Below are 57,548 nucleotides of genomic sequence, written 5' to 3'. Positions count from 1 at the left end.
CCGGCCGCGGCCATGCAGTGGGCACGGTGATGAGCGGCCTGCTGCTCGGCATTCTGCTAGCGCGTACCGCTGCGGGGCTCGTCGCGCAATATTTCGGCTGGCGTGCGGTATTCGCCGCGTCCGTGGTCGCATTGCTCGTGCTCGCGGTGGTCATCATCCTGCGTCTGCCGAAGAGCAAGCCGACCTCCACGCTGACCTACGGCAAGCTGCTCGTGTCGATGTGGCATCTGATCGTCGAGCATCGCGAGTTGCGCGAAGCGTCGCTGACCGGTGCCGCAATGTTTGCCGCGTTCAGCATCTTCTGGTCAGTGCTCGCGCTGTTGCTGGCCGGTGCGCCGTTCCACCTCGGACCGCAGGCGGCGGGATTGTTCGGCATCGTCGGCGCGGCGGGCGCGCTCGCTGCGCCTCTAGCCGGCAAGTTCGCCGACCGGCGCGGACCGCGCGCGATCATCACGCTGTCCATCGTGCTGGTCGCGATTTCTTTCGTCGTGTTCGGCATGTCGGCGACGAGCATCGCGGGGCTCGTGATCGGCGTGATCGTGCTCGACGTCGGCGTGCAGGCCGCGCAGATTTCGAATCAGTCGCGCATCTATGCGCTGAAGCCCGACGCACGCAGCCGCGTGAATACCGTGTACATGGTTGCCTATTTCATCGGCGGAGCGCTTGGCTCGGGCGTTGGTGCGGCCGTGTGGCCGGTTTTCGGATGGATAGGCGTGAGCGTCGCGGGACTGCTGTTCGCGGGCTTCGCCGCATGGAATCATCTGGCGCTGCAGGCTCGCACTGCAAAAGATTGATGGGGGCGAGCGCCTACCCGTTGCTTCGCGCGAACGCGTATTCGTGCAACGCGTCGATCACGCGATCGAATTCGAACGACTTGTCGTAGAAGTGGCGCACGCCATACTGTTCGCAGCGCTCGCGATACGCGGGCAACGCGTGATTGGTCAGCACGGCGGCGAACACGGAGTCGATCAGACCTTCCCGCTGCAGATAGGCCAATACGGGCACGCCCGAACCCTGCTTCAATTGCAGATCGACGATCACCGCGTCGAACGCCTCGTCGCCGAGAAGTGCGATGGCTTCGTCGGCGGAGTCGGCATAAGCGGCCACGCGCAGCGTACCCGACGCGTCGATGGCCTCCACCAGACTGCGGCGGATCAGCGGCGAATCCTCAATAAGCAGCACGCGCAACGGTGCGCGGTTGGCTGACTCGGCAACGGTGTTCGATTCGCTGTTCATCGGGATTTCTCGATCGTCCGTTATTCGATCAAGCCGTTCTTGATCGCGTAATAAGTCAGATCGGCATTGTTCGCCAAGCGCATTTTCTCGAGTACGCGAGCCCTGTACGTGCTCACCGTTTTGACGGATAAATGCAGCTCCTCGGCAATCTGTGTGGGAATCTGCCCCGCCGCCAGCTTGCAGAAAATCTGGAACTCGCGCTCGGACAGCGCTTCGTGCGGCCGCGCCGCGGCTGGTTTGTCGAGATTGTCGGCCAGCGTGTCGGCCACGGCCTCGGATAAGTAACGATGCCCGCGCGCCACCGCACGAATCGCGCGCACGATTTCGTCGGGCTCGCAGTCCTTGTTCAGATAACCGTTCGCGCCCGCGCGCAGCAGGTTGATCGCGTACTGGCTCTCCGGATAGCCGGACAGGATCAGCACGCCCTGCTCGGGGCGCACCTGCTTGATCACGCGCAAGGTGTCGATGCCGTTCTTGTCCGGCATCGCGATGTCGAGCAGCACGACGTCGAATGCCTGTTCGCGCACGAGGCTGATGGTTTCGTCGCCGGTGGCGGCTTCCGCCGCGACACACATGTCCGGCTCGTCGGCGACGAACTGCCTGAACCCCCCTCGGACGATCGCGTGGTCGTCGGCTATCAACACTCGAATCATCGGCTTGGTGTCCGTACGATGGAATCGCTCCAAAGCAGACATTGTAATGACGTCCGGCCGCATTCCGGCGTTATTGCGGCCGCAACCGCCGGCCGCAAGTCCACCTTGCCGGGCGCGATCACTCGCGCCCTTCGAGCAGGTCGGCCATATCGTCCGCATGCTCTTCCTCGACCGCGAGAATCTCTTCAAAGAGACGCCGCGTCGTGACGTCCTTCTCGCCCAGATAGCGGATGATCTCGCGATAGGTGTCGATTGCAATGCGCTCGGCGACCAGATTTTCGCGGATCATGTCGGTGAGGTTCTCGCCTTCCTTGTACTCGGAGTGCGCGCGCGTCCTTAGGCCGTCCGGCGCGAAATCCGGCTCGCCACCAAGCTGCACGATGCGCTCGGCGATACGATCGGCATGCTCCTGTTCTTCCGTCGCGTGCTCCGCGAATTCAGCGGCCACCGCTTCCGAGTTGATGCCCTTCGCCATGAAGTGATGCCGCTTGTAACGCAGCGTGCAGACGATCTCCGTAGCCAACGCGTCGTTGAGCAGCTTGAGCACCGTGTCACGATCCGCGCCATAGCTTTGCGTCACGGGACCATCCGACATGTGCTTGCGGGCGTCGTCGCGGATCTTCTGGACGTCCATCACGAACGGGTCGCTCGACTGCGATGCTGCGCCTTGGGCGCCAGGTGTGTTCGCCATTGAATTTCTCCTTTATCCGTATTGGGGGATGCGCGCATCGCGCAAATGCCCGCGCGATGCGCCGATAGAGCCGTGCTCAGGTCTACGTTCGGAATACGCCGAGCAGCAGCGTGACCACGAACACGACGAGGAAAATATAGAACAGTATCTTCGCGATTTCGGCCGCGCCCGCAGCGATTCCGGTGAACCCGAACACCGCTGCAATGATGGCGATGACGAAAAAGACGATGGCATAGTGAAGCATGGCGACTCTCCTTCTTGTTGGTATCCGCGTGGGATTCTCGTGCGCTTGCGTCGCGCGTGCCGCTTTGCTTGAGCGCCCGGTTCAGGCGCCCTGACGAGGCAAAGCGGCGCTAATCGACGATTTTTTTCGTCACCACGAAGCCGAGCACGAGGAACACCACGCACAGAATCACAAACACGACAAACAGGAACTTCGCAATTGCTGCCGCGCCCGCAGCTATGCCGGTAAACCCAAGAAGGCCGGCTATCACCGCGATGACGGCGAAGAACAACGCCCATTTCAGCATGATGGCTTCCTCCAGAAACAGTGAATGGGATCAGGGTCCATCGTATCCACCGGCGGCGGCGCGCGCATTCCGACGCGCTCCGGTTTTCGTGTGAGAATCCGCTTACATCCGATTACGACCGCTTTACGCTACGCTGGTTCGCCACGCCGATTTACCCTGCTGCCGCCCGCGCGCACCCGCGGCGATGGCGGCGGGCGCTACACTGATGCGTGTCCAAGGAGTCGAACGTGTCAAACGTGCAGAACGCGCCGAATGTGTCGAATGTGCCGAATGAAGTGGGAACCGACGCGCAAACGGAATCGCAAACCGTGGCCCCGCAAGCTGGCGCCGCGGCCTGCCTGAGCAACTGGATGCGCAACCGCAGCTGGGCGATCGCGATGACCGTCGCGATCGTGATCACCGTCGGCGGGCTCGTCATATTGGAGACCGCGCGCGAGCGCATCGCCGCCGAATACGAGACGGCTCTCGAAGCCCGCGACGTCACCGTGCAACTGAGCGCGCTAGCGAGCCAGCTATCGCGTCTGAGCGCGCAGCAAAGCGCTTTTCTTCTGACGAAGCGCGACGCCGCGGCTCACGATTTTTGCGCGACGGCGGCACGCATTCGCGAAAGCCAACAGCCACTCGAACGCTTTTACCGCAGCCCCAAAGCCGATAGCGCCGAACTCGCGAGCTTCACTCAAATTCGCGCGCTCATCGAAGCGCGGATCGGCGCGGGCATTGCCGCGTTGCAGCGCGCGGCGCCGCATCCCCTGGATCTAAGCGCTTGCGGCAGCGCGAGCGGCGCCGATACGGTGGATGCCGCACTCGTCGACAGTACGCTCAGCCTGCTGCGCGACAACGAAGAGCGGCGCGCGCAGCACGCGCTCGCGGCAAGCCGGGCCGATCAGCGCATCTCGACACTGTGCGCCGCCGGCCTCTCCGCGCTGAATATCGTGTTGTTCATTCTGCTGTTTCGCAATCTCGGCATTCAGATCGACAGACAGGCGCGCGTTCAGCGTCAATTGATCACACAACAAGGCGAGCTCGATCAGCTCGTCAACGAACGCACGCGTCAACTCGAGGCGCTCGGCTGGCATTTGCAGGCCGTCAGCGAAAATGAGAAGACGCAACTCGCGCGCGAGTTGCACGACGAACTCGGCGCGATTCTGACCGCGAGCAAAATGGATGTGGCGTGGGCCAACCGCAAGCTGAAGGAGAGCGACCCCGACATCTCCGAAAAATTAAAGCGCGCGCTCGCCAATCTGGACCAGGGAATTGCGCTCAAGCGCCGCATCATCGAAGACATGCGGCCTACCGTACTCGCGAATTTCGGTCTCGTGACCGCACTGCGCACACTCGCCGACGAAGCCGCGCAGCGCAACAACTGGACGCTGAACTTACAGCTTCCCGCCGACGATATCCAGCTCGACGAGCAGACGGAAATCGCGCTCTTTCGCGTCGCGCAGGAATCGCTGACGAACGCCGCGAAGTACGCGCGCGCGTCGCAGGTGTCGATCGGCTTGCAGATCGGCGAGGGCCGGGTCACGCTCGATATCGCCGATAACGGCGTGGGCATCATGCCAGCCGATCTGAAGCGCACCCACTCGCATGGACTGCTCGGCATGCGTCAGCGCGTCGCCGCGCATGGCGGGCGTTTCGACATACGGCGCGGCGTGCCGAACGGCACCGACATTCATGTCGTGATGCCGAGCGTCAGCACGGCGGCTCAGCCGAGCGGCGACGCGTCGTCCTTGCCCGCGCGAACTCCGGTCTAGCCGCCGCGCATCGTTACCGAATGCGTCGTTGCGCGCGTTGTAGGAGTGCGCCGACGCGAACACCGGAGCACGCCTACAACAAAATCGCATCGCAGCCGACAGCGCGGCACCCACCCTTTTTTTACCATGCAATCAGACCGGATCGACTGGCGCAAGCCACGGTCGGCAGCTAGCAGAGCCGCTAGCGGGACACGTCAACCGATACCTTCTCGACAAGGAGAACTCTCATGAATCGACTGATCGCTTTGCTTCTCATTGCAGGCACGGCCGCGCTCGCGGGCTGCAACACGATGTCAGGTGCAGGCCAGGATATCTCGAAGGGTGGCAACGCCATCACGAATTCCGCTGAAAAGGCGAAGTAAATCGCGGCTCGTTGCAGGCCACGCGGCCTGGCGGCGCATCGCCGCGATGCATCATCTAAGCCCGCTGCGGGAAACCGCAGCGGGCTTTTTGCTGGACCGCGCGTGTGCATGTCTGTGCCGAACCATCTGCACAAACAAAGCGGCGATCCACTTGCGTGGATCGCCGCCTCGTCCTCCCCAGGACTTGCCGCTATTCACACGTGCTGCGATGCGCGCGTGCTTGCGGGCAAGATTATGCGCCCGTCAGCGTGTTCGACAATTCGACGCTCGGGGTGCTCGTATTGCCGTTCTGCACGATGAGCAGATGGATCTGCCCCACCGCGAGCTGGCTCAGCGCACCGCCAATCGGCACCGACGTGATGAGCCAGTCGGCGTTGTTCGACAGGCTGAACGACGGCGACTGGTAGATCGGCGTCTTGCTGCCCGCCGCCGTCGCGATCAGCACATACTGGCCGCCCGACACGTAGATCGAATCCTGGCCGCTCGCCGGCACCGCGTTCTTGAACGACACGCCGGCCATTGTCGGCGACGTGTTGCCGATGTTCGTGTTGCTGGCCTGAACCAGATAGAGATCGAGGTTCGGCGCGTTGCCCGACGCGTTGAAGCCGCGCACGCGCGCGCTGTTGGAGAGCAGGCCCTTGTCGAATGGGTCGTCGATCAGGCCGATGTCCGGCGCCGCAGTACCCGGCAACGCCAGCACCGTGTATTCGTGGCCCTTGGAGACGTTCGGGAAGTTGCCGCTCGCGAGCGCGGTCGTCGTGCCGGTCGCCGCATAAGCGACGTTCGTCGAACCTGTGTTGATGTTCGTGAAGTTCGTCACGCCCTTATACGAGACATTCGTCTGTCCCGAAGGTGCGCTGCCGTTGACGAGAAAATCCACGGCCGGTCCGCTCGGAATCGCATGCACGAAATGGATTTCCGGATTGGTGAGGCCGAGTTCCTTGCCTACGTCGTCGGAGCCGCCCCCGCACGCGCTCAGAACGGATGCGGCGGCAATCATGGCCGTCATGGTTCGGATCAGTTTCATTGTGTTCACCTATATCGATGTCGGGCTTTCCGCCCATTCATATGCGGGCGCACGCTTAAGGACTAGCCATCAGAAACCCTGTTCGGTGACGCTCGAACGGGTCCGCTTTGGCTGTCGTTAGCAAAGCACTCCCTCCTATCCCTGCGCGCATCGCGCCTTTTTTCAGGCGTGGCGCGGTCCATGTCGATGGACGCACCCAATGAGCAATGGGTGTGCCGCAACCATCGAATTGGCTTATCGCGGCGGGACAATGTCTTACCCGGCAACATCTTGAGAGCATTAGAAGCTTTCCTCAGATGGTGGGCACGAGCGCGCGGTGTATCGTTCGTGCGCACCCCATACTTACAACGGCAGCCTGTATGTCTTACCAACACTTACTCGCAGAGCTCGACCTCGGCTTTACCCGCTTGCGCAACCGCGTCGTGATGGGGTCCATGCATACGGGAATGGAAGACCGTTTCTGGAATTATCCAAAGCTTGCCGAGTACTTCCGTGAGCGCGCGAAGGGCGGCGTTGGACTGATCGTCACCGGCGGCATCTCGCCGAATCGCGAAGGCTGGCTGCTGCCGTTCGGCGGCACGCTCAACTCGGTGTTCGATCTGCACAATCATCGGCTGCTTACGCGAGCGGTTCACGAAGAAGGCGGCAAGATCGCGCTGCAGATTCTGCATGCCGGACGTTACGGATATCAGCCGCTGGTTGTGTCCGCATCCGCGCTCAAGTCGCCGATCTCCAAGTTCAAGCCGCGCGCGCTCAGCATCGCCGGCATTGCGAAGACCGCGCGCGACTACGCGCGCTGCGCGAAGCTCGCTCAACGCGCCGGCTATGACGGCATCGAGATCATGGGTAGCGAAGGTTATCTGCTCAACCAGTTCCTCTGCCCGCGTACCAATCGACGCACGGATCGCTACGGCGGCAGCATCGAAAACCGCATGCGGATTGCACGCGAGATCGTGGAGCGGGTGCGCGAGGTTTGCGGCGAACGCTTCATCGTCGTGTACCGGCTCTCGCTGATCGATCTGGTGGAAGGCGGCAATACGTGGGATGAAACGGTGCAGGTCGCGCAAGCGCTCGAAGCGGCCGGCGTGACGATGTTCAACACTGGCATCGGCTGGCACGAGGCGCGCGTGCCGACCATCGTTACCTCGGTGCCGCGTGCCGCGTTCGCCGCGCTGAGCGCGCGGCTGAAGGCCGCCGTGAAGGTGCCGGTGATCGTCTCCAACCGCATCAACACGCCGGAGGTCGCCGAAGCGTTACTCGCACAAGGAGCCGGCGACCTCGTGTCGATGGCGAGACCGCTGCTCGCCGACCCGGACTTCGTGCTGAAAGCCGCCGAGGGACGCTCGCACGAAATCAATACCTGCATCGCGTGCAATCAGGCTTGCCTCGATCATACGTTCAGGAATCAGCGCGCGACCTGCCTCGTCAACCCGCGCGCCGGGCGCGAAACCGAGCTGGTGTATCGGCCGCTCGCGGGTCCGCAGCACGTGCGCTCGATCGCGGTGGTCGGTGCGGGACCCGCGGGATTGTCGGCGGCGACGGTGGCGGCATCGCGCGGACATCGTGTGACCTTGTTCGATGCAGGCGCAACCTCGGCGGCCAGTTCAATCTGGCGATGCGCGTGCCGGGCAAGGAGGAGTTCAGCGAGACGATCCGCTATTTTCAGAGCCAGTTGGAGCGGCACCGCGTCGACGTGAGGCTCGGCACACGCGTGGACCCCGCGCTGCTCGCGGCGGGAGCTTACGACGATATCGTGATCGCGACCGGCATCGTGCCGCGGCGGCCCCCGATCTCGGGCATCGACGCGCCGCATGTTCTGTCCTATGTGGACGTGCTGCGCGGCGCGCCGGTGGGACGCCGCGTCGCCGTGATCGGTGCGGGAGGTATCGGCTTCGACGTCAGCGAGTTCCTGCTGCATCACGAAGGCGAGCCGCTGCCACTACCGCGCGATGGGTGGCTCGACGAATGGGGCGTCGATCTGTCCGTGCGCGAGCGCGGCGGGCTCAAGCCGCCCGCGCCGGCGCGGCCGCCGCGCCAGATCTGGCTATTGCAGCGCAAGGCGGGCAAGCTCGGCGCGGGGCTCGGCAAGACGTCAGGCTGGGTGCATCGAGCGACGCTCGCGCGAAACGGCGTGAAGATGCTCGCCGGCGTGTCGTATCTGGAAATCAGCCAGCGTGGTTTGAAGATTGCGCGTGACGGCGTCGAAGAATGGCTGGAAGTCGACAACATCGTCGTGTGCGCAGGGCAGGAATCGTTGCGCGACCTGCATCCGCGTGAGTCGGCGCAGGAAAAACCGGCGGATGCAGGCGGCCCGCGCTATCACGTGATTGGCGGCGCGGCGCTCGCCACCGAACTGGACGCGAAGCGCGCGATCCGAGAAGGCGCGGAACTGGCCGCGCGGCTTTGAGCTGACAAAAATCGAAGATCGCGAGTCGCATGCGTGTGCGTGTGCGACCCGCTTGGCCGCAGGCATTGCCGTCAGGCGAGCCCTTTCTTCCGATAGTCGAGCCAGAAAGACAAGCCCACGCTGACCAGGATCACCACGGTCGCGATCACCGTTGAATGCGTGACGGGCTCGCCGAGCAGCAACGCGCCGAGCGCCACCGCAACCACCGGATTAACGTACATGCAACTGCTCGCGATGATCGGACTCGTGTGCCGTATCAGAAAGCCGTAGGCGACATAGGCGGCCATCGTGCCGATCAGCATCAGATAGATAAACGCGAGCACCGGCAGGACATGCACTTCGAGCATCCGTTCGCCGGAAACCCACGCGACCATCGTGGACATCGCGCCGCCCAGGCCGATCTGCAGCGACGTCGATAGAAACAGGTCGGACGGCAGCTTCAGACGCCCCGCGAGATGCGCGCCACCCGCCCAGAAGAGCGCACCGCACAGGATCGCGAGGCTGCCGCCCGCCGAACCTGGCGCGCTGTCGCCGTGGCTCAGAATCGCGATGCCGGCAAGCCCGAGCCCAACCGCAAACCACTCGCCTTTGCCGATCTTGCGCCCGGCCACGGCCGCGATTACCGTCGCGAAGAGCGGCACGGTCGCGACCATGACCGCCGCAGTGCCGGTGCCGACCGTGCGCATGCCGTAAGCCAGCATGCCGCTCGACAGCCCGACCAGCATCGTGCCGACGAGCCCGGCGTTGCGGATCTCCGCCGCGCTCGGCCATACCGGATTGCGGCGCGCCGCGAAAACGAACAGGCCAACGCCGGCGAACAGGTTGCGCAGACCCGACATCAGCAACGGCGGGAAGGAGCCGAGCGCGACATGCACCGCGAGATAAGTCGAACCCCACACGAGATAGACGACGCCGAGCGCGAGCGCAATCTGACCGTTGCGCGACTGCGGCAAACGGATCGGGAAACCACGAGAAAAACGGCCTGGGAATTGCAGCGACATGCGGTCAACCCGTCCATTCCGTTCGGGGCGCCCGCTGCGGGGACGGCGGACACCGCATCGGCGATGCGGTCAGACGGGCGAGGCTGGCGGACATGTTGGTGGAGCGAAGGACGGTAGTTGGCTAATAGAAAAAGCCACACGGAAGTTGCAACGCCGCGCCGGTCGAGCGAGTCGCTCCGGCGGATTTGCGGCTGACGCCGCCGGATTCACGGCGCGCATCGCATTATGCAGTAAGCGCCCACCGCGTCATGCGAAAGAATCGTAACTTTTGGTGCGCATGCAACACAAAGCCGGGGCGAACCTCGGCCCGGCTTTGTGTCTGACCTTGCCCGACAAAGCGCCGCTCATGCAGCGCGCACCGGGCCGAGCCGCCGCATTCAATCTGCGGCGACCCGCTGCGTCGCTCAGTTGCTCATCGCGCCCGATGCCTCGTGCTTCATGCCCATCGCGTCACCCTTTTTCATCTTGTCGTGCTTCATTGCGTCCTTTTTCATATGGTCTTTTGACATGCCGTCCTTGGACATGGTGTCTTTCGACATCGAATCGTGCGACATCGAATCGTTGGACATCGCGCCGCTTGCCTGCGCGAATGCGGCGCCGCCGCTGGTCAGAAAGGCGACGGCCACTGCTGCGATTGCAAATTTCTTCATGGGATAACTCCGTTTGTTGTGGATGAATCGAACCGGCTCGAGCCGGCGTATTTCCGAAGCTTCTGCCGCCCGAGGTCATGCACGCGCGCAGCGCATGCGGCGACCCGCGCGCGTCAGGAGCCTCCGAACCAGTTGTAACCCTGGTCGACCCAATAGCCGCCAGGATACGTGTTGGTGACGAACATTTCGACGATGTGCTTGGGGTTCTTGTAGCCGAGCTTGGTGGGCATGCGCAGCTTCATCGGGAAGCCATATCTGGCGGGCAGGCGCTCGCCATCGTAGGAAAACGTGAGCAGCGTTTGCGGATGCAGCGCGGTGGGCATGTCGATGCTTTCGTAGTAGTCGTCCGCGCATTTGAAGCCGACGTATTTCGCACTCGTGTCCGCGCCGACGCGCCGCAGAAAATCGCCGAACGGCGTGCCGCCCCACCGGCCTATCGCGCTCCACCCTTCCACACAGATGTGCCGGGTGATCTGCTCCGCGTGCGGCAGCGCGTACAGTTCGGGTAAGGTCCACACACGCTGGCCGGTCGCGAGGCCGCTGATCTTCAGCTTGTAGCCGGACGCGTCGACCTGCGGCACTTCGTCGATGCCGTAGTACGCATTGAATGGAAATGGCCGCGTGATTTGCGCCTCGGTGTAGGTCGGCGCGAGTTGCTTCGGATCGAACAGCGCGGCTTGCGCGCGATCGTTCAGGCGCGAGACGGCGGTGAGAAATTTGTTGACCGATTCGTCGTCGGTCAGCGAGCAGCCAGTGAGCATCGACAAACCGCCGAGCGACAGAAGCTGCTTGCCGAACAGACGCCGCGACGGCATCGAAAGCTCGCGTCTGACGTCGATCAGAATGGACTCACGGTCCAGCTTGCCGACTTTGTTCGCCGCGGATTGCTTGATGATCTTGTTCATGATTCGGTATCCGTAACATTCACGCGTTGGATTTATCGTCCGCGCAACATGGCGAGCAGCGAGCGAGGCACGAGCGCGACCATCGCCAGATGCACGGCGATAAACGCGGCCATCAGCGCCATCGCGCAGAAATGGACGATGCGGGCGTTGTCGTAGCCGCCCATCAGTTCTCGCAGCAGCGGAAACTGCACCGACTTCCAGATCGCGAGCCCCGACAGCACGAGCACGATCAGATCGAAAACGACGAACAGGTAGGCGAATTTCTGCACCGCGTTGTAGACCCGCAAGTCCGCGTGCGACAGCTTGCCGGTCAACGCGGCGATGAAATCGTGCAACACCGCGCGTGGCGAAACCGGCAAGAACTTGCGGACGAAACGTCCGCTCGCGAGGTTGATCGCGAGATACGCGAGACCGTTGAAAACCAGCAGCCACATGGCAGCGAAATGCCATTGCAACGCGCCGCCCAGCCAGCCGCCGAGCGTGATCTCCGTGGGGAAACGGAACGCGGGGAAGACCGGCGACGCATCGTAAATGCGCCAGCCCGAGAGCATCATGACGATCGCAGCCAGTGCGTTGAGCCAATGCGTGATGCGCACCCATACCGGATGTATCGCGCCGCTCGAAGGCGCGGCAGGCGGTGCGCTGTCGCGAACAACATGATGCGTTGCCATGAGAATCTCCATTGATTGACGACGAGCGCTTAGTGGCAGGCGGCCAGTTCGGCCACTTGCAGTACGTCGCCGGTTGCGGCGTTCTCGACAAAAGCGACCACGCCGAACTTATCGGCGTCCGCGCTAGCATTTCTATTCGCCTCGGCATCGTCGAGATGAATGTCGCGGCGAATCTGCGCATTGCCGCCGACGAGCGGCACCGGTCCGATCCACTGCCGCACGACTCTTTCGTGATGCAACGTCGCGCCGCGGTTTTCGCCCGCGCCAACCTGAGAGCTCAGCGAGTTTTCGTACACCGCGACGTATGCATTGAGCGGCCCCGCGCGATCCGCAGCCCGGCTGTCGAAGCGGGCCGCGACGTTGAATGCGCCGCCCGTCTGCGGCTTCAGTTCAAGCGCGACGTTCGCTTGCGCCGGCTCGGCAACGAGCTTGCCGATGCGGCTCTGGAAACTGTCGCGCTGCGACCAGCTTCGCAATTCCCGCCCGGCCACGAAAACTTCAGGCGTATAGATCGTGTGACCGCCGGCAAGGTCGGTGAGCGTCTGCTGACGTTCGGTGAAGCGGTGCTGCGAGAAGCGGTCCGTCCAGCCAAGGCTGTTCCAGTAGTCCACGTGCAATGCCAAAGGCACGATGCTTTGCGTCGAGCCGCTGTGCTTCCATTGGCCGAGCCACTCGTCGGCAGGCGGGCAGCTATTGCACCCTTCACTGCTGTAGAGCTCGACGAGCGCAACGCGATGCGGGGGACTGTGCGCACTACACATCGCTCCGGCTGCATTTGCCAAACCGCTCACGGACAACATCGCTATCGCGCTGACAAGTACGATGGTGCGAACGAACGGTCTATGCGCGCGGCGCGTGCGGACTAGTTGCATGACGTGCTCCTATCGGGATCTGCACGTTTGTCGATGCGCGCAGCGGCTTATGACAGCCCGCTGCAAATTTTTTTGCCTGACGTTTGCGCGCGGTGTTCCGCGGTGTTCGTAAGTCATCACCGGTTTGCGCGCCGCCGCTTACAACAGCGAAATCTCCACAAGGGCCGCTGAAAGACGCCGTGCTAACATGGCTGTTATCGACCGCGCCGCGCGCTGTCTTTTTTTCTCATTGGGCTGATTTGCGCGGCGCGGTGACCCTCTCCATTCGACCACTGCCGGCAATTCGATGCGCTCTCCGACTTTACGTGCCCTGACCCGCTTGCGCCCTCGTCGCGCAACCGGTTGCGCGCGCGTGCAGTCCGCGCCGCAATCCGCCGGCGAGCCGTCGCGAACGCTTCCGCCAAGAACGCTTCCGCTTCTCGCCGCCCGGCACTCCTACTGACGCAGCTCACTCCCTTGCCTGAAGCCGCGTCGTCCCCAAGGGGACTTTCGGGGCGCCGGGCCGATCACATCCGCATGACGTTTCCTCGTACACAGATTGCAGCCAGATTGCAGATCGAATTGGAGTAGCCGCCGTGAAAACGACCCGAAGGACCAAGCAGTGTTACCTCACCGAACTCGACGTCGCCCGTCTTGAGAAGCACGCCGCCGCGCCCGGCGCGGACTCGCGCTTGCACGACGTGCTCGACGACGTACTGGAGCGCGCGGTTATCGTCGATTCGCGCGAGATTCCGGCCAACGTGGTCACGATGAACTCGCAGGCCACGCTCGTTGACGAAAGCAGCGGCGAGCAGATGACCTGGACTGTCGTGTATCCGCCCGACGCCGACTTCGCGCATGGCCGCCTGAATGTGTTCTCGCCAGTCGGCCTCGCGCTGCTCGGCGCGAAACGCGGCGAGCAGATTCGCTTCGTGCCGCCGAGCGGCGCCGAAAAGGTGCTCAAGCTCGAGAAGATCGTCTACCAGCCCGAAGCCGCCGACGATTTCACGCTGTAAGCGAACGCACCGCGTGGCGTAAGTGTTGCAGCGCGTCATATGCGGCGCGCCCGTCAATACAAGCATAGTGCGCAAATAGCGGATTAGCGGCTCGTCAGGTGTTCGCGTTTCGCGCCCCGATCCGCGCTGGCATTCCTGTGGCTAGTAGCGGCCCAGCGCGTCGCGCATGAAGCGCACGCCGGATCGCACACAGCATTGCACACGGGTTGCCAAGCAGCGCTCGCCCGGTGTATCGTGTGCGCTGCTAACGCGGGGGTCCTGCGTTGCACGGGAGTTGGAGGTCCGTGCCGCGTGGGTGAGAAATACCCTTTGAACCTGATCTGGATAATGCCAGCGCAGGGAAGCGTACGGATTCGCACCCAGCTCTTTAGCCTCACCTCTCGCGAATTCCGACTACTTCCGTCTCGTCTCCTGCTTAGCGGCCCCACATTGCATGGGACCGGACCAGCGCGTTTAAGCGCCCACTCCGGCCCACACATGGAGAACCGCATGAACGCCAATCCGAAGTTTCTTTCCGCCGACGCCCACGTCGACGAAGCCGCCGTCGCGCCGCTGCCGAATTCCCGCAAGGTCTACGTGACCGGCTCGCGTCCCGACATCCGCGTGCCGATGCGCGAAATCAGCCAGGCCGACACGCCTGATAGCTTTGGCGGCGAAAAGAATCCGCCCGTCTATGTCTACGATACGTCGGGCCCCTATTCCGACCCAGAAGCGAAGATCGACATTCGCGCGGGCTTGCCGGCACTGCGTCAGCGCTGGATCGAGGAACGCGGCGACACCGAACCGCTCTCCGGCCTCACGAGCGACTACGGCCGTGAACGCGCCGCCGACCCCGCCACTGTCGAGTTGCGCTTCCAGGGCCTGCATCGTACGCCGCGCCGCGCGATGCCCGGCAAGAACGTCTCGCAGATGCACTACGCACGTCAAGGCATCATCACGCCGGAAATGGAGTACATCGCGATTCGCGAGAACCAGCGCCGCGCCGAGTATCTGGAGAGCCTCAAGACGAGCGGTCCGAACGGGGAAAAACTCGCCGCGATGATGGGTCGCCAGCATCCGGGCCAGGCGTTCGGCGCAAGCGCGTTCGGTCCGAACGGGCTCACCGAAATCACGCCGGAATTCGTGCGCGACGAAGTGGCACGAGGCCGCGCGATCATCCCGAACAACATCAATCACCCGGAAAGCGAGCCGATGATCATCGGCCGCAACTTCCTCGTGAAAGTGAACGCGAATATTGGCAACTCGGCGGTGACTTCGTCGATAGGCGAGGAAGTCGACAAGATGACGTGGGCGATCCGCTGGGGCGGCGACACGGTGATGGATCTGTCCACCGGCAAGCACATTCACGAAACGCGCGAGTGGATCATCCGCAATTCGCCGGTGCCGATCGGCACGGTGCCCATCTATCAGGCGCTCGAAAAGGTCAACGGCAAGGCTGAAGACCTGACGTGGGAAATCTTCCGCGACACGCTGATCGAACAGGCCGAGCAAGGCGTCGACTACTTCACGATTCACGCGGGCGTGCGTCTGCAATACGTGCCGCTCACCGCGAAGCGCATGACCGGCATCGTGTCGCGCGGCGGCTCGATCATGGCGAAGTGGTGCCTCGCGCATCACAAGGAAAGCTTCCTGTACGAGCATTTCGAAGACATCTGCGAAATCATGAAGGCGTACGACGTGGCCTTCTCGCTCGGCGACGGCCTGCGTCCCGGCTCGATCTACGACGCGAACGACGAAGCGCAGCTCGGCGAACTGAAGACACTCGGCGAGCTTACGCAGATCGCGTGGAAGCATGACGTGCAGACGATGATCGAAGGCCCCGGCCACGTGCCGATGCAGTTGATCAAGGAAAACATGGACCTGCAACTGGAATGGTGTGACGAAGCACCGTTCTACACGCTCGGGCCGCTCACCACCGACATCGCGCCGGGTTACGACCACATTACGTCGGGCATCGGCGCTGCGATGATCGGCTGGTTCGGCACCGCGATGCTCTGCTACGTGACGCCGAAGGAGCACCTGGGCTTGCCGAACAAGGACGACGTGAAGACCGGCATCATCACGTACAAGCTGGCCGCGCACGCCGCCGATCTGGCGAAGGGCCATCCGGGCGCGCAGGTGCGTGACAACGCATTGAGCAAGGCCCGCTTCGAATTCCGTTGGGAAGACCAGTTCAACCTCGGCCTCGATCCGGACAAGGCGCGCGAATTCCACGACGAAACGCTGCCGAAAGATTCAGCCAAGGTCGCGCATTTCTGCTCGATGTGCGGCCCGCACTTCTGCTCGATGAAAATCACGCAGGACGTGCGCGAGTTCGCAGCGCAACAAGGCGTCAGCGACGACGAAGCGCTGAAAAAAGGCATGGAAGTGAAGTCGATCGAGTTCATGAAGAAAGGCGCTGAGATTTATCAGCGGCAGTAAGCCGCTCGCGACGCTGGCGGCGCTCGCATACTTCGATGCGCGCACAACGTCTTGCAACGCAAAGCCCGCCGCCGGCGGGCTTTTTTCGTCGCTCGCTCAGGCACGCGACATGCTGCACGCGGGGAAACATTTGATTACGAAACCGTCAATCTGCTGACAACCTCATACATCTGGAAACCGGCGGCGGCGATAAGATCAACTCAAACACAAAACGACAGGCGGCTTCCAATCACAACAAGGGAGTGAACATCATGAAATCGATTCGTAGAATGGGTTCGCTTGCGGCGATTGTCGCGGTTGCCGCAAGCCTTTGCGCGTGCGAGGGCATGACCACCCGGCAACGTGATACCGCAGTTGGCGCGGGCGTAGGTGGCGCGGCCGGCGCGGTGGTCGGCGGCAGTGCGCTGTCCACGCTGGGAGGCGCGGCTGTGGGCGGCGTCATCGGTAATCAGGTGGGCAAGTAGGCTTCAATGATGCATTGCAGTGAAACGCGAGCCGCGCGCGAAACCCGGCTCGCATCCGCTGAAAAGACGTACTGCATCCAGCGTCACGACATGCGGCGGCAATGACGCGAAATTCGCCGTTACTGTTTTGCAATCCTCTTTGCGCCGCCTGGGCGTAAGCTCGTGCGAGAACGTGCCGACGATGGCGTCGGCCGCGTCGCTTGCAAGCTGCTTGCGAACTGGAGCGCGTCATGAAGTCCCCCGTCGTCTCGTTTTATAGCTGGTTTCATAGCCCTCTTCATACTATTCGCCTGCGCCTGCGACTGCCGCTGCGTGTGCAGCGCGCGGCTGACCGCATCAGCCAGCACATTCCTCATGTGGCGAACATCGGCCGAGCGCGGCTCGCACTATGCGGCGCCGCAGGTGCGCTGTTCCTGTCTGGCTGCTACTACCCTTACGGCTACTATCCGGCCTACTACCCGGCGTATTACGCGACAGTGCCCGCCAGCGCGGCACAGCGCGAAGTGCCGCTCGGCACGGTGGGCGATCCGGCCGTCGAGCAGCAGTCCGGACAGCAAGCACAGCAGCAGCAACTACAGCAGCAACAGCAGGCGGGCTCAACCTATCCGCCTGCCGCCTATGTGGTTGCGCAGCCGCCCGTGTATGTCGCGCCGGCTTATCCGGCGTACTATCCGCCGCCGGTTTATCCGGCCTGGTACGGTTACGGCTATCCTGGCTGGTATGGCCCGGCGGTGTCGATCGGCTTTGGCTGGTCGTGGGGCGGGCATGGCCACGGCTACCATCACTGAACGAAGTCATCCTGAACGAAGTCAGGCGATGCCGGCGCCCGCCGCCGGCTGCGCTTTCGCTCCTCCCGTAGTTTCCCTTCTTGACGCGCGGGCCTTGGCCTCTATGCTTGGTTAAGCCGCACACAGTAAGCGTTTAAAAGCGAGCCGCCCGGTGCTTTGCCACACGGGCGGCGCTCATCCGTCCTGCACGAGCGACGCGTCCCGTCATTCGCAGTCTCGCGTCGATTTCGAACAACAACGAAGGAGACGTGATGTTTCATCAACTACTCACCCCGGTCGGCAATTCCCTGCTTCCGTCGTTCCTGGTCGCGGCGCTGCCGATCATCGTCGTGCTGGTACTGCTCGGCTGGGCACGCCGGCCTGCGTGGCAGGCGTCGCTCGCGGGGCTCGTCGTCGGGCTGATCGTCGCGATTGCCGTGTGGCGCTTTCCGGTGGGGCTCGCGCTCGATTCGGTCGCCGCGGGCGTCGTATTCGCGTGCTGGCCGGTCATGTGGATCGTGTTCACCGCGATCCTGCTCTACAACATCGCACAACGCTCGGGCCGCTTCGCGGCATTTCGCATGTGGATGATTGACAACCTGCCGAACGACCGGCGCGTCGTGCTGGTCGTCGTGGGCTTTTCGTTTGGCGCGCTGCTGGAGGGAATTTCCGGCTTCGGCACGCCGGTCGCGATCACGAGTTCGCTGCTGATCCTGCTCGGCTTTCCGACGCTCGAGGCGCTCACCTTCACGCTGATCTTCAACACGGCGCCGGTGGCATTCGGCGCACTCGGTGTGCCGATCACGGTGCTCGGCGCGGTCACGCATTTGCCCGCCGATTCGCTCGCAAAAATGGTCGGCCGCCAGTTGCCGTTCTTTGCCCTGCTGTTGCCGTTCTACGTGATCGCCGTCTATGCCGGCTTTCGCAACATGGCGCGCATCTGGCCGGTGCTGCTGGTGTCGGGTGCCAGTTTCGCGCTCACGCAGTTCGTCGCGTCGAATTACGTGAATTACAGCCTGACCGACGTGTTGTCGTCGATGGTCTCGCTCATCGTCACGATTGCGTTCCTGCGCGTGTGGAAGCCGGCGGCCGATCCCGCGTTCGCAATCAATATCGACCGCGTCGGCGAAGTGCGCGGCAAGATCGGCGGCGGCCAAGGCTGGTATCCGTGGGTCATCGTCTCGGTGGTCGTGATCGTCTGGACGGTGGCGAAGATCTTCCTGATCGGCGACGTCAAAGTGCCGTGGCCGGGGCTCGACAAAGCCGTGTTCATCACCTTGTACAACACGCCGTATGGCGCGGTATGGGACTTCCAGCCGCTCGCGACGGGCACGGCGATTCTGGTCGCGGCAATCATCACGGGTCTGGTGGTGCGGCTCAGCGCGCGCGAATTCGGCGCGGCGATCGTCGACACGTGGGTGCAGACGCGTATCGCGATTCTGACGGTCGCCACCATCGTCGGACTCGCGTATCTGATGAACTACTCGGGGCTCACTTATACGCTCGGGCTCGGGGCTGCGTCGGTCGGGCCGTTCTTTCCGCTGGTGTCTGCGTTCCTTGGCTGGGTCGCGGTGTTCCTGTCGGGCAGCGATACATCGGGCAATGCGCTGTTCGGCAACTTGCAGGTGGTCGCGGCCAATCAGTTGAATCTGAACCCGATCCTGATGGCGGCGACGAACTCCTCAGGCGGCGTGATGGGCAAGATGATCTCGCCGCAAAATATCTCGACTGGCGTCGCGACGACTGAGCTCAAAGGCAAGGAAGGCGTGGTGTTCGCGAAGACCTTCAAGCACTCTATTCTGTTGACGGTGCTGCTCGGTATTCTCGTGTGGCTACAGCAGAACGTCCTTCAGGGGATGATCCCGCATTGAACGCGTGGCGGGCGTAGCGGGCGTGTCTGGTTCGGCACGCCCGCGTCGTATGCGTGTGCACCATGCGTATGCGGACGAAGCCCGCGCGCTTTCTTCTGTATGCCGGCTCCAGAGTCGCTTTTACCACCGGTCGACGCACCGACGACGCCAATGCTTCCTGCGAGCGAGTGCGCGCTCGCGCCGGCCGCCTCGCCTCTGCATATCGCCTTGCGTGATCGAATCGCAATATTTCTCACATCAGCGTGAGAATTGCTCGCTTTGCGCGGCTCCCCGCCACGCTTACGATCACGTGTGTCAGACGCTTTCCCGAAACTTGCCATTTCATTCGAACCTGAAACGTTTCGGCCCCTCGCGCTGATACGATGCGCAGGCGTCTCGACTCAACCGCGCGCGACGCCATCACAATGAATGCCAAAAACCTTTTCCAGTTGCTGATCCTTGCGGCCCTTTGGGGCGCGTCGTTTCTGTTTATCCGCGTCGGCGTGAGCGACTTTGGCGTTGCGCCGCTGATGGCGCTGCGCGTCGGCATCGGCGCGGCCTTCCTGATAGTCGTGCTGCTCGCACGGCGCCCGCTGCAACAATCGGCGACGATCCTGCGCACGCGGGCTTTTCCGCTGCTCGTGGTGGGCATTCTGAATTCGGCGGCGCCCTTTTGCCTGTTCGCGTACGCGGAGTTGACGTTGTCCGCCGGCGTGACGTCGGTGATCAACGCAACCACACCGCTATGGGGCGGCCTCGTGGCTTTCCTCTGGCTGCGCGATCGGCTGAGCGCGCTGCGCACGCTTGGCCTCGTGATCGGCTTTCTCGGCGTGCTGATGCTGGTCTGGGATCAGATCGCCACGCCGAGCGGGTCGGCGGCAACACCTGTGACCACCGCGCTCGCGGCAGGCGCCGCGCTCGGCGCGACGCTGCTCTACGGCATCGCCGCCAACTACACGAAGCGCTATCTGACCGGCGTCGACGCGCTGACCGTCGCGACCGGCACGATGACCGGCGCGACCGTCGTGCTGTTGCCGCTTGCCGTGATCTACTGGCCGAGCGCGCCGGTCTCGCTGCACGCGTGGGGCGCGGTGCTCGCGCTCGGCGTGGCGTGCACCGGCATCGCCTATATGCTGTTCTTCCATCTGATCGCGGTGGCCGGACCGGCGCGAGCGATCACCGTGACCTTCGTGATTCCGATCTTCGGCATTCTGTGGGGCGCGCTGTTTCTCGGCGAAGGCGTGTCGCCCGGCATGCTCGAAGGCTGCGGCGTGATTCTCGTGGGGACGGCGTTGGCGACTGGCGTGGTCAAGCGCTTGCCGTGGGTCGGGGCGCGGCGGGCGGATACCTGAAAGCTCGGCGTTCGAGCGTCACGGGCCTATGCCGGTCCGCAGTCCACTTCGCTTACCGCGAAAAATCCCAGGCAAAAAATAGCCCGCACTCCATCGAAGTGCGGGCGAAAAACCGTCGCCCTACGAGGATAGGCGACGGGGCCACCGAGGCCAGCGCGCCAGGCGCGCGGCCGTCATCGGGCTGAGCATCGGCTGCCGGACCGATTCTCGACTGGTTGAAAATGCCGCCGGGAAGCGCCGCCATCAGGCTCACGCGGGGCTGCGCAATCCGGCCCCATGAACCATTAAAAGCACCTTGCGTGCCAGTTCGTGCGAACCGGCAAAGGTTTGCCGCAACGCATTGATTAAGCAGGGAATAAAAGCGAAGGGCGACGCGCTGGACACGCCGCCGCGGAGGGTTCGGGGGCTACGTCACCGGCGTAACGTCACGTTACGCGCTGCCTGTCGTCGTAAGACCGTCGCACGAAGCGGCGACACGAATGAGCGAGGTTCAGCGCATCGGCCATCTGGAGCGCAGCGTACCCGTAGCGCGACCGCGCAGCGCGGGACGCCGCCGGGGCTCGCGGGGACTCAAGGCTGCGCCGCACACCAGCGCGAGAACGAGCAAGCTCGCCGCCCACATCCAGTAAGGGATCACGTCGAACATGGCTTCCTCCCGTTGAACGCCGGTCAGCGCCGGCACACTCATCGCAAGCAAGACATGTGCACGCGGCGCCGCGTAACCGCAACGCGAGCGTCGATACCGGCATGAAAAAACCCGCCCGGGACAGTGCCCCGGACGGGTTCCAGACGGGTTTAAGACGGCTTGCGGCGTGCTGCTTCAGTGCAACTGGTCGGCCATCAGCGTCATGATCTGCTTGGCCTGCGGGCTTTCATCGATACCGCCCTTGTCGTCGACCACGGCCACGCGGGTCTGGTCAGGCGTCAACGCGCGGACGTTCACGCGATACTGCCTCGCCACTTTTTCCTTCTTGCCGTGGAACACCTGGCTCCAGAAGCCCTGCTCGGCCGACGTCATGTCCTTCGGATCGACGTAGCGCACGAAGTACAGGCCGCGGCTCAGATCGCGGTCGTCGACGGTGAAGTTGCTGCGGTCGAGCGCGAGGCCCACGCGCAGCCAGGCGCGGTCATACGGCTCGCCAAGCGTCAGTTCGTTCGACGACAACTGCGCCGACGCATTGGCCGCGTCCGGATCGCGCACGGGTTGCTGGGCCGACAGCGCGACGTTCTGCGCCGCCGTGGCCGCAGCCGCCGATTTCGCGCCCGCCGTCGCTGCGTTAGGCGCCGTCTGAGCGCCGGCCGGCGACAGGTCGGCGCTCTGCGTGCCGCCCGACTTGCCGCGCGAATCGGCGAGCGCGAGCGCCGCCATCAAGCGCTTCAGATACTCCTGCTCGAGGCCGGGATCGTTCGGCTTCAGCTCCCACGTGCTCGAGTCGTTGTTCGTGCCGGTCAGCGCCTCGCGCATGCCTTTCTGGCTGATGAACACGTAAGTGCCGCCATTCGGCGCAGCTTCGAGGCGCGTGCGGTACTTGTTGCGCTCGGAAGTCACGTAGCTGTTGCCCATTGCCTTCGACAGCGTGCTGCGGATCAGACCGTCGTTGATCTGCGCGTGGGTTTCGTTCCAGTCGGTCTCCATCACGCCCTTGTCGCGCTGATCGACTACCAGCAGGAAGCCTTGTTCCTGCCAGAACCGGCGGATTTGCGGCCACGCGTCTGCGGGCGCTTTGCCGTCGATCACGAGCCAGCTTTCCGTGCCGTCGCGCTGGATATGCATGCCCCTCACGGGCGGCACGACGGCGAGCGTGTTCGCCGCGGGCGCCTGGGCCTGCACCTGACGCAGCGTGGACAACGAGGTTTCGCCGCCTTGCGGCGGCAGCGAACGCTGATCGGGCGTCTCGTCGATCATGTTCGGCGGCACGGCGAGTGACACCTGCTTCGATTTCGAGTCGCTCTTGTAGTCGACTTTGGTCGGCGACGACGTGCCGCAGCCGGCGACCAGCCCGCCCGCCATCAGCATTACTGCAAACCGCTTGGTAAGACGAAGATCAGTCATGTTCGGGGAATCCTTCCGCTACGCCACGGCAAGTTTCCGTGGATCAACCCAACATTTTACCGATCCCGGCGAGCCCTGTGCAAAAACTGGGGTTTGCCCGGCTCGTCGACTCACTCGCATGCGGCACATTTAACAATCGACAACTATTCCGAACGGCCTGTCAGATGCGCGCGATCAGTGTGTCAGGACATTGTTTTAAAAGACTCTTTACGAAATCCGCATACACCGATTTTGCGATGAGGCGATGCCGCGAAACGGGCGCCAGGCTTCGCCAGGAAACTCGGGTGTTATCTTCAAATTAACTCGTCAATAAGACCCGAACGCCCCGCGCACAAGAGACTCCCATGCCCCAAGTCCATTTCTTCCACGTCATTACTGCGTCTGCGATCGCCGTCGCGACGCTGTGCGGCAGCGTCAATGCTTGCGCTCAACTCGGCGGCGTGATGTCGCTGAAGCCGGCGGGCAACGGCACCGCGCCGCAAAACCTGCTGAACGGCGCGCTGCGCCTGCGCACCTCGACCGATGCAGGCAACACGGTCATCAACGAATACGCGGCGAACACCGGCGAAATCGTCGCCTATACGTGGCAGGGTCCGACGATGCCCGATCTCGTCGCCCTGCTCGGCAACTACGCCGGCTCCTACAGGGCAGGCGCAGCCGCGGCGGCGGCCGACGGCAATCTGCACGCGTCGCGCGTCGTGCGGCCGGATGTCGTCGTGGAATCGGGCGGGCCGATGCGCGGCTACGCGGGCCGCGCGTGGTTGCCGGGCGCGTTGCCGCCGGGCGTCACGGTCGACGACCTCCGCTGACGCTTATTCGGACGCTCGCCGGAAACACCGCGCGCGCTTCCGATGCGGCTTCCGGCTAGAGCGCGACCACGACGCAAGCGCCCCCCGCACGAACTGACGACCAGCGCCCTGCAAACGCCGCCATTCAAACGCCCGGCAAGCCCCGCCAATTGATGCTCGCGGTCGCGTGATGCTCGCGGTCGTGCCGCACTTTAGCCGGATGCTGGCAAGCTGCGCGCGCAAGCCCTCAGAACAACCCAAACAAACTGCCGACCACCCCGACGCCATGAAGCCGAACCTCTTCCTTTGCCCCCTGTTCCTCGCCTGCGCCACCCTTGCGGCTTGTGGCGGCGGTGGCGGCAGCAGCGCCCCCGCCGCGACCACCCCCGCCAGCAGTGCGGGCGCGGCCAGCGCGCCTTCCGCGTCGGCTCCGTCCGCCGCTTCCAGCCCGAGCGGCACCGCCGCTGCACAGTCGAACACGCCTAACATTCATCCTGTCGTCGTGCAGTCCGCGCCGCGCCTAACGCGCAACATGCTGACCACGAGCGTGACCCTCTGCCAGCCGGGCACGGGCAACTGCTCGACCATCGACAACATTCAGGTCGACTCCGGCTCGCACGGCTTGCGCATTCTCGCGTCCGCGGTGCCGGCGAGTTTGCCGCTCGCCGCGGTAGCGTCGGGCGCCGGCGTATCGGGCGAATGCGCGGTATTCGGCGGCGGCTACGCATGGGGCGCGGTGCGCAACGCCGACGTGCGCATGGCCGGGCAACTGGCGGCGTCGATCCCGATTCAACTGATCGCCGACCCTTCAGTGCCGACGGTCCCCGCCGATTGCGCCGGCTCCGGCCCGTCGATGCTCACGCTCGACACGCTGCGCGCCAACGGCATTCTCGGCGTCGGCGTGTTCGCGGCCGACTGCGGCGGCGCCTGCGTGAAGGCGGCGCTGCCCCGCTGGTACTACAGCTGCGACGCGAGCGGCGCCTGCCTGCCGACCGCGCAACCCCTCGCGCAGCAAGTCGTCAATCCTGTCAGCCGCTTTGCACTCGACAACAACGGCGTGGTAATCGATCTTCCCGCGATTCCGGACGGCGGCGCGGCTACCGTTTCGGGTTCGATGATCTTCGGCATCGGCACTCAGGCGAACAACACGCTCGGCAGCGCGGGCGTGATAAAGGGTAATCCGCAGACCGGTTACGTGAGCACGACGCGCGGTGCTCAGACCTACACGCAAAGTTATCTCGACACCGGCTCGAACGGCCTTTTCTATCGCGACACCCAACTGCCGCAGTGCGGCTACTGGTACTGCCCGAGCTCCACGCAGACGGCGAACGCGGCCATCACCGGCACGAACGGCGTGTCGAACGTGGTCACGTTTTCAGTGGGCAACTCGCGTGTGCTGTTCGCCTCCGCGAACAACGCCTTCAACAACATTGCGGGCATAGCCAGCAGCGGCTTCGGATGGGGCTTGCCGTTCTTTTTCGGGCGCCGCGTGTACACCGCGATCGCCTCGCGCGCGACCTCGGCGGGGCCCGGTCCTTACTACGCCTTCTGAATCGAAGGCCGCATTTGGCGTGCTGAAAATTCGCAAACTCGTGGGCGGCACAAATTCGATATCGGCTGGCTGCGATAATCGCCATTCGCGGCTAACAGATCTGGAAGATAGTTAGTCATGCATAACTGCCAACCGCCATCCGATGGAAGAAGCCACTTTTTCGCTCGACGAGTTCGAGCAGCTCGTTTATACACGGCAGCATACCCGCGCGTCGATCCAGCTGCTGTCCGCGTTCGCGCTGCTTCAGCACAAACGCGGTGTACTGGACGAGAGCTTCCTTGCGTCGGGTATGGAAGGCATCATGCCCGCCGAGCAACGCAGGCGCTTCTGCACGCGGCTCGCGAGTGCCTCCTCCACATTGTTTGCCGACCCCGGATTCGAGTTGCCCGCCGAGTGTTTCAGGCTATTTCTGACACTGCATGAATGGGTGGGGTTGCTGTTCTACGTCACGCCGTTCGGCAACGCCGACCATGTCGCTTGTCACCTGAATCCGCGCGGCGCGCATGACAGGCAGTTTCTTGCCGGCGACAGTTTCGTCGAAAGGCTCTGCGTGCTCTATTCAACCGAGTCCGAACTGGAGCTCGACTTTTCCGCGCTGTGGTCCTACAACAAGGTCCTTGCGGCCTGCCTCGCGCTGGTCCTGCTCGCGCCGGTTTTCAAGGGCTCGCCAAGCGCGCACCTCAAGCGCGAGGCGCTGATCGAATGGCTGCCCGGCAAGCTGCAGCAGATCGACGACCTCGACGATCTGCCCACCGCCTTGCTGCATAACGCGTACATGTTTTGCAGCTACGCCGAGACGCCGCGCCGTCACGAGATCAAGCGCGACATCAATGTGCTCGTGCGGCGCAAGCTCGCACAACTGGGCTTGACGGACCTGCCGGCCGCGCCGCGTAGCGCCAACGCCGACGCGAACGGCAACGCCAAAGCCAACGCCGCGAACCTCAAGACCGCGAAGAACGCGAAAAATGTGAAGCGGCGCAAGAAGCCGTTGATGCTGGTCGTGCTCGAGTGGTTCGGCGGCGCGCATTCGATCTACCGCACGCACTCGCGCACGCTGGAGGCGGCGCGCGAGCATTTCGAAGTGGTGGGCTTCGGTTTCGGCTACGCAACGGACAATACCGGCCGGGCGGTCTTCGACCGTTTCATCGAACTGGAGCGTCCGGACTATATCGGCGAATGCCTGCAGACCATTCGCGACTTTGCCGAGCGCGAAAAGCCGGAGGTGCTGTATATGCCGAGCGTCGGCATGTTCGTGATGACGGTGTTCATGTCCAATCTGCGCGTCGCGCCGCTGCAGATTGCGGGCCTCGGGCACCCAGCCACCACGCACTCCGACAAGATCGACTACGTCAGCGTCGAGGAAGACTACGTCGGCGATCCTGCATGCTTCAGCGAAAGCCTGATGAGGCTGCCGAAAGACGGGCAGCCGTACCGGCCTTCGGTTGCGTTGCCGGAGCTCGTCACGTGCATTCCGGCTGTGCGCGAAACGCTAGAAGTGGTCATTACCGCCAGCGCGATGAAGCTCAATCCCGGCTTCCTCGCGGCCTGCCGTGAGATCGGCGCACGCGCCCGCACGCCCGTCGAGTTTCATTTCATGAGCGGCGTGCCAGCCGGCCTCGCGCTCGATCAAATGCGCGAAGTCATTGGCCGCGCGCTGCCGGGCGCGGTCGTGCACGAATTTCACCAGTATGCGAGCTACCTTGAGCGCGTGAATCGCTCGGATCTCTTTCTGAGTCCGTTTCCATTCGGCAATACGAATGGCATCGTCGACGCGCTCACGCTCGGTTTGCCCGGCGTGTGCAAGCGCGGCCCCGAAGTGTTCGAACGGATCGACAGCGCGCTGTTCGAGCGGGTCGGCATGCCGCCGTGGACAACGGGAGACAGCGTTGAGAGTTATATCGCGGCAGCCGTGCGAATGATCGAGAGTCACGACGAACGCACGGCATTGCGGCAGCGTCTGATTGATACATGCGCGGTCGAGCGCTGCTTTGAAGGCCGCCCGCAGGTGTTGGCGCAAAGCGTGCTCGCGTTGATGAATAAAGCGCAGAGCCGGCGCGATGCGAACGTGGTGGCCTGACGGCCGGCTGAATATAAAACAGTCACTCGGCGTTGGCGGGATTAGCCGCCTACCGTGTGACTGCGCTTCGGTACGTACAGGTATGGCTCCGCGCTAGGCATGTGCATGGCTGCACGCGCGCGCGGCCACGCATGTTGACGCATATTGACTGCAGCAGGCCAGCTATGAATCGTCTGGGTGGAAAGTTTTAGTCCCCTGCTTCACTTGCATCCGATTCTGCCCGCGCGGCAAGCTTCGCCGGTGCTAGCCAACTGAACGTGTCGAGCGAGGGACCACGGAACGTGCATTCGGCGGCGGCGGCCAGAACGATCTTCTTCGGCTTGGCCGGCTTCAGCGCAAGCCCATCAGCTTCCGACGCCAGCATCGCTGACGCCGCATACGATGCATCTGCAACACCTGAAGCACCTGAACCGCCTGAAGCACCCGAGTCACGCGGCGAAGCAGTCGCACCCGACATCCCTGCCAGGCTAGCAGCCCGAGCCGAATCAGAAGCCGCGGAACCAGTAGAAGCCGACGCAGCCCGCACAGCCGAAGCCGAAGCCGGAGCCGAAGCCGCCACCACACCCGACGCAGCCGCTCTTCGTCCCGCCCGCGCGCCCGAAGCAGCACGCGCCGACGCCGCGGCAACTTCGGAGGCCGTCATCACATGTTCAATGGACCCTTCGACCACGACGCGTGAACCGTCGATACCTGCGCCCGTATGGCCGATCTTGAGCGTATCGGACGATGTTTCTGCCAGCTTGCTTCGCATCAACTGCTCGCACGCGTCCGAATTTTTGTAGACAGCCGTGCAGGCCGCGAGAAGTGCTGTAGCGGTCGCGGCACACGCGATAGTGACAATCCGAATCTTCATTGACGTTCCGTTTTTCAAGCCGTTGGGAATTGTAGCCTGGCGCCGCACGCGAGCGCCCTGCTTGACGCCGTCCCAATAATATGTTCCTATTGCGCACTATGTACCGCGCCCAGACCACCCTATCGCTACTACTAGCCCACTTCACCGGGCTAGGTCTGCTGCTGCGCGCTTCCATCTGAAACACCCGAAGCACCGCATAACTCCCCAGTAACTGACCAGCCCCGGTTTCCGACCGGCGGCGCTGCTTTGCGTTTTTGTCGTCCGGTCGACTACCAGCCTGTCGAACCCACGGACGATGAAAAATGTTGAAGAACCCTGCTACCAAGTACCGCTCCTTCAAGCCCATCAATTTGGCGGACCGCCAATGGCCGTCGCGCACCATCACGCATGCGCCCATCTGGATGAGCACCGACCTGCGCGACGGCAATCAGGCACTGTTCGAGCCGATGAACGCTGAGCGTAAGATGCGCATGTTCAAGACTCTCGTGCAGATCGGCTTCAAGGAAATCGAAGTCGCGTTTCCGTCGGCATCGCAGACCGACTTCAACTTCGTGCGCGAGTTGATCGAGGGCGGCCACATTCCCGACGACGTGACGATCGAAGTATTGACGCAGGCCCGCGACGACCTGATCGAGCGTACGTTCGAATCGTTGCGCGGCGCGCCGCGCGCGATCGTGCATCTGTACAACGCAACCGCGCCGGAATTCCGCAAGATCGTGTTCGGGCTCGACAAGAACGGCGTCAAGGAACTCGCGCAAAAAGCCGCGCGCACGATGAAGCGTCTCGCCGATGCCACGCCCGAAACGCACTTCACGCTGCAATACAGCCCTGAAGTATTCAGCGGCACGGAGCTCGAATTTGCGAAGGAAGTCTGCGACGCCGTATTCGATATCTGGCAACCGACGCCCGGGCACAAAGCCATCGTCAACTTGCCGGCCACGGTCGAAATGGCCACGCCGAACGTCTACGCCGACCAGATCGAATGGATGCACCGCAATCTCGCGCGCCGAGATTCGTTGATCGTGTCCGTGCATCCGCATAACGATCGCGGAACCGCCGTGGCCGCGGCGGAACTCGCGGTGATGGCGGGCGCGGATCGTATCGAAGGGTGCCTGTTCGGCAACGGCGAGCGCACCGGCAACGTGGACCTCGTCACGCTCGCGCTGAATTTGTACACGCAAGGTGTCGATCCCGGCCTCGACTTCTCGAACATCAATGAAGTCGCGCGCACCGCCGAGGAATGCACGCAGTTGCCGGTGCATCCACGTCATCCGTATGTCGGCGATCTGGTGTTCACCGCGTTTTCCGGCTCGCATCAGGACGCGATCAAAAAAGGCTTCGCTGCGCAGAAGCCGGACGCGGTCTGGGAAGTGCCCTACATGCCGATCGATCCCAATGATCTCGGCCGCACTTACGATTCCGTGATTCGCGTGAACAGCCAGTCGGGCAAAGGCGGCATCGCGTATCTGCTCGAACAGAGCTACGGCGTCGTGTTGCCGCGCCGCTTGCAAGTGGATTTCAGCTCGGCCGTGCAGCGCTTTACCGACGACAGCGGACAGGAAGTCACGCCGTCGCAAATCTGGCAACTGTTCCAGCAGGAATATGTGCAGAACACCTCGCCGGTTCATTACATCGGCCACAGCTTGTCCGAGCAGAACGGACGCGAGCGCATCAAACTCACCGTCGATATCAATGGCACGCGGCGCGTGCTGAACGGCGAAGGCAACGGTCCGCTCGACGCATTGATGCACGCGATGGGCGTGCCTGTGCGCATCCAGCACTATGAGGAGCGCGCGCTGACGCAAGGCGCCGATGCGCGCGCGGTCGCCGTCGCCGAGATGGCTGGTGCGGATCTGACCGGCAGTGCGTTCGGCGTGGGGATCGACGCGAATCTGGTGACCGCATCGATTCGCGCGGTGATCAGCGGCGTGAATCGCGCTTATGCACGCGCCAATGAAGAGGCCAAGGGTCGGTTCTTCGAAACGGCGCTGGACAACGAAGCCGAGCGCGCCGAAGCGTGAGACATCGGTAAAGAGGCCGCGACGGACTGATATGCAAGAAGGGACGCCCCGCTGCGAACCGCACTCAAAAGTTGGACGCTGATCCGACCATTGGGGTGCAGTTCACTGCCGAGGCGTCCCTTCTTTTTGCTTCACACGTGAACGGTTTTTTTGTTATCGGACGTACCCTCTCAGGCCCGCTTCATTCGGTCCACGCATCGGGCAAGCTGTGCGTCAGCGTCGACACGAAGCGCGCGGTTTCCTCCTGCTGCGGCCGCATGAAAACATCGCGTGATGGCCCCGCCTCCACCACTGCACCGTTATTCAGGAACACCACATCGCGTGCGATGGTGGCGGCGAGCCGCAAATCATGCGTTGCCATCAGCATGGTCATGCCTTCATTCGCAAGTTGCTTGAGCACTTCCACCACTTCCGCAGCGAGGCCGGGGTCGAGCGCGGACGTGGGCTCGTCGCACAACAATACTTCCGGCGACGGCGCCAATGCACGCGCAATCGCGACGCGCTGCTGCTGCCCGCCCGACAGTGTGACGGGCCACGCATCGCCCTTATGCGCGATGCCGACCTTTTCGAGCAATTCGTCAGCGCGGGCTCTCGCCCTTTCCCTGTTCCACTTCAACACCGTGAGAAGACCCTCCATCACGTTCTGACGCACCGTCAGATGTGGAAACAACTGGAAGTTCTGAAACACCATGCCGGTACGGCGGCGAATCGTCAGCACCGTTTCGCGAGACGGCCGCTCGTCGGGGCTGAACGTCAGGTGCTGATCGCCGATTTTGAGCGAGCCGGCCTCGGGAATTTCAAGCAGATTCACGCAACGCAGCAGCGTACTTTTGCCGCTGCCCGACGGTCCGATCAATGCGGTCACGTTGCCTTGCGCGAGGTGCAGATCGACGGAATCGAGCACACGGTGCCCTGAAAAATACTTGTCGATTTTTTCCAGTCGGATCATCAGTTGCCCGCCTGAAAGAGTGCATGACGGCCGAACTTGCGTTCGAGCCTCACTTGCGCCGACGACAGCACCGAGCTGAACAGCAGATACACGAGCGCCGCCTCGGTATAAAGAATCAACGGTTCGTAGGTGACCGAAGCAATTCTCTGCGCTGCCTGAAACACTTCTGGCACCGTCAGCACCGCAGCCAGCGACGTGTCTTTCACGAGCGCGATAAAGGAGTTCGACAACGGCGGCAACGCAACACGCGCGGCTTGCGGCAGGATCGCGCGACGCAGCGCCTGTTCGCGCGTCATGCCCATCGAATATGCGGCTTCCCACTGTCCCTTTGGGATCGACTCGATCACGCCGCGAATCACTTCCGAGTTGTAGGCGCCGACATTCAGCGAGAAGCCGATGATCGCCGCCGTCAATGGATCGAGCACGATGCCGACGTTCGGCAAGCCGTAGAAGATCACAAATAGTTGCACGAGCAACGGCGAGCCGCGAAAGAGCCACACATAGAAGCGCACCGCCGCCACCGCCCACTTCGGCCCAAAAAGCCGCACGAGCGCGACAATAAATGCGAGAGCAAGTCCGATTGCGAACGACGCCAACGTGAGCGGCACCGTGAACACGAGCCCCGCATATAGCAAAGGCCATAGCGACTGCGCCATCAGATGCAACCATGCGGGCATGATTCAGACTCGCGAAAGGCGTTTATTTGGAGACGTCTTTGCCGAAGTACTTCTGTGAGATCTTTGCGTACGTGCCGTCTTTCTTCATATCCGCGAGCGCCTTGTTGATCGCCGCGACGAGCTCGGGACTGCCCTTGCGGATCAGCACGGCGGACTTGTCGCTGCTTTCCGGCGATGTGTCCAGTGTGGCGATCTTCACCTTCGCATCCGGTTTGTGCTTCTTGAAGTCGAGAAACGATAGCGAGTCGTTGACCGTTGCATCCACACGGCCCGCGGTCAGCAGATCGATCGATTCATTGAAGCCTTGCACGGGAATCACTTCCGCACCATGCGCCGCCGCGATCTTGCCGAAATTGCTGGTCAGCGTATTGGCCGATTTCTTGCCCTTCAGATCGTCGAAGGTCTTGATCGCGCTGTTATCGGAGCGCACGATCAGTGCCGCATGCGACGTGATGTACGGGTCCGAAAAATCGTATTTGACCTTGCGTGCGTCGGTCACGGCGACTTCGTTGATCACCGCGTCGTAGCGGTTCACGTCGAGACCGGCGATCAGACCGTCCCATTTGCCTTCGACGAATTGCGGCTTGACGCCGAGGCGCTGCGCAATCTGTGTGCCGATCTCCACGTCGAAGCCGGTCAGCTTGCCGGATTCGTCGTGAAACGTGAAAGGCGCATAGGTGCCTTCCGTGCCGATCCTGAACACGCCAGAGGACTTGATCTGCGCGAGTTCATCGGCCGCGAACACAGGGCTCACGGTCACCGCATGAAACAGCGCGATCAGCAAAATGGAACGAATCGACTTCATGAGTGGCTCCCTAAGATAGTCAGGCCGCGTGCCCGGACTCGTGTTGGCGGTGCCACCGGCCCTCGTGCCCGGCGGAGTGGGCGGACTGTAGCAAACGGCCTGCGTTTTTACAAAGGATCAGGTTTCCAATCCATATGCGCGTCCGTGCTAAGCCGCAGCCATCGCCTCCACTATCACATGACTTTCAACTCTACAGCAGATGCGAAGACGCGGCATGCATCGCAACATGGAACGTAGGCCGGGCGCCATCGGGGAAAACGCGAGACGGTCGCGCCGCGGCGACTGCGCCGCGCTAAGAGGAAATGCGGCGCGGGCTTGCTCGTCCGCGCCGCATAGGTGATAGTCGAGGCCTTATCGCTCGACCGGATGCGGCTCTTTCAACTTGTTCGACACGCGGATCGCGTCGAAATAAGCGGCGTTCGGCGGACGCTTCTGATATTGCCCGGCGCCTCGTACGGCGCGCAGGTCGCCATCGGTCCAGGCAAGCGCGCCGCGCGTGAACGTATGCATCGCCACGCCTTGCACCGTCATGCCTTCGAACACGTTGAAGTCGACCTTCTGATGATGCGTCTTCACCGAAATCGTCTTGCTCGCATTCGGGTCCCACACGACGAGGTCCGCGTCCGCGCCGACTCGTACCGCGCCTTTACGCGAATACAGGTTGAAAATCTGCGCGGCATTCGTCGATGTAATGCGCACGAACTCGTTCGGCGTGAGACGCCCGGAGTTCACACCGTGATGCCACAGCACCGCCATGCGATCCTCGACCCCGCCGCAGCCGTTCGGGATCTTCGTGAAGTCTTCGCGGCCCATCGCCTTTTGCGACGCGCAGAACACGCAGTGGTCTGTCGCAGTCGTATGCAGTTGGCCGGCTTGCAAACCGCGCCACAATGCCTCGCGATGTTCGGCCGAACGAAACGGCGGGCTCATCACATGCGCCGCGGCGCGCGTCCAGTCCGGGTCGCGATACACGGCTTCATCTATCACGAGATGGCCCGGCAGCACTTCACCGAACACGCGCAGCCCTTCGCTTCGCGCACGCGAGATCGCATCGACCGCGTCTTTCGCGGACACGTGCACGATATACACCGGCACGCCCAGCACTTGCGCGATACGAATGGCGCGATTGGCCGCCTCGCCCTCGACCTCGGGCGGCCGTGACAGCGGATGCGCTTCAGGACCCGTAAAGCCCTTGGCGAGCAGTTGACGCTGCAACTGGAACACCAGTTCGCCGTTTTCCGCGTGCACGGTAGGCAGCGCGCCGAGTTCGAGCGATCGCGAGAAGCTGTTCACCAGCACTTCGTCGTCGGCCATGATCGCGTTTTTGTAGGCCATGAAGTGCTTGAAGCTCGACACGCCGTGCTCATGCACGAGCGTGCCCATGTCGCGATACACCGAGTCGTCCCACCATGTCACGGCAACATGAAAACCATAATCCGCCGACGCCTTCTCCGCCCAGCCGCGCCACTCCCTGAACGCTTCCATCAGGCTTTGCTTCGGGCTCGGAATCACGAAGTCGATGATGCTCGTCGTGCCGCCCGACAAACCCGCTGCAGTGCCGGTGTAGAAATCGTCGCTCGCGGTCGTGCCCATGAAGGGCAACTCCATATGCGTGTGCGGATCGATGCCGCCGGGCATCACATACTGTCCGCCCGCATCGACGATTTTCGCGCCCGCTGGCGCTTCGAGGTCCGCTTCAATTTGCAGGATCGTGCCGCCGTCTTGCGGGTCGGCACACAACACGTCCGCTCGATACGTGTTCTCCGCGTCGATAATCGTGCCGCCGCGAATCAGGGTCGTCATGTTGCCGCCTCCTTATGAATTTGCACATACCGCTACTACGTATGCGGTTTTCTCACGCACTCGCGACGCGCGCACTCGGTCCCTTGCTCAACTTCATCCACGCGCTATACACGATGGAGGCCAACGCAAGCCCGACAAACCATGCATACGTATAGAGCGTATTGAAGATCGCGGGCACGTTCGCGAACGAAGCAGGAAACGCGGTGTGCAAAAAACCCGGCAGATTCGGCAGTACGCCGATCACGAGCGCGACCACCGCGCCGATATTCCAGCCGCCCGTATAGCTATATTCACCGCGCTCGTCGAATAGTTCTCGCGTATTGAGCCGCGTGCCGCGAATCAGGAAATAGTCGACCATCAGAATGCCCGCCACCGGACCGAGCAGTGCCGAATAGCCGACCAGCCACGTGAAGATGTAGCCCTGCGTGGTCGCGAGAATCTTCCACGGCATCATGACGATTGCGATGGTCGCGGTAATCATGCCGCCGACGCGATACGAAATGCCCTTCGGCCACAGGCTCGAAAAATCATACGCAGGCCCGACGAGATTCGCGGCAAGATTGCAGCACATCGTGTCGAGCGTGAGGATGATGAGCGCGACGCCCACGCCGATACCCGTCATGCGGCTCGTCAGGTCGATCGGGTCCCAGATCGCCTTGCCATAGATCACTACAGTAGCGGACGTCACCACCACCGAGATCACCGAGAGCAAAGCCATCGGCACCGGCAAGCCGATTGACTGTCCGACAATCTGGTCGCGCTGCGTTTTCGCAAAGCGCGTGAAGTCGGGAATGTTCAGCGCGAGCGTGGCCCAGAAGCCGACCATCGCGGTGAGCCCCGGCCAGAATGTCGCCCAGAACATGCCTTCTTTCTTGCCGCCCGGCACGAATTGCGACGGCGCTGCGAGCATCGAGCCGAGCCCGCCCGCTTTCGACGTCGCCCACCAGACGAGCGCAATGCACATCGCGATCTTGATCGGCGCCGACCAGCTTTCGAGCCAGCGGATCGAGTCCGTACCATGCACGATGAAGTAAATCTGCAAAGCCCAGAACACGAGAAAACACGCGAGCTGCGCTATGGAGATGTCGAGAAACGGCAAGGCCGCGCCGTGCAGCGCGTTGCCAGTGAGAATGCTCAACAGCGTATAAATCGCGCTGCCGCCGAGCCAGGTCTGAATCCCATACCAGCCGCAAGCGACGATTGCGCGCAGCATCGCGGGCAATTTCGCGCCCTGCGTGCCGAACGACGAGCGCACCAGCACCGCATACGGAATGCCGTGCTTCGCACCCGCGTGGCCGATCAGAAGCATCGGCACAAGCACGATCAGGTTGCCGAGCAGCACGGTCAATACCGCTTGCCACGGCGACATGCCCTCTTCGGTCAATCCCGCGGCGAGCATGTACGACGCGATGTTCATCACCATGCCCACCCACAGCGCGGCGAAGTGATACCAGCGCCAGGTGCGTTGCGCGGGGCCGGTCGGCGCGAGGTCGTCGTTGTAAAGACTGCTGCCTTGCGCGCCGGCCGCGAATTGCGGATCGACGGGTTGCGCGGTCTGCTTCATCGAAAGATCTCCACTGGATCGTTGAAGCCCGCGCGGCTTCTGTCGGCGCGTCGGGCGTTAAAAAAATGCAAACACCGGAAGAAAGCACCGGTTCCGTACAAGCGCTGCGCCTACGACGATTAGCCCTTATTTCACGCTGCTTTTGCTGCGTGGGCCGGCTCGACGAGCGCTGATTCTCCATCGACATCGCTAGCGGGAGCATTTACGCGCGCCGGATTGTTCGGATGCGTGGTCCAGTTTGCATACTCGCCGTTGTCCACACGCTCCATCGTGATGCATTGCTCGACGGGACACACATGCATGCATAGATTGCAGCCCACACATTCGGAGTCCATCACTTCAAAATGCCGGACGCCATCTTTTTCTTTCATGATGGCCTGATGCGCAGTGTCCTCGCATGCGATATGGCACAAGCCGCACTGGATGCACTTGTCCTGGTCGATGCGCGCCTTGATGTCGTACTTGAGGTTCAGGTACTTCCAGTCGGTGACGTTAGGTACAGCGCGACCGCGAATCTCATCGAGCGTCGCGTAGCCTTTTTCGTCCATCCAGTTAGAAAGGCCGTCGGCGAGGTCCGTGACGATGCGAAAACCGTAGTGCATGGCAGCCGTGCAAACCTGCACGCTGCCGGCGCCCAGCACGATGAACTCGGCCGCATCGCGCCACGTCGAAATGCCGCCGATACCCGAGATCGGCAGGTTCGGTGTCTCCACGTCGCGTGCGATTTCGGCGACCATGTTCAGTGCAATCGGCTTCACCGCCGGGCCGCAATAGCCGCCGTGCGTGCCCTTGCCGTCCACCATCGGCAGCGGCGACATGGCGTCGAGATCGACGGCCACGATCGAGTTGATCGTGTTGATCAACGACACGCCATCCGCGCCGCCCTTATATGCCGCACGCGACCCGAGGCGAATGTCGGTGATGTTCGGCGTCAGCTTGACGAGGCACGGCAGCCTGGTGCCCTCCTTCACCCAGCGCGTAACCATCTCGATGTATTCGGGCACCTGGCCGACCGCCGCGCCCATCCCTCGTTCGCTCATGCCGTGCGGACAGCCGAAGTTCAGTTCGACTGCGTCCGCGCCAGTGTCTTCCACCAGCGGCAGAATCCACTTCCAGTCTCGCTCATTGCACGGCACCATCAGCGAGACGATCATCGCGCGTTCGGGCCAGTCGCGCTTCACTTGCGCGATCTCGCGCAGATTGACGTCGAGCGGACGGTCGGTAATCAATTCAATGTTGTTCAGCCCCGCCATGCGTTGACCGTTCCATTGCACCGCGCCGTAGCGCGAACTCACGTTGACCACGTGCGGGTCGAGGCCGAGCGTCTTCCACACCGCGCCGCCCCAGCCCGCTTCGAACGCGCGGTTCACGTTATAGGCTTTGTCGGTGGGCGGTGCGGACGCGAGCCAGAAGGGATTCGGCGACGTGATGCCGGCAATCGTACAGCGCAGATCGGCCATGTTCGGCTCCTTGGGGACGGCTGTTTTCTTGTGTCTTTGAGTGCTGTGGAGTGGTTAACGCTACGCGGCTTTCACAGCGGTGCGAGCGAACTGCGCATCGATAGCGGCAGCCGCGAGCTTGCCGTCCTGCACCGCTTGCACGGTCAGGTCGATGCCGCCCGTGGCCGCGCAATCGCCACCGGCCCACACGCCGGCGAGCGACGTCTGCCCGCTTGCATCCACAGCGATGCGGCTGCCGTCGAGCGTCAGCAATTCGCGTTCGATGCCTACCGCCACGAGCGTCTGGCCGATCGCCTTGAGCACCATGTCCGCTTCGATCACGAAGCGCTCGTGATCGCCCGAGCGCAAGGTGCGTTCGAACTCGACACCCTTCACCACGCCGCCCTCGCCGGTCAAACGCACCGGCGTTGAGTGCGTGACAAGCGTGACGCCGCTCGTCTGCGCGAAGTCGCGTTCGGCCCACGTCGCGCTCATCGACTCGACGCCGCGCCGATACGCCATCGTCACCGAGTTCGCACCGAGCTTGCGGCTTTGCACCGCGGCATCCACTGCGGTATTGCCGCCGCCGATCACGACCACGCGGCGGCCGACAGGCACCGTGCCCAAATCGCGCGCACTGCGAATCTGTTCGATGAAGTCCACTGCGTTCATCACGCCGCTCAGTTCCTCGCCTGCCATTGCGAGTGCACGCACGCCCGTGAGGCCAATCGCGAGAAACACAGCATCGTGTTGCTTGCGCAACGTATCGAGGTCGATGTCGCGCCCTAGCGCAACACCGCTTTTTATCTCGATGCCGCCCACGGAGCACAGCCATTCGACTTCACGTTGCGCGAAATCGTCGACTGTTTTATAGGCGGCAATGCCGTATTCGTTCAGACCACCGGCTTTTTCACGCGCGTAGTAGATCGTCACGTCGTGGCCCGCGAGTGCAAGACGATGCGCGCACGCGAGCCCCGCCGGTCCCGCACCTATCACTGCGACATGTCGGCCGGTTTGGGGCGCTCGCTTGAACAGCGCTTCGCCGCGAGCCATCGCCCAATCGGTTGCATGACGTTGCAGCGCGCCAATCGCCACCGGCTTCGCGTCCTGATGATTGCGCACGCAAGCGCCCTCGCAGAGAATTTCGGTCGGGCACACGCGCGCGCACATGCCGCCGAGCGGATTGGCCGACAGAATATCCACGGCCGCGCCCTTCAGATTGCCGTTGCCGATCTTGCGAATGAAACTGGGTATGTCGATCTGCGTCGGACAAGCGTTGACGCACGGCGCGTCGTAACAGTAGTGGCAGCGGCTCGCCGCCGCGGCGGCCGCGCTCGCGTCGAGTAAAGGTGCAATGTCGGCGAACTCGCAGGAAAGCTGTTCGGGCGACAGGCGCTGCGCGGCGATGTCGCCGGTTGGCTTGATGGCCATACACGTTCCTTGTATCGATGTGAGGACGCAGCCGCAACTGCCGGCTCTCGCGTGAGCGAAGCCAGGACGGCATGTTTTTTCTGACACTGCGGTGAAGCGGCTAAAGCTTGTAATCAGAAACCGGGAGAGCGCTCGCAAACGTCATGAAACCGGCTCGCATGCACGCTCGAGCATCGCGTGCAGCAACACGTTCGCGCCCGCTTCGATCCATTCGAAGGTCGCGTCCTCGATCTCGTTGTGACTGATGCCGTCGACGCACGGCACGAACACCATCGACGTCGGCGCGACCTGCGCGAGATAACACGCGTCGTGCCCCGCACCCGACACCATGTTCCGATGCGAATAACCAAAGCGCTCTGCTGCCGCACGCACTGACTTCACGCACGCTTCATCGAACGCAACGGGCTCGTAGTAGAAGATCTGTTCAAGCTCTGTTTCGAGGCCGATGCCGTTCGCGATCTGCGCCACGCCCTCGCGCAATGCGGCATCCATCTTCGCCAGTACCGCATCGTCCGGATGACGGAAGTCGACGGTAAAGAACACGCGCCCTGGAATCACGTTGCGTGAGTTCGGATAGACCTGCATCATTCCGACCGTTGCGCACGCGAGCGGCGCGTTATCAAGCCCGATGCGATTGACTAAATCGACCACGCGCGCGGCCCCCAGCAGTGCATCGCGCCGGCGCGGCATCGGTGTCGGACCTGCGTGCGCCTCCTGTCCTGTCAGCGTGATTTCGTACCACCGCTGACCCTGCGCATCGGTCACGACGCCAATGGTTTTCTGCTCGGCTTCGAGAATCGGCCCTTGTTCGATATGCAGTTCGAACGCCGCATGCAATTGGCGGCCACCGCACGGCACGTCGCCCGCATAGCCAATGCGCTCCAGCTCCTCGCCGATCGTCTTGCCGTCTACGTCCTTGCGAGACAGACCATATTCGAGCGGGAACACGCCCGCAAACACGCCCGAGGCGACCATAGCCGGCGCGAAACGCGAGCCTTCCTCGTTGGTCCAGATCACGACTTCAACCGGATGTTCGGTTTCGATACCGTGGTCGTTCAAACTGCGGATCACTTCCAGACCGCCGAGCACCCCGTAGATGCCGTCGAAACGGCCGCCCGTCGGCTGCGAGTCCGCATGCGAACCGGTCATGACCGGCAACGCGTCGGGGTTTCGTCCGGCGCGGCGCATGAAGACGTTGCCCATCTGATCCACAGCGACCGTGCAGCCTGCTTCTTTCGCCCAGCTAATTATCAGATCGCGTCCCTGCTTATCGAGGTCGGTCAACGCGAGGCGGCACACGCCGCCTTTGGGCGTTGCGCCGATCTTCGCCATCGTCATCAGGCTGTCCCACAACCGCTTGCCGTCGACCCTGATCGACGCAGCAGGTTCTGCCTGCTTCAGCGCTTCGGATACCGCGTTCATTCGTCTCGCTCCTTTCGGTGAACCGACATGAAACTGGTGCATCGGCGGCGGCCTTTGGGGCATGTCCGCACGGCGAAGGTGCAGGCATGACACACCTGGTCAGTTGCGCCGGCGAGGGCGAACCCTGGTGCATCTCCGCTCTCTCAATCCTGTCCAGTTGGACAGGTTGTAGACGATTGACACCGTGAAATCAATGCCTTTCGCGCATCCACCATCAGAGCGAGAAGCGTGCCATTGCATTGCAACACGACGCGCTTTAGCGGCAGAAAATACGTAGGTGGGCGAGACGCCGAGCGACTAGAATGAAGCGCGACGCGGCACCGATGCCGCCGAAGGCGAACATGAGAGACGACGACGTGGCTGCAGGCATGACGGAAAACGACGAGAAGCGCGCGCCTATGCGGCGCCGCAAGGCGCACATTCGCGAGTCGAATGAAGCGCATCTTCTGGCGTGCGCGGAAGCAGTATTCGCGGAGCGCGGACTCGACGGCGCGAGCACCGCGATGATCGCCGAACGCGCAGGCTTACCGAAAGCCAACGTGCATTACTACTTCCCGACCAAACTCGCGCTCTATCGGCGCGTGCTCGAAGACCTGTTCGAAGACTGGTATCGCGCGGCCGATACATTCGAATGCAGCGACAATCCAGTCGAAGCAATCGGCGGATATGTGCGCGCAAAAATGGAACTATCGCGGCGCCGCCCGCTAGGCTCGAAAGTGTGGGCGAGCGAAATCATTCACGGCGCCGAGCATATGGAAGACATTCTCACGCAGCGCGTCAAGCCGTGGCTGGATAGCCGCGTAAAGGTAATCGACGACTGGATCGCGCGCGGCCTGCTCGCGCCCGTCAATGCACGAACGCTGATGTATATGATCTGGGCAACGACCCAGCACTACGCCGACTTCGACGCACAGATCCGCGCGCTCAAAGGTAAGCGCGCGTTGACGCAGAAGTCATTCGACGCGACGACCGAAGAGGTCGTGCAATTGGTGATTCGCGCGTGCGGAGCGGTCTCGCCGGCACAACGCGAGGAAGGGGCCGACTGTTCGCGATAAGTTTTTTTCGCAAGACAGAATCAATACGTTTCCAGATGCAGCCGCCCTTCCTTCTTCAACTTCGCCCACAGCGCTTCCCAATCGATCCGATGCTGTTCGCCGATCTCTTTTAGCGCTTGCAGCACGCCGTCTTCCATACCCTTCAGGCCGCATACGTAGATATGCGTGTTGTCGTCCCTGAGCATCTGCGCGACATCGACCGCACGTTCGCGCATCGCGTCCTGCACGTACCGTTTGGGTTGCCCTGGCGTGCGCGAAAATGCGAGATTGGTATCGATGAAGTCTTTCGGCAGATTCGTTAGCGGCCCGAAATAAGGCAATTCCTCCTTGGTCCGCGCGCCGAAGAACAGCATCAGCTTGCCGGTTGCGCCCTTCAGGCGGCGGCGCCGGCGATATTCGGTCATTGCGCGCATTGGCGCTGAGCCCGTGCCCGTGCAGATCATGAGCAGATGCGAATTCGGATGGTTCGGCATCAGAAAGGTGCCGCCGAATGGGCCGATCACCGTAACCACGTCGCCCTTTTTCAGATCGCACAGATAGTTCGAGCAGACTCCGTCGATGGAATCACCATGCCGTTGCGCGACCCGCTTTACCGTCAGCGATACGTTGTTGTAACCGGGGCGCTCGCCGTCGCGTGGACTCGCGATCGAATATTGGCGCGCGTGATGCGTGCGGCCATCGGCGGTGGCACCGGGCGGTAGAACGCCGATCGACTGGCCCTCCAGCACCGGGAACGGCATCGATCCGAAATCCAGCACGATGTGATGTATGTCGCTTTCCGTCGAGGCGTCGGTGAGCCGGTAGTTGCCTACCACGGTTGCCGTAGTCGGCGTCTTGTGCGTATAGAGATTAACGTACGGCTTCGCAGCGGACCACGGCGGCACGACTGAGCCGCGCACGGTGTCCACTTCAATGCCACTCGCGTCCGCCGCTGCGTCGCCGGTCGGGTCTGAAGCGGGCGACTCGTGGGCGGCGGGCACGGCCATCGTGTTCTGCTCCGGCAAGACGTCCCACGTGAATTGCTCTTCCACCGGATACGCGTCGGCCTTCAACACGGTACGCCAGTTGTCGATCGCACCCGTCGGACACGGCGGCACGCACGCCATGCAGCCGTTGCAGACGTCAGCCTTCACGACGTAATTGTTTTCGTCGTGAGTGATCGCGTCGATCGGACAAGTCTCTTCGCACGTATTGCAGCGAATGCAGATTTCCGGATCGATCAGATGCTGCCTGAGAACCTCGATCGACACTGGGCCGTTCATGACTTCCTCCACCGTGTAGTGCTGCGCGCAACTTCTGCAACTTCAACAAGTTCTGCAACTCGCACATCGCGCGAGACGCGCGTTCAGTTAAAGCGCACGTATTCGAAATCGACCGGCTGGCGATTCACGCCCATCGCGGGCGGCGCGATCCAGTTCGCGAACTTGCCGGGTTCCGTGACGCAGCCCATCAACGATGCAACGAACGCGCGATCTTCCGGCGTGGCGAGCCACTTCGCTTCGTTGGCCGCCCACTCGGCTTCGCCAATCACGCGGCCGTCGGGCGAAACGCGTGTGCCCGCAAAGGTGCCGATCTGCCGGTTGAACGCCTTATGCGGCACGGTCATGCGGAAATCGATGCCGGCCTTTTCGAGCACCTTGTTCCAGCGCCCCACGCCCGCCACGGAGTCCTTGATGTAGTCGTCGCGCAGCACTTCGTTCATGGCGTTGAGCATCGGCACTTCGCGCTCCACGAGCTTGCCGTCCTGCACGTCGAGCAGCTTGTAGCTCTGCCCGTTTAATTGATGATCGTCGTCGCGCTTGCTCTCTTCATAACGGCCCTTCAGCCCCGAGCTATAAAACGTGGCCGCATTCGACGAATGGTCCGCGCCGAACAGGTCGATCGTCACCGAGTAATGGAAGTTCAGATAGCGCTGGATGGTCGGCAGGTCGATCACACCGGCAGCGCGGATCTTCGCGACGTCGTCGGTGCCGAGCTCGTTCATCACCTGCGCGGTGCGCTGAATCACGCGGGAAACCCCCGATTCGCCGACGAACATATGGTGCGCTTCTTCCGTCAACATGAACTTCGTAGTGCGCGCGAGCGGGTCGAAGCCCGATTCCGCGAGAGCCGACAACTGGAACTTGCCGTCGCGGTCGGTGAAGTACGTGAACATGTAAAACGCGAGCCAGTCCGGCGTTTTTTCGTTGAACGCGCCGAGAATGCGAGGATTGTCGTCGTCGCCCGAGCGGCGCCCGAGCAATGCTTCGGCTTCCTCACGACCATCGCGGCCAAAGTAACGATGCAACAGATACACCATCGCCCACAGGTGACGGCCTTCTTCCACGTTGACCTGAAACAGGTTACGCAAGTCGTACATGGAAGGCGCGGTCAAGCCCAGATGCCGTTGCTGCTCGACGGAAGCCGGCTCCGTATCGCCTTGCGTCACGATGATGCGGCGCAGATTCGCGCGATGCTCGCCGGGCACGTCCTGCCATGCGGCTTCGCCCTTATGCTCGCCGAAGTGAATCTTGCGGTCCTGATCACCCGGTGTCAGGAAGATGCCCCAGCGATAGTCAGGCATCTTCACATGATCGAAGTGCGCCCAGCCGCCCGCATCCACACTTACCGCCGTGCGCAGATAGACGTCGTAGCCATGCGAGCCTTCCGGGCCCATATCGCCCCACCACGACAGGAAGTTCGGCTGCCACTGTTCGAGTGCGCGTTGGAGCGCGCGGTCGTCGGCGAGGTTGACGTTGTTCGGAATCTTTTCGCTGTAGTTGATCGTTGACATGGTGGTTCCTTGCAATGCGGAAGGTGAGAGGCACGTATCGGGAAGCAGGGGTCGCGTCGAACTCGCGCGTCGAGTGCGCGCGTCAAACACGCGAGACGTCGAATTGCGCCTTGCTGCCCTTGCCGTACACCTTGAGCGCGCCCTTCTCGCCCACTGCGTTCGGCCGGTTGAAGATCCAGTTCTGCCACGCTGTGAGACGACCGAAGATGCGCGTCTCCATCGTCTCGGGCCCGTTGAAGCGCAGATTCGCTTCGAGTCCGGTCAGCGCATCCGGCGACATGGCCGCGCGTTCTTCGAGTGCGATCCGAATTTCGTCCGCCCAGTCAATGTCATCCGGCGCTGCGGTGACAAGACCCAGACGCTCCGCTTCGACCGGTTTGACCGGCTGGCCGATCAGCGAACGGAAGGCATCGAGCGGTTCCGTTTCTTCATAGAAACGGCGCGCAAGCCGGGACTGATGCGTGACCATCGGATAGAGACCGAAGTTGACTTCCGACAGCGTGATGGCCGGCTCCTCTTCCTCATTGCCTGGCGATGCGGCCATGTAGGCGCGATCCGCCGCAAATGCGAGCTCGGCGAACGTCCCGGCGAAGCACGAGCCTGGTTCGATCAACGCGAACAACGAACGCGACGACACGTCGATGCGCGCGAGCGTGCGGCGCAGCAAGCCAATCGTTTCGCGCACGAACCAGTGGTCGCTGTGCTGCATCAGCACGGCGTCGGCGGCCAGTACGTTGCGCGCGTCGCCTTCGGTTCGGAATACCCAGGTGCCGATTTCGAGTTCGTTGGTGCGCATCGACAGAATGGCGTCGTCGAGTTCGCGAGCGAATTGCAGCGGCCACCAGTTCGCGCCCGCCGCGACGATCGCGTCGATGTTCGTGGGCTGTTCCGTTTGCGGCGCTTTTGCCGTGAATGTTGCGATGCGTTTAGCGCGATCGATCGTGACATCGAGCGTTTTATAGGTAAGGCCGTCTTCGCGATCGGTGCGCTCGATGCGCGTGAGCAACACACCTTGCGCATCAGAGGGGCGATCGCTTTGTGTGGCGAGCTCGAGCGCGCGAGCCTGAATGGCCTGGTCGAACTGATTCGGCTTCACGACTTCATCGACGAGACGCCAGGCTTTCGCCCGCTCGCCGCGAATGCCTTCGACCACCGTGCAAAAGATGTCGGCGCGATCGTGGCGCACCTTGCGTTTATCCGTGACGCGCGTGAGTCCGCCGGTGCCGGGCAGTACACCGAGCAACGGCACTTCAGGCAGGGACACCGACGAAGAGCGGTCGTCCACGAGATAGATCTCGTCGCAGGCAAGCGCGAGTTCGTAACCGCCGCCCGCGCACGCGCCATTCACCGCGGCAAGAAACTTAAGACCCGAATGACGCGACGAGTCTTCGAGTCCATTGCGCGTTTCGTTCGTGAACTTGCAGAAGTTGACCTTCCACGCATGCGACGAAAGACCCAGCATGAAGATGTTGGCGCCCGAGCAGAACACGCGGTCCTTCACACTCGTCAACACGACGGTTCTGACTTCGGGATGTTCGAAACGTATCCGCTGAATGGCGTCGTGCAGTTCGATATCGACGCCGAGGTCATACGAATTCAGTTTGAGCTTGTAGCCGTCGCGAATGCCGCCGTCTTCCGCAATGTCGATACCGAGCGTCGCCACGGGGCCGTTGAAACTGAGTTTCCAATGCTTGTACTGCGAGGGATCGGTGCGGTAGTCGACCGGCGTGATGGCGGTTTCTGCTGTGGACATGGGCGTCTCCTGACTGGACGATGCAAGTTGTTGACCGAACAATAGTGCATCGTCTGTCCCATGTAAAGCACTTTAATGCATGTTACCGTGTTAACCCCGATGCCTCAGTGCATCTCAGCTGGCCCGCGCCTCGTCGGGCGATTCGGCCGCCAGCCTCGCGGCAAGGCGGTCGCGCAGTTGCAGATAGGCGTCGGCCAAAGTTTTCTCGCTCGTATCGAAGGTCATGTCCGCGCGGCCATACAACTCGCTACGGCCCGCAAGGATGCGCTTCAAGTCGTCCATCGCCTCCTTGTTGCCGGACATGGGCCGCAGATCGCCCTGCGCGACCACCCGGCGCATGTGCTCTTCCGGCGCCGCCTGCAACCAGACCGTGAAGCAATGCGACAGCAGCGCGTTGAACGTGCCGGACTCCGACACCAGCCCGCCCGGAGAAGCAATTACCGCGCGTTCGTGCTCCTCAATCACCGCCTCGAGCGCACGGTGTTCGTATCGCCGGTAAGCGCTCGCGCCATAGAGCGAATGAATTTCCGCGGGCGGGCAACCCGCCAGTTGCTCGATCACCCGCGTCAACTCGACAAACGGCACCTTGCGCTCCTGCGCGAGCATCCGGCCGAGCGTCGACTTGCCGGCGCCGCGCAGCCCGATTAGCGCGATCCGGTCCTTGCGATGCGGGTCGCGCGGCGCCTGCGCAAACATCTCGGCGAGCGCGATGCGCGCGCGCTGCAACGCGGCCTGATCGCGTCCGTGCAGCAGTTCGCGAATCAGCAGCCATTCGGCCGACGCGGTGGTTTCGTCGCCGATCACCTCGGCCAGCGGGCAATTCAACGTGGCCGCGATCTGCCGCAATACCAGCACCGACGCGTTGCCGACGCCCGACTCCAGATTTGCAAGATGCCGCTCCGACAGGCCCGTTTCAGCGGCCAGCGTCTTGCGAGTCATGCCGCGCCGCGCGCGTAGCAGACGCACGCGCTCGCCCATTGCGGTCAGAAACGGATCGCGCTCTTCGCGCTCGCCGGTGCGCTCGCCCCGCCCGCTGTCGTCGCCGACGGTTTCGGGCGACGAGCCCGGTGGCGATCCAATGTAATTTCGGTTCATGTTTTTACCTCAAAACGAGCGATACATGTACTATAGTGCTTGACACACACCCCGTGAACGGTTAATTTTCGCCGAACATTGATCCACATACCAAGACTGCCGCTGTTTATCGGGCGGCATCACGGAAACCGCGCAGCGCGTCACATGCATTAAGGTGCGTGCGCACAGGTCCGGAGGCTCGCATGTCCCCATCCGATATGTCCCAATCGGCTATGTCTGAATCCGTCTTGCAGCGCCTGATAGCCGGCGTCACCGCTCAACTCGCCGGCCGGTCGCTGAACGCCGAGCTCGCTGTCTGGCTCAACAGCAGCTATCCCGCGGACAGCCAGACCTTCCGCGATCTCGCCGCCGCCTGCCGCGCCGGAGTCACCGAAGGCTGGCTGTGCAACCGGGAAGGCGGCGGCATCCGCTACGGCCGCATCTTCAAGGCACTGCCCGACACCCACGGCTTTTCCGTCGACGTAGTCCACATGAAGAACATTGCGGGGCCGCATCATGTTCATCCACATGGCGAGATCGATCTCATCATGCCGCTGACCGAAGGCGCGACTTTCGATGGCCACCCCGCGGGCTGGTGCGTCTATGAGCCGAACTCCGCGCACCGTCCGACGGTGGCGAACGGCGAGGCCCTCGTGCTCTATCTCCTGCCGCAAGGCGCAATCAAATTTACCGCTTCGTGAGTGCCGCCATGACCGAACTATTGAAGAACCACGTAGCGGGCGAATGGGTCGCCGGGACTGGAGAAGGCCAGACGCTCACCGATCCCGTCACAGGAGAAGCGCTCGTGCGCGTATCCAGCGAAGGGCTCGATCTCGCACGCGCGTTCCGTTTTTCGCGCGATGAAGCCGGCGCGGCACTGCGCGCGCTGACCTATGCCGAGCGCGCCGCGCGCCTCGCCGACGCCGTCAAGGTGCTTCAGGCAAAGCGCGACGACTACTATGCGATCGCTCTCGCGAACTCGGGCACGACGCGCAACGATTCGGCGGTCGATATCGACGGCGGCATCTTCACGCTGTCGTATTACGCGAGGCTCGGTGCATCGCTCGGCGACGTGCATGCACTACGCGACGGCAACGCGAGCGCATTGAGCAAGGATCAATCGTTCAGCGCGCAGCATGTGCTGACGCCGACGCGCGGCGTCGCGGTTTTTATCAACGCATTCAACTTCCCGTCGTGGGGCTTGTGGGAAAAAGCGGCGCCCGCGTTGCTTTCGGGCGTACCCGTTATCGTGAAGCCCGCGACTGCGACGGCGTGGCTCACGCAACGCATGGTCGCCGATATCGTCGAAGCGGGCATCCTGCCGCACGGCGCGCTTTCGGTGATTTGCGGCAGCTCGGCGGGGCTGCTCGATCAGATTCAGGCATTCGATGTCGTGTCGTTCACCGGCTCCGCCGAAACAGCCGCAACGCTGCGCGCGCATCCGGCTTTCGTCGCACGCGGCGCGCGGCTCAACGTCGAAGCGGACAGCCTGAACAGCGCCATTCTGTGTGCGGATGCCACGCCCGGCACGCCCGCATTCGAGCTTTTCATCAACGAAGTCGTGCGCGAAATGACCGTGAAGTCCGGGCAAAAATGCACGGCGATACGGCGCGCGTTCGTTCCTGAAACGGCACTCGTTGCCGTGGTCGATGCGCTCAAAACGAAGCTCGCGAAAATCACCGTTGGCAACCCGCGCAACGACGCGGTGCGCATGGGCTCGCTCGTGAGCCGTGCGCAATACGAGAACGTGCTGGCGGGCATCGCCGCGCTGCGTGAGGAAGCGGTCCTCGCGTACGACGGCTCGGCCACGCCGCTTATCGATGCGGATGCAACGGTTGCCGCCTGCATCGCGCCGCACCTCTTCGTCGTCAACGATCCGGATAACGCGACGCTGCTGCACGACATCGAAGTTTTCGGACCCGTGGCGAGCGTGGCGCCCTATCGCGCCGCGAACGGCGCNGGCGAATTGCACGAAGCGCACGCGGTTGAGCTCGCGCGGCGCGGCCAGGGATCGCTCGTCGCATCGATCTATTCAAACGACGACGCGCACCTCGGCAGGCTTGCGCTCGCACTCGCCGATTCGCACGGCCGCGTGCATGCCGTTTCGCCTTCCGTCCAGCAGAGCCAGACCGGCCACGGCAATGTCATGCCGATGTCGCTACACGGCGGACCTGGACGCGCGGGCGGCGGCGAAGAACTGGGCGGTCTGCGCGCGCTCGGTTTCTATCATCGGCGTTCGGCGATTCAGGCGTCGGCAACGGCAATCGACGCAGTCACACAACTCACTCACTTGCCCACGGCCTGACGACATAAGCGATGCAGCCGGAGATGAGCACCGTCTAACGCAGTAGCGCACGCAAGCATTCTGCGGATCATGAGCACATAACAGCCGGACCGCCCCCACTCGATGGAGGAGACATATGGAAGCCCTGTTCGAACCGGCTGCAAGCCAGCCCGCCGTGACGGTCGAACCGCCGCCCGCGCGTTTTAATTTCGCGGCGCACCTGTTTGCATTGAACGCGCCACGCGCCGCCAAAACCGCCTATATCGACGATAGCGGGCATACGGCTTACGGCGAACTCGAAGAACACGCACGGCGTTTCGCGAGCGCGTTACGCACTTTGGGCGTCCATCCCGAAGAGCGCGTGCTGCTCGTGATGCTGGACACCGTCTCATTGCCCGTCGCATTTCTTGGCGCGCTTTACGCGGGCGTCGTTCCGGTGGTTGCAAACACGCTGCTCACGTCCGCCGATTACGTGTACATGCTCACGCATAGCCATGCGCGCGCGGTGATTGCGTCGAGCGCGCTGGCGGCAAACGTCACGCAGGCGATGGAGACGGCCGAGCACGACGGCTGCCAGCTCATCGTTTCAAACCGCGCGTCGCCCGCGCTCGAAGGCGAGCCGCTTGCGGCGCCTGTGCTGGAAGACCTCATCAATGCCGCGACGCCCGCGTCGAAACCCGGCGCAACAGGTTGCGACGACATCGCGTTCTGGCTGTATTCATCGGGCTCGACCGGCAAACCAAAAGGCACGGTGCATACGCATGCCAATCTTTTCTGGACTGCCGAGTTGTATGCGAAGCCCGTGCTTGGCATTGTCGAAAACGATGTGGTGTTTTCCGCGGCGAAACTCTTCTTTGCATATGGACTTGGCAACGCACTGACCTTTCCGCTTTCGGTTGGCGCCACTGCTGTGCTGATGGCGGAACGTCCCACCGCCGACGCCGTTTTCGCCCGACTCGCCCGCCATCGTCCGACCGTTTTCTACGGCGTGCCAACGCTTTACGCAAGCATGCTCGTGTCGCCGAATTTGCCCGCGCGCGACGATGTCGCGATGCGCGTTTGCACGTCGGCGGGCGAGGCATTGCCGCGCGAAATCGGCGAACGCTTTACGAGGCACTTCGGCTGCGAAATTCTCGACGGCATCGGCTCGACGGAGATGCTGCATATCTTCCTGTCCAATCGCGCGGGCGCGGTCGAGTATGGTACGACCGGGCGCCCCGTGCCCGGTTACGAAGTGGAGTTGCGCGACGACAGCGGTCACGCGGTCGGCGACGGCGAAGTGGGCGACCTCTACATCAAAGGCCCGAGTGCCGCGCTGATGTACTGGAGCAACCGCGAAAAATCGCGTGCCACTTTTTTAGGCGAGTGGCTTCGCAGCGGCGACAAGTACTGCCGCCTGCCCAACGGCTGCTACGTGTATGCGGGCCGCAGCGACGACATGCTGAAAGTCAGTGGTCAATATGTATCGCCAGTCGAAGTGGAAATGGTGCTCGTGCAGCATGACGCAGTGCTTGAAGCGGCCGTGGTCGGCGTCGATCACGGCGGGCTTGTGAAGACGCGCGCGTTCGTCGTATTGAAGCGCGAGTTTGCAGCGTCTGAGATACTGGTGAACGAATTGAAGGCGTTCGTGAAAGACCGGCTCGCGCCGCATAAATATCCGCGCGATATCGTGTTCGTCGACGACTTGCCCAAAACCGCCACCGGAAAAATTCAACGCTTCAAACTGCGCGAACAGTCATAAGGTGATACATGCAGAATGCCGCCATCGAGATCCCCGCTAGCGATTTCACCGACTTGCCCGCCACGGCATCGCATGGGCCGCTGCGCATCGAATATCGCTGGTTGAACAATGCAGCGGCCGATGGGGCGAGTCATGCGCCAATCGCCGTCTTCCTTCACGAAGGACTCGGCTCCATTGCGATGTGGCGCGACTGGCCGCAATCGTTGTGCGAGCGGCTCGGCATGCGTGGACTCGTGTACTCGCGTCCGGGTTATGGTCTGTCGACACCGCGTCCTCACCACGTCAAGTGGCCGGTTCATTTCATGACGGACCAGGCGCGCGATATCTTGCCCGCGCTGCTGGACGCGCTCGACATCGGCATGCGCGAACGCCGGCGTATGTGGGTTATCGGCCATAGTGACGGCGGCTCGATTGCGCTGCTCTACGCGGCGCTGCATTCCGACGCGCTGGCGGGAGCGGTGGCCATCGCACCGCACCTGTTCGTCGAAGGGCTATCGGTGCAAAGCATCGCGCAAACCAAGCTGCTTTATGAAACCACCGATCTTCGCGACAAACTCGCCCGCTATCACGCGGACGTCGATTCCGCTTTCTATGGCTGGAACGATGTCTGGCTGAATCCCGCGTTCAAGGACTGGTCGATTGCGCGCCAGCTAGTGTCGATCCGCAAGCCGTTGCTCGCTGTGCAAGGGTACGACGACAACTACGGCACGATGGCGCAAATCGACACAATTCCGGAGTACGTGCCGCATGCGCAGCTCGTCAAGCTCGACGCTTGCGGACACTCGCCGCATCGCGATGCGCCTGACCGGTTGAACGATGCAATTGCGGAATTCGTTTCGCGGCAGCGATAGGGGTACATCGCGGCTTGCCGGCAATTGTCGTGCGGGGCGAGAAGTCCCATTCCCCAATTCTCACCAAATCCTCAAATTTCCAAAACTTCATAAAAGTTACACAGGTAAGCGGCTATTCTTTTCGCATCGCTGACCTGGGCATGCCGATGCCCGCGCGTTCCCTCGTGCCGGAGACATCGCTATGTCCTTTGTGTCGAAGCCATTCAGTGTCCTGCATCGCAAGCGTGCGGCGATTGCACTCGTGGCGTTGCCGCTTTGCGCGCTGCTCGGCGCGTGCGGCAACGACGACCCCAAGGCACCGGATACAGGCAACGCGAGCTCCGCGCTGAATTCCGCCCCGAATTCCACTGATAACGGCAACACTACCGCCCTGTCGGCGAACCCATCTTCCGCATCGCCCTCGCCTGCCGCCGTCACGATTCAAAGCCCGGCACTACCCGCATCAAACGCCGACCCGGCCTTATCCGCCGCCGCGTCGACGCCGCTCGCCGCACCCGTCATCCATACCGTTGACTGAGTCCCGCGCTTCACGCGCCGCTCATGCTTGCCGCGCCGCGTGGATCGTTCCCCCACTGAAGACACGAAAGCTCATACCATGACCTCGAAAAATCGTCGTGATTTTCTACGCTCCGCCGCGCACGCGGCCGGTTCCGCCACCGCGCTGAGCATGCTGCCGGTTGGCATTCGCAACGCGCTCGCCATTCCGGCCAACAACAAGACCGGCACGATTCGCGACGTCGAACACATCGTCGTGCTGATGCAGGAAAACCGCTCGTTCGACCATTACTTCGGTACGCTCAAGGGCGTACGCGGTTTTGGCGACACCCGCGCGATCAACCTGCCCAATGGCAAGCCGGTGTGGTATCAACCGCTCGCTGCCGACCTCGGCTACGTGCTGCCGTTTCGCCCGAGCGCGCCGAATCTCGGCCTGCAATTCCTGCAAGACCTCGCGCACGACTGGAACAGCACGCACGCCGCATGGAACGGCGGCCGCTACGATCAATGGGTGCCCGCCAAAAGCGCAACGACGATGGCCTACCTCACGCGCGAGGATATTCCGTTTCACTATCAGCTCGCCGACGCATTCACGATTTGCGACGCGTACCACTGCTCGCTGATGGGCCCGACCGACCCGAACCGCTATTACATGTGGACGGGCGGCGTAGGTAACGACGGAACCGGCGGCGGTCCGGTGATCGACAATTCGGAACTCGGCTACGGCTGGTCGACTTATCCGGAAGTGCTGCAAAACGCCGGTATTTCGTGGAAGATTTATCAGGACATCGGCACCGGCCTCGACGCAAACGGCTCCTGGGGCTGGACCCAGAACGCGTACATCGGCAACTATGGCGACAACTCGCTGCTCTACTTTAACCAGTACCGCAACGCGCAGCCCGGCAACCCCCTATATGACAACGCGCGCACCGGCACGAACGCGCTGAAGGGCGACGGCTACTTCGACATTCTCAAGCGCGATGTGCAGAACAACGCACTGCCGCAAGTCTCGTGGATCGTCGCGCCTGAAGCCTATTCGGAGCATCCGAACTGGCCGGCGAACTACGGCGCGTGGTACATCGACCAAGTCTTGCAGATCCTTACTTCGAATCCCGAGGTGTGGAGCAAGACGGTACTCCTGATCAATTACGACGAGAACGACGGCTTCTTCGATCACATGGTGCCGCCGTGCGCGCCGAGTTCGAGCGCGAACGGTCTCTCCACCGTCGATACCGTCAACGAAATCTATCCGGGCGATGCAAAGAACGTTGCCGCGCCGTACGGTCTCGGCCCGCGCGTGCCGATGCTTGTCGTCTCACCGTGGTCCAAGGGCGGCTACGTGTGCTCGCAAGTGTTCGACCATACGTCGGTGATCCGCTTTATCGAACAACGCTTCGGCCAACAGCACAATCTCAGCGAGCCGAACATCTCGCCGTGGCGGCGCGCCGTGTGCGGCGATCTGACGTCGGCCTTTAACTTCAGCAATCCGAACGACGCCTTCCCGACGTTGCCCAGTACAAGCGGCTATGTGCCAGCCGACCAGAACCGCCATCCGGACTACGTGCCGCTGCCGCCGGCGACACAGGCCGTCCCGCGCCAGGAGCCGGGCGTGCGCCCCGCTCGCGCGCTGCCGTATGAATTGTTCGCGCGCGTGCATGGCGAGGGCGCGGAAAAAACCTTGACCATGCGCTTCGTCAATACCGGCAGCGCGGGCGCAGTGTTTCTCGTCTATCGCGCGAACAGCTTGGAGGCACCGCGCACGTACACGGTCGAGGCGGGCAAGCGCTTGCAGGATCAGTTCCCGCTGAACGCGGACGGCACTTACGATTTCACCGTCCACGGCCCGAACGGATTCCTGCGCCGCTTCACCGGTCGGCCGATTGCGCGCAGCTGGTGGGACGGCTCGGATATCGCGCGCCCGGAAGTGCTCGAAGGTTATGACGTAGCGAACGGCAATCTGCAATTGCGCTTGGAAAACGTGGGCAGCGCGCATTGCAAGTTCACGATCGTCAATGCGTACGACGCGAAGCACGCGATCAAACGCGTGGTGCGCGGCGGCGATACGGACGAGCTTTACCTCGACCTTCGCAACGCGCACGGCTGGTACGACCTGACGATTACCGTGGACACGGACCCGCTCTTCGCACGCCGTTTTGCGGGTCACGTGGAAACCGGCAAGAGCAGTATGAGCGATCCCGCGCTGGGTGCCTGAACGAGCGTCGATACCGACGCAGGGCAACGGCCGCTGCGATGAAAAGCAGCGGCCGTTTTTTTCCGCGAATGAATTCTCCTGCTTCAAGCGGTTGAATCGTCAGACGTATGGAACCATGGATTTCCGTGCAGCGTTGCGTGTAAACACGGACGCGCGCGCGTTCAAGTCTTTCTCAATGCGAGCCGTATACAGCGTATGAGGCGCCCGCCTCACCGACTACGATTCACTGCTCATCCGAAAGACTCCACCATGTTCTCCTCCATTCGCGCACGGATCGTTGCGCTGTGCGTCGCTATCGTCGTGGTTGCGCTTGCAACCAACGCGGTCCTTAATTATGTCGTCGCGAATTCGTATAACGCCGATGCCATCGACAGCAGCTTGACTGCGGTCGAGAGCGGTCATGCAGCCGGTATCAGCGACTGGGTCGCCGCCAACAGCCAGATGGTCGCCTCGCTGCAAGACGTGGTATTGCAACCCGACCCGTCGACAGCGCTCAAGCAGATTGCCGCCGCCGGCAAATTCACCAACGTATATGTCGGCTATGCGGACAAGACGGCAAAGTTTTCCGACCCGACCGGCATTCCCGCCGACTACGATCCGACCGGACGCCCTTGGTACAAGCAGGCAGCGGCAGCGGGCAAGCCGGTGGTGACGCCGCCTTATGTCGATGTCGGCACAGGCAAGCTGGTGGTCGCATTCGCCGCGCCCGTGGTGCGCGATGGCGCAGTCAAGGGCGTGGTGTCAGGCGACGTCGCGATGGACAGCGTCATCGCGAACGTGAAGTCGATCCATCCGACGCCCGCGAGCTTCGGCATGCTGATCGACGCAAGCGGCAATATCGTCGCGCATCCCGATGCAAAGCTCACGTTGAAACCGGTGTCCGATCTGGCGCCAGGCCTCGCGGGCGACAAGCTCGCCGCGCTCTTTGGCGCGCAACGTCCGGTGCAGATGGAGGTAAGCGGCAGCGCGAAGCTGTTGCGCGCGCAATCGATTCCGGGCACGGACTGGTACGTGGTCGTCGCGCTCGACAAGGCCGAGGCCACCGCCGGCATGCGTTCGCTGCTGACCGCGTCGGTCATCGCGCTGGTCGTGATCGCGGCCATTGCGGCGGCGATTGTTGCGGCGGTGACTGCTGTTTCGTTCCAGCGTCTGTCGAAAGTACGCGATGCAATGGACGATATCGGTTCCGGCGAAGGCGATCTGACGCAACGCCTGCCTGCCGTCGGCAACGACGAAGTCGCGCAGATCGCGCGTTCGTTCAACACGTTCATCGACAAACTGAGTCACGTCATGCGCCAGATTCGCGACGCGAGCGAATCGGTGCGCGTGGCCGCCAATGAAATCGCGGCGGGCAACGTCGATCTGTCGGGCCGCACCGAATCGGCTGCGGCGAGCTTGCAGCAAACCGCTGCGTCGATGGAAGAAATCACCTCGACGGTCACGCAATCGGCAAGCGCCGCGAAGCAGGCCGACACGACCGCGGTGTGCGCATCGCAGGTCGCTTCGCGCGGCGGCGTGGTGATCTCCGAAGTCATCACGACGATGGGCGAGATCGAACACGCGTCGGTGAAAATTTCCGACATCATCGGCGTGATCGACGGGATTGCTTTCCAAACCAATATCCTCGCGCTGAACGCCGCGGTGGAAGCCGCGCGCGCCGGCGAACAGGGCCGCGGCTTCGCGGTCGTGGCAGGCGAAGTGCGCAGCCTCGCGCAGCGCAGCGCGCAAGCCGCGAAAGAAATCAAGGCGCTGATCGAAGCCACCGTCGCGAGCGTGAGTTCGGGTTCGGGCCAGGTCCGCCAGGCTGGCGAAACGATGACGGAGATCGTCAGCAACGTCGCCAACGTGACAACGATCATTTCCGAAATTACGCAGGCCGCCAACGAGCAGACACGCGGCATCCAGGAGGTGAACCGCGCGGTGAGCCAGTTGGATGAAATGGTTCAGCAGAACGCTGCGCTAGTCGAACAGTCGACGGCAGCCGCCGCCGCATTGCAATCGCAGGCGGTGAGTCTCGCGAGCGCAGTCACGCATTTCAAACTGGACTAGGCGATACGAAAAAACCGCTGGCGCGGGCTCATGACTCGAAGTCGAGCCCGCCGATCAGTGCCACCGGCTCGGCCTGCGTATGCGAAAGAAAATCGAGTTCGCGCGCGTGACGCCACGCCGCGAGCTTGCGAGGCAGCGCGGCCAGATAGCGAGCGAAGCGCGCCTGCCCTTCGTCTTGCATGAGCCGCTCGATCTCGTCGCTATCCCACGTCAGATATAAATTCAGCGGATGCGCGTAATGGGCGATGTGCTCGAGCGGCGCCGCGTGAATGTGCAAGCGCGTGGGATGCCCAGGGCCTTCATACGGCAGCACTTCCGTGTGCACCGTAGTAGCGAAGCACGCGGCGATGGCCTCGGCAATGCGAGGCGCGAACTCCTTATCGAAACGGGCGGCATTCTCTGGACGCATCTGAATCTCCGACATGCAGCGCGACGAGCGAAGCATCGTAGCATGTAGCACGCGGCCTGCTGCAAGCGCCTCCGTCGGCCCCGTCTATCCCGCGCGCCTCGCTTTGTGCGCGCGATTGCCGCGCCGGCGAACCAGATAACCGACGAGCGCAGCAAGCGCGGCCGTCGCTGCATAACCTCCAAGACGAATGGCTTGTTCGGTCGGCAAACGCGCGATCAGCATCGCGACAATGATACTTACGAGCACGACGAGAAATGCGATTGTCCACTTCATTCCGGTCTCCGCTGATGTTCGTGGCGTACTGCTCGACGGCGCGTAGGCGCTCTTTTTTCACAGCATACTCGCGGCAGCTACGTGCCGGGCAATTACGTTGGGCCGCAAACGCGCCGGTCAAACAGCGCTGCGTCTTCCGCTTGCGCTCGCCTGCTCCAGAATGAACTCGATGAAGGTCGCCGCCGCGCGAGTGTGGTGCCGGTTCGGCATGTAAAGCATGTACATGTTCGTGCCGAAGATGCTCAAGCGCCATTCGTCGAGCGTGGTCACGACGTCGCCGCGTTTCAGATCGTCTTGCACCACATAATCCGGCACGATGCCGACGCCCAATCCCGCCAGCACCGCCTGCCGCAAAAACAGAAAGTTTTCGGAGATGATCGCAGGTTCGAGCAGCACCTCGTGGCGTTCGTCGCGTAGATACGCGGCCACGCGCAATTGACGCCCCACGACCGCCGCGGTGATCAACGGCGCGGTGCGCAGATCGTCGAGCTGAATCGGCATGCCGTGGTTTTCAGCGAACGCGCGCGATGCACACGC

The 57,548-nt window shown here is 62.5% G+C and carries 50 protein-coding genes, 1 pseudogene and 1 riboswitch (2 of these 52 cut by a window edge); of the genes and pseudogenes, 22 read left to right on the top strand and 29 right to left on the bottom strand.

What is annotated here, in order from left to right:
* Window positions 1–794: the 3' portion of an MFS transporter gene (locus F759_RS0111090; protein ID WP_027799907.1), read on the top strand. Its footprint begins 409 nt before the window's first position; the window shows 794 of its 1,203 coding nt (coding positions 410–1,203); the start codon falls outside the window, past its left edge; its stop codon occupies window positions 792–794.
* A 13-nt stretch (window positions 795–807) separates the two neighbouring features.
* Here the strand turns inward: F759_RS0111090 and F759_RS0111085 are convergent, their stop codons facing one another.
* From F759_RS0111085 to F759_RS40780, 5 genes are all read right to left on the bottom strand, one after another.
* Window positions 808–1,236: a response regulator gene (locus F759_RS0111085; protein WP_027799906.1), complete on the bottom strand. Its 429-nt coding sequence runs from the start codon at window positions 1,234–1,236 to the stop codon at window positions 808–810.
* Window positions 1,237–1,256: 20 nt separating this feature from the next.
* Window positions 1,257–1,889, bottom strand: a complete 633-nt coding sequence (locus F759_RS0111080; RefSeq protein ID WP_013338705.1) for a response regulator — start codon at window positions 1,887–1,889, stop codon at window positions 1,257–1,259.
* 118 nt (window positions 1,890–2,007) lie between these two features.
* Window positions 2,008–2,580 (bottom strand): ferritin-like domain-containing protein, encoded by a 573-nt coding sequence (locus F759_RS0111075; RefSeq protein WP_027799905.1) that lies wholly within the window; start codon window positions 2,578–2,580, stop codon window positions 2,008–2,010.
* 82 nt (window positions 2,581–2,662) lie between these two features.
* Complete coding sequence (locus F759_RS40785) at window positions 2,663–2,824, bottom strand: DUF1328 domain-containing protein (protein ID WP_006052455.1); 162 nt, start codon at window positions 2,822–2,824, stop codon at window positions 2,663–2,665.
* 109 nt (window positions 2,825–2,933) lie between these two features.
* Window positions 2,934–3,110 (bottom strand): DUF1328 domain-containing protein, encoded by a 177-nt coding sequence (locus F759_RS40780; RefSeq protein WP_013338703.1) that lies wholly within the window; start codon window positions 3,108–3,110, stop codon window positions 2,934–2,936.
* 227 nt (window positions 3,111–3,337) lie between these two features.
* Here F759_RS40780 and F759_RS0111060 point away from each other — a divergent pair, with 227 nt between their 5' ends.
* Together F759_RS0111060 and F759_RS0111055 are read left to right on the top strand one after the other, a co-directional pair.
* A complete protein-coding gene (locus tag F759_RS0111060; protein ID WP_027799904.1) occupies window positions 3,338–4,864 on the top strand; it encodes a sensor histidine kinase in 1,527 nt (508 codons plus the stop codon).
* A gap of 227 nt (window positions 4,865–5,091) precedes the next feature.
* Entirely contained in the window at window positions 5,092–5,226 is a 135-nt protein-coding gene (locus tag F759_RS0111055; protein WP_027799903.1) for an entericidin A/B family lipoprotein, read from the top strand.
* A 232-nt stretch (window positions 5,227–5,458) separates the two neighbouring features.
* Here F759_RS0111055 and F759_RS0111050 read toward each other — a convergent pair whose 3' ends face one another.
* The gene (locus tag F759_RS0111050; RefSeq protein ID WP_027799902.1) at window positions 5,459–6,253 is read right to left on the bottom strand and encodes a DUF4397 domain-containing protein; all 795 of its coding nucleotides are present in this window, start codon (window positions 6,251–6,253) and stop codon (window positions 5,459–5,461) included.
* A 359-nt stretch (window positions 6,254–6,612) separates the two neighbouring features.
* Here F759_RS0111050 and F759_RS37585 point away from each other — a divergent pair.
* Window positions 6,613–8,660: pseudogene (locus tag F759_RS37585) on the top strand (oxidoreductase).
* Window positions 8,661–8,731: 71 nt separating this feature from the next.
* On the opposite strand, the gene F759_RS0111040 reads toward F759_RS37585, so the two are convergent.
* From F759_RS0111040 to F759_RS0111020, 5 genes are all read right to left on the bottom strand, one after another.
* A complete protein-coding gene (locus F759_RS0111040) occupies window positions 8,732–9,661 on the bottom strand; it encodes an EamA family transporter (RefSeq protein WP_027799901.1) in 930 nt (309 codons plus the stop codon).
* A 404-nt stretch (window positions 9,662–10,065) separates the two neighbouring features.
* Window positions 10,066–10,311 (bottom strand): pentapeptide MXKDX repeat protein, encoded by a 246-nt coding sequence (locus F759_RS0111035; RefSeq protein WP_027799900.1) that lies wholly within the window; start codon window positions 10,309–10,311, stop codon window positions 10,066–10,068.
* Window positions 10,312–10,424: 113 nt separating this feature from the next.
* Entirely contained in the window at window positions 10,425–11,216 is a 792-nt protein-coding gene (locus F759_RS0111030; RefSeq protein ID WP_027799899.1) for a molybdopterin-dependent oxidoreductase, read from the bottom strand.
* A gap of 32 nt (window positions 11,217–11,248) precedes the next feature.
* On the bottom strand, window positions 11,249–11,887 hold the full coding sequence (locus tag F759_RS0111025) for a cytochrome b/b6 domain-containing protein (RefSeq protein WP_027799898.1): 639 nt from the start codon (window positions 11,885–11,887) through the stop codon (window positions 11,249–11,251).
* Window positions 11,888–11,916: 29 nt separating this feature from the next.
* On the bottom strand, window positions 11,917–12,759 hold the full coding sequence (locus F759_RS0111020) for a DUF1223 domain-containing protein (RefSeq protein ID WP_027799897.1): 843 nt from the start codon (window positions 12,757–12,759) through the stop codon (window positions 11,917–11,919).
* A 575-nt stretch (window positions 12,760–13,334) separates the two neighbouring features.
* Between F759_RS0111020 and F759_RS0111015 the strand changes: the two genes are divergently transcribed.
* From F759_RS0111015 to F759_RS0110990, 6 genes are all read left to right on the top strand, one after another.
* A complete protein-coding gene (locus F759_RS0111015; protein WP_027799896.1) occupies window positions 13,335–13,754 on the top strand; it encodes a GreA/GreB family elongation factor in 420 nt (139 codons plus the stop codon).
* 241 nt (window positions 13,755–13,995) lie between these two features.
* A riboswitch (TPP riboswitch) is annotated at window positions 13,996–14,114 on the top strand.
* 129 nt (window positions 14,115–14,243) lie between these two features.
* Window positions 14,244–16,175 (top strand): phosphomethylpyrimidine synthase ThiC, encoded by a 1,932-nt coding sequence (thiC, locus tag F759_RS0111010; RefSeq protein WP_027799895.1) that lies wholly within the window; start codon window positions 14,244–14,246, stop codon window positions 16,173–16,175.
* Between the two features lie 251 nt (window positions 16,176–16,426).
* A complete protein-coding gene (locus tag F759_RS0111005; protein ID WP_027799894.1) occupies window positions 16,427–16,639 on the top strand; it encodes a glycine zipper 2TM domain-containing protein in 213 nt (70 codons plus the stop codon).
* A 230-nt stretch (window positions 16,640–16,869) separates the two neighbouring features.
* Window positions 16,870–17,427 carry a hypothetical protein gene (locus F759_RS37580; protein WP_244438810.1) on the top strand — a complete coding sequence of 186 codons (558 nt, stop codon included), beginning with the start codon at window positions 16,870–16,872 and terminating at the stop codon, window positions 17,425–17,427.
* A gap of 251 nt (window positions 17,428–17,678) precedes the next feature.
* Window positions 17,679–19,277 carry an L-lactate permease gene (locus F759_RS0110995; protein WP_027799893.1) on the top strand — a complete coding sequence of 533 codons (1,599 nt, stop codon included), beginning with the start codon at window positions 17,679–17,681 and terminating at the stop codon, window positions 19,275–19,277.
* A gap of 404 nt (window positions 19,278–19,681) precedes the next feature.
* Window positions 19,682–20,608: a DMT family transporter gene (locus F759_RS0110990; RefSeq protein WP_036024139.1), complete on the top strand. Its 927-nt coding sequence runs from the start codon at window positions 19,682–19,684 to the stop codon at window positions 20,606–20,608.
* Between the two features lie 490 nt (window positions 20,609–21,098).
* On the opposite strand, the gene F759_RS43280 is transcribed toward F759_RS0110990, so the two are convergent.
* Together F759_RS43280 and bamC are read right to left on the bottom strand one after the other, a co-directional pair.
* Entirely contained in the window at window positions 21,099–21,254 is a 156-nt protein-coding gene (locus tag F759_RS43280) for a hypothetical protein (RefSeq protein WP_167334019.1), read from the bottom strand.
* A gap of 174 nt (window positions 21,255–21,428) precedes the next feature.
* On the bottom strand, window positions 21,429–22,661 hold the full coding sequence (gene bamC, locus F759_RS0110980; RefSeq protein WP_027799891.1) for an outer membrane protein assembly factor BamC: 1,233 nt from the start codon (window positions 22,659–22,661) through the stop codon (window positions 21,429–21,431).
* A gap of 344 nt (window positions 22,662–23,005) precedes the next feature.
* Here bamC and F759_RS0110975 point away from each other — a divergent pair, with 344 nt between their 5' ends.
* From F759_RS0110975 to F759_RS0110965, 3 genes are all read left to right on the top strand, one after another.
* Window positions 23,006–23,470 carry a DUF2844 domain-containing protein gene (locus tag F759_RS0110975; protein ID WP_027799890.1) on the top strand — a complete coding sequence of 155 codons (465 nt, stop codon included), beginning with the start codon at window positions 23,006–23,008 and terminating at the stop codon, window positions 23,468–23,470.
* A gap of 265 nt (window positions 23,471–23,735) precedes the next feature.
* Complete coding sequence (locus tag F759_RS0110970) at window positions 23,736–25,001, top strand: DUF3443 domain-containing protein (RefSeq protein WP_027799889.1); 1,266 nt, start codon at window positions 23,736–23,738, stop codon at window positions 24,999–25,001.
* 142 nt (window positions 25,002–25,143) lie between these two features.
* Entirely contained in the window at window positions 25,144–27,078 is a 1,935-nt protein-coding gene (locus F759_RS0110965; protein WP_027799888.1) for a glycosyl transferase family 1, read from the top strand.
* Between the two features lie 187 nt (window positions 27,079–27,265).
* Here the strand turns inward: F759_RS0110965 and F759_RS0110960 are convergent, their stop codons facing one another.
* On the bottom strand, window positions 27,266–27,931 hold the full coding sequence (locus F759_RS0110960; RefSeq protein ID WP_027799887.1) for a hypothetical protein: 666 nt from the start codon (window positions 27,929–27,931) through the stop codon (window positions 27,266–27,268).
* A gap of 302 nt (window positions 27,932–28,233) precedes the next feature.
* Between F759_RS0110960 and leuA the strand changes: the two genes are divergently transcribed.
* Complete coding sequence (gene leuA, locus F759_RS0110955; RefSeq protein ID WP_027799886.1) at window positions 28,234–29,952, top strand: 2-isopropylmalate synthase; 1,719 nt, start codon at window positions 28,234–28,236, stop codon at window positions 29,950–29,952.
* Between the two features lie 181 nt (window positions 29,953–30,133).
* On the opposite strand, the gene F759_RS0110950 is transcribed toward leuA, so the two are convergent.
* The 8 genes from F759_RS0110950 to F759_RS0110915 all read right to left on the bottom strand — a co-directional run bounded on the left by F759_RS0110950 (window position 30,134) and on the right by F759_RS0110915 (window position 40,042).
* Entirely contained in the window at window positions 30,134–30,901 is a 768-nt protein-coding gene (locus F759_RS0110950; RefSeq protein WP_027799885.1) for an amino acid ABC transporter ATP-binding protein, read from the bottom strand.
* Window positions 30,901–31,578, bottom strand: coding sequence for an amino acid ABC transporter permease (locus F759_RS0110945; protein WP_013338679.1), 678 nt, complete (start codon window positions 31,576–31,578; stop codon window positions 30,901–30,903). The genes F759_RS0110950 and F759_RS0110945 overlap by 1 nt, the downstream gene beginning before the upstream one ends.
* A gap of 22 nt (window positions 31,579–31,600) precedes the next feature.
* Window positions 31,601–32,383 carry an amino acid ABC transporter substrate-binding protein gene (locus F759_RS0110940; RefSeq protein ID WP_027799884.1) on the bottom strand — a complete coding sequence of 261 codons (783 nt, stop codon included), beginning with the start codon at window positions 32,381–32,383 and terminating at the stop codon, window positions 31,601–31,603.
* A 351-nt stretch (window positions 32,384–32,734) separates the two neighbouring features.
* Window positions 32,735–34,186 (bottom strand): dihydropyrimidinase, encoded by a 1,452-nt coding sequence (gene hydA, locus F759_RS0110935; protein ID WP_027799883.1) that lies wholly within the window; start codon window positions 34,184–34,186, stop codon window positions 32,735–32,737.
* Window positions 34,187–34,238: 52 nt separating this feature from the next.
* A complete protein-coding gene (locus F759_RS0110930) occupies window positions 34,239–35,750 on the bottom strand; it encodes an NCS1 family nucleobase:cation symporter-1 (RefSeq protein ID WP_027799882.1) in 1,512 nt (503 codons plus the stop codon).
* Between the two features lie 131 nt (window positions 35,751–35,881).
* The gene (preA, locus tag F759_RS0110925; protein WP_027799881.1) at window positions 35,882–37,210 is read right to left on the bottom strand and encodes an NAD-dependent dihydropyrimidine dehydrogenase subunit PreA; all 1,329 of its coding nucleotides are present in this window, start codon (window positions 37,208–37,210) and stop codon (window positions 35,882–35,884) included.
* A 60-nt stretch (window positions 37,211–37,270) separates the two neighbouring features.
* Window positions 37,271–38,620, bottom strand: coding sequence for an NAD(P)-dependent oxidoreductase (locus F759_RS0110920; RefSeq protein ID WP_027799880.1), 1,350 nt, complete (start codon window positions 38,618–38,620; stop codon window positions 37,271–37,273).
* 141 nt (window positions 38,621–38,761) lie between these two features.
* On the bottom strand, window positions 38,762–40,042 hold the full coding sequence (locus tag F759_RS0110915) for a Zn-dependent hydrolase (protein ID WP_027799879.1): 1,281 nt from the start codon (window positions 40,040–40,042) through the stop codon (window positions 38,762–38,764).
* A gap of 341 nt (window positions 40,043–40,383) precedes the next feature.
* On the opposite strand from F759_RS0110915, the gene F759_RS0110910 reads away from it, so the two are divergent.
* Window positions 40,384–41,097, top strand: a complete 714-nt coding sequence (locus F759_RS0110910; RefSeq protein ID WP_027799878.1) for a TetR/AcrR family transcriptional regulator — start codon at window positions 40,384–40,386, stop codon at window positions 41,095–41,097.
* Window positions 41,098–41,117: 20 nt separating this feature from the next.
* Here the strand turns inward: F759_RS0110910 and boxA are convergent, their stop codons facing one another.
* The 4 genes from boxA to F759_RS0110890 form a co-directional block, all read right to left on the bottom strand.
* Window positions 41,118–42,359, bottom strand: coding sequence for a benzoyl-CoA 2,3-epoxidase subunit BoxA (gene boxA / locus F759_RS0110905; RefSeq protein WP_027799877.1), 1,242 nt, complete (start codon window positions 42,357–42,359; stop codon window positions 41,118–41,120).
* Window positions 42,360–42,442: 83 nt separating this feature from the next.
* Window positions 42,443–43,870, bottom strand: a complete 1,428-nt coding sequence (gene boxB / locus F759_RS0110900; protein WP_027799876.1) for a benzoyl-CoA 2,3-epoxidase subunit BoxB — start codon at window positions 43,868–43,870, stop codon at window positions 42,443–42,445.
* Window positions 43,871–43,952: 82 nt separating this feature from the next.
* A complete protein-coding gene (boxC, locus tag F759_RS0110895) occupies window positions 43,953–45,623 on the bottom strand; it encodes a 2,3-epoxybenzoyl-CoA dihydrolase (protein WP_027799875.1) in 1,671 nt (556 codons plus the stop codon).
* A 114-nt stretch (window positions 45,624–45,737) separates the two neighbouring features.
* A complete protein-coding gene (locus F759_RS0110890) occupies window positions 45,738–46,718 on the bottom strand; it encodes a helix-turn-helix transcriptional regulator (RefSeq protein WP_027799874.1) in 981 nt (326 codons plus the stop codon).
* Window positions 46,719–46,930: 212 nt separating this feature from the next.
* Here F759_RS0110890 and F759_RS0110885 point away from each other — a divergent pair, with 212 nt between their 5' ends.
* The 7 genes from F759_RS0110885 to F759_RS0110855 all read left to right on the top strand — a co-directional run bounded on the left by F759_RS0110885 (window position 46,931) and on the right by F759_RS0110855 (window position 56,329).
* Window positions 46,931–47,398 (top strand): DUF4863 family protein, encoded by a 468-nt coding sequence (locus tag F759_RS0110885; protein ID WP_027799873.1) that lies wholly within the window; start codon window positions 46,931–46,933, stop codon window positions 47,396–47,398.
* An 8-nt stretch (window positions 47,399–47,406) separates the two neighbouring features.
* The gene (locus F759_RS0110880) at window positions 47,407–49,002 is read left to right on the top strand and encodes a 3,4-dehydroadipyl-CoA semialdehyde dehydrogenase (protein WP_027799872.1); all 1,596 of its coding nucleotides are present in this window, start codon (window positions 47,407–47,409) and stop codon (window positions 49,000–49,002) included.
* Between the two features lie 115 nt (window positions 49,003–49,117).
* Entirely contained in the window at window positions 49,118–50,722 is a 1,605-nt protein-coding gene (locus tag F759_RS0110875) for a benzoate-CoA ligase family protein (RefSeq protein WP_027799871.1), read from the top strand.
* A gap of 8 nt (window positions 50,723–50,730) precedes the next feature.
* On the top strand, window positions 50,731–51,573 hold the full coding sequence (locus tag F759_RS0110870; protein ID WP_027799870.1) for an alpha/beta fold hydrolase: 843 nt from the start codon (window positions 50,731–50,733) through the stop codon (window positions 51,571–51,573).
* A gap of 181 nt (window positions 51,574–51,754) precedes the next feature.
* The gene (locus F759_RS0110865; protein ID WP_027799869.1) at window positions 51,755–52,090 is read left to right on the top strand and encodes a hypothetical protein; all 336 of its coding nucleotides are present in this window, start codon (window positions 51,755–51,757) and stop codon (window positions 52,088–52,090) included.
* A 78-nt stretch (window positions 52,091–52,168) separates the two neighbouring features.
* Window positions 52,169–54,280: a phosphocholine-specific phospholipase C gene (locus F759_RS0110860; RefSeq protein ID WP_027799868.1), complete on the top strand. Its 2,112-nt coding sequence runs from the start codon at window positions 52,169–52,171 to the stop codon at window positions 54,278–54,280.
* Between the two features lie 249 nt (window positions 54,281–54,529).
* Entirely contained in the window at window positions 54,530–56,329 is a 1,800-nt protein-coding gene (locus tag F759_RS0110855; protein ID WP_027799867.1) for a methyl-accepting chemotaxis protein, read from the top strand.
* A 28-nt stretch (window positions 56,330–56,357) separates the two neighbouring features.
* On the opposite strand, the gene F759_RS0110850 is transcribed toward F759_RS0110855, so the two are convergent.
* The 3 genes from F759_RS0110850 to F759_RS0110840 form a co-directional block, all read right to left on the bottom strand.
* Window positions 56,358–56,738, bottom strand: a complete 381-nt coding sequence (locus tag F759_RS0110850) for a DUF5594 family protein (RefSeq protein WP_027799866.1) — start codon at window positions 56,736–56,738, stop codon at window positions 56,358–56,360.
* Window positions 56,739–56,822: 84 nt separating this feature from the next.
* Window positions 56,823–57,011 (bottom strand): hypothetical protein, encoded by a 189-nt coding sequence (locus F759_RS0110845; RefSeq protein WP_027799865.1) that lies wholly within the window; start codon window positions 57,009–57,011, stop codon window positions 56,823–56,825.
* Window positions 57,012–57,128: 117 nt separating this feature from the next.
* On the bottom strand, window positions 57,129–57,548 hold the 3' end of the coding sequence (locus tag F759_RS0110840) for a LysR family transcriptional regulator (RefSeq protein ID WP_027799864.1). 489 nt of this gene lie beyond the right edge of the window; the window shows 420 of its 909 coding nt (coding positions 490–909); the start codon falls outside the window, past its right edge; it ends in the stop codon at window positions 57,129–57,131.

It is taken from the genome of Paraburkholderia dilworthii, from assembly GCF_000472525.1.
GTDB lineage: Bacteria > Pseudomonadota > Gammaproteobacteria > Burkholderiales > Burkholderiaceae > Paraburkholderia > Paraburkholderia dilworthii.
Note: the sequence above shows the minus strand (reverse complement) of the source record. Positions and strands in the feature narration are given on the sequence as shown.

Excerpts from the sequence above, each read along its gene's own strand:
- F759_RS0111005 (WP_027799894.1), top strand. The coding sequence starts at position 16,427 with ATGAAATCGATTCGTAGAATGGGTTCGCTTGCGGCGATTGTCGCGGTT.
- F759_RS0110885 (WP_027799873.1), top strand. The coding sequence starts at position 46,931 with ATGTCTGAATCCGTCTTGCAGCGCCTGATAGCCGGCGTCACCGCTCAA.
- F759_RS0110960 (WP_027799887.1), bottom strand. The coding sequence starts at position 27,931 with ATGAAGATTCGGATTGTCACTATCGCGTGTGCCGCGACCGCTACAGCA.
- F759_RS0110945 (WP_013338679.1), bottom strand. The coding sequence starts at position 31,578 with ATGCCCGCATGGTTGCATCTGATGGCGCAGTCGCTATGGCCTTTGCTA.
- F759_RS0110845 (WP_027799865.1), bottom strand. The coding sequence starts at position 57,011 with ATGAAGTGGACAATCGCATTTCTCGTCGTGCTCGTAAGTATCATTGTC.
- F759_RS40785 (WP_006052455.1), bottom strand. The coding sequence starts at position 2,824 with ATGCTTCACTATGCCATCGTCTTTTTCGTCATCGCCATCATTGCAGCG.
- thiC (WP_027799895.1), top strand. The coding sequence starts at position 14,244 with ATGAACGCCAATCCGAAGTTTCTTTCCGCCGACGCCCACGTCGACGAA.
- boxB (WP_027799876.1), bottom strand. The coding sequence starts at position 43,870 with ATGTCAACGATCAACTACAGCGAAAAGATTCCGAACAACGTCAACCTC.
- F759_RS0111075 (WP_027799905.1), bottom strand. The coding sequence starts at position 2,580 with ATGGCGAACACACCTGGCGCCCAAGGCGCAGCATCGCAGTCGAGCGAC.
- F759_RS0110850 (WP_027799866.1), bottom strand. The coding sequence starts at position 56,738 with ATGCGTCCAGAGAATGCCGCCCGTTTCGATAAGGAGTTCGCGCCTCGC.
- F759_RS0110870 (WP_027799870.1), top strand. The coding sequence starts at position 50,731 with ATGCAGAATGCCGCCATCGAGATCCCCGCTAGCGATTTCACCGACTTG.
- F759_RS0111035 (WP_027799900.1), bottom strand. The coding sequence starts at position 10,311 with ATGAAGAAATTTGCAATCGCAGCAGTGGCCGTCGCCTTTCTGACCAGC.
- boxA (WP_027799877.1), bottom strand. The coding sequence starts at position 42,359 with ATGAACGGCCCAGTGTCGATCGAGGTTCTCAGGCAGCATCTGATCGAT.
- preA (WP_027799881.1), bottom strand. The coding sequence starts at position 37,210 with ATGGCCGATCTGCGCTGTACGATTGCCGGCATCACGTCGCCGAATCCC.
- hydA (WP_027799883.1), bottom strand. The coding sequence starts at position 34,186 with ATGACGACCCTGATTCGCGGCGGCACGATTATCGACGCGGAGAACACG.
- F759_RS43280 (WP_167334019.1), bottom strand. The coding sequence starts at position 21,254 with ATGTTCGACGTGATCCCTTACTGGATGTGGGCGGCGAGCTTGCTCGTT.
- F759_RS0110965 (WP_027799888.1), top strand. The coding sequence starts at position 25,144 with ATGGAAGAAGCCACTTTTTCGCTCGACGAGTTCGAGCAGCTCGTTTAT.
- F759_RS0110990 (WP_036024139.1), top strand. The coding sequence starts at position 19,682 with ATGAATGCCAAAAACCTTTTCCAGTTGCTGATCCTTGCGGCCCTTTGG.
- F759_RS0110890 (WP_027799874.1), bottom strand. The coding sequence starts at position 46,718 with ATGAACCGAAATTACATTGGATCGCCACCGGGCTCGTCGCCCGAAACC.
- F759_RS0111030 (WP_027799899.1), bottom strand. The coding sequence starts at position 11,216 with ATGAACAAGATCATCAAGCAATCCGCGGCGAACAAAGTCGGCAAGCTG.
- F759_RS0111080 (WP_013338705.1), bottom strand. The coding sequence starts at position 1,889 with ATGATTCGAGTGTTGATAGCCGACGACCACGCGATCGTCCGAGGGGGG.
- F759_RS0111040 (WP_027799901.1), bottom strand. The coding sequence starts at position 9,661 with ATGTCGCTGCAATTCCCAGGCCGTTTTTCTCGTGGTTTCCCGATCCGT.
- F759_RS0111050 (WP_027799902.1), bottom strand. The coding sequence starts at position 6,253 with ATGAAACTGATCCGAACCATGACGGCCATGATTGCCGCCGCATCCGTT.
- F759_RS0110855 (WP_027799867.1), top strand. The coding sequence starts at position 54,530 with ATGTTCTCCTCCATTCGCGCACGGATCGTTGCGCTGTGCGTCGCTATC.
- F759_RS0110995 (WP_027799893.1), top strand. The coding sequence starts at position 17,679 with ATGTTTCATCAACTACTCACCCCGGTCGGCAATTCCCTGCTTCCGTCG.
- F759_RS0111020 (WP_027799897.1), bottom strand. The coding sequence starts at position 12,759 with ATGCAACTAGTCCGCACGCGCCGCGCGCATAGACCGTTCGTTCGCACC.
- F759_RS0110915 (WP_027799879.1), bottom strand. The coding sequence starts at position 40,042 with ATGAACGCGGTATCCGAAGCGCTGAAGCAGGCAGAACCTGCTGCGTCG.
- F759_RS0110875 (WP_027799871.1), top strand. The coding sequence starts at position 49,118 with ATGGAAGCCCTGTTCGAACCGGCTGCAAGCCAGCCCGCCGTGACGGTC.
- F759_RS37580 (WP_244438810.1), top strand. The coding sequence starts at position 16,870 with ATGAAGTCCCCCGTCGTCTCGTTTTATAGCTGGTTTCATAGCCCTCTT.
- F759_RS0110860 (WP_027799868.1), top strand. The coding sequence starts at position 52,169 with ATGACCTCGAAAAATCGTCGTGATTTTCTACGCTCCGCCGCGCACGCG.
- F759_RS0110970 (WP_027799889.1), top strand. The coding sequence starts at position 23,736 with ATGAAGCCGAACCTCTTCCTTTGCCCCCTGTTCCTCGCCTGCGCCACC.
- boxC (WP_027799875.1), bottom strand. The coding sequence starts at position 45,623 with ATGTCCACAGCAGAAACCGCCATCACGCCGGTCGACTACCGCACCGAT.
- leuA (WP_027799886.1), top strand. The coding sequence starts at position 28,234 with ATGTTGAAGAACCCTGCTACCAAGTACCGCTCCTTCAAGCCCATCAAT.
- F759_RS0110975 (WP_027799890.1), top strand. The coding sequence starts at position 23,006 with ATGCCCCAAGTCCATTTCTTCCACGTCATTACTGCGTCTGCGATCGCC.
- F759_RS40780 (WP_013338703.1), bottom strand. The coding sequence starts at position 3,110 with ATGCTGAAATGGGCGTTGTTCTTCGCCGTCATCGCGGTGATAGCCGGC.
- F759_RS0110910 (WP_027799878.1), top strand. The coding sequence starts at position 40,384 with ATGAGAGACGACGACGTGGCTGCAGGCATGACGGAAAACGACGAGAAG.
- F759_RS0111085 (WP_027799906.1), bottom strand. The coding sequence starts at position 1,236 with ATGAACAGCGAATCGAACACCGTTGCCGAGTCAGCCAACCGCGCACCG.
- F759_RS0110920 (WP_027799880.1), bottom strand. The coding sequence starts at position 38,620 with ATGGCCATCAAGCCAACCGGCGACATCGCCGCGCAGCGCCTGTCGCCC.
- F759_RS0110940 (WP_027799884.1), bottom strand. The coding sequence starts at position 32,383 with ATGAAGTCGATTCGTTCCATTTTGCTGATCGCGCTGTTTCATGCGGTG.
- F759_RS0110930 (WP_027799882.1), bottom strand. The coding sequence starts at position 35,750 with ATGAAGCAGACCGCGCAACCCGTCGATCCGCAATTCGCGGCCGGCGCG.
- F759_RS0111055 (WP_027799903.1), top strand. The coding sequence starts at position 5,092 with ATGAATCGACTGATCGCTTTGCTTCTCATTGCAGGCACGGCCGCGCTC.
- F759_RS0110865 (WP_027799869.1), top strand. The coding sequence starts at position 51,755 with ATGTCCTTTGTGTCGAAGCCATTCAGTGTCCTGCATCGCAAGCGTGCG.
- F759_RS0110950 (WP_027799885.1), bottom strand. The coding sequence starts at position 30,901 with ATGATCCGACTGGAAAAAATCGACAAGTATTTTTCAGGGCACCGTGTG.
- bamC (WP_027799891.1), bottom strand. The coding sequence starts at position 22,661 with ATGACTGATCTTCGTCTTACCAAGCGGTTTGCAGTAATGCTGATGGCG.
- F759_RS0111025 (WP_027799898.1), bottom strand. The coding sequence starts at position 11,887 with ATGGCAACGCATCATGTTGTTCGCGACAGCGCACCGCCTGCCGCGCCT.